This is a genomic window from Streptomyces olivochromogenes (assembly GCF_001514115.1).
In the GTDB taxonomy this organism is placed as follows: domain Bacteria; phylum Actinomycetota; class Actinomycetes; order Streptomycetales; family Streptomycetaceae; genus Streptomyces; species Streptomyces olivochromogenes.
Map to the genome: position 1 here is coordinate 1 of NZ_KQ948485.1, position 57671 is coordinate 57671.

Sequence of the window (57671 nt, forward strand, 5' to 3'; positions counted from 1 at the left end):
TTCTAAGTACAGAGCAGGGTCTGCTTGGAGTCGGCGACGGCGGAGGCGGAGCCGAGTTCGCGTCCGGCGCGGCGCTGGGCGGCGAACAGGAACGGCATGATCGCGAGGGAGAGGGCGGCCAGCACGATTCCCGGCGTGGAGTGCTGCGCCTCTCCGGTTCCCGTCAGGGCGCGGACGGAGTCGACCGCGACATACGCGGCGAGCGCGAAGAAGGAGAACGCGACGATGCGCAGCGCGGTCTTCTCCCGGGCTTCGCGTACGTCGTGCTCGGAGGCGGAGAACTGCCAGGCGACCGCCGCGGCGGAGGAAACCTCGTTGACCGAGTCCAGGCCGAAGCCGACCAGTGCGGTGGACGAGGCGAGAGTGCCCGCCCGCGATGTTCGTGCGCGTGGAGGGGGAGGCGACCTTGAGGTAGCCCTCGCCGTCCAGGTCCAGCTGGCCGGTGACCAGGTCGGTGCGCGGGTAGTGGCCGATGGCGACGAAGAGCCCGGTGGACGGGAGTTGTGAGGTCTCCCCGGTGATGGTGTCGCGCAGAGTGAGCCCGGCGAGTTTGCCGTCCTCCGCGTGGATCTAGGCGACCTCGCTGTTCCAGGCGAAGGAGATCTTCGGGTCGGCGAAGGCGCGGTCCTGCATGGTCTTGGAGGCCCGCAGGGTGTCGCGGCGGTGGACGATGGTCACGGACTTGGCGAAGCGGGAGAGGAAGGTGGCTTCCTCCATCGCCGTGTCGCCGCCGCCGACCACTGCTAGGTCATAGCGACCGTCCACGGACGTCGTTCGGTCCTGCAATCAGACGCGCACTTTGGCTGAGCCGCCGTCACCACAGCACCCACACCGAGATCATCGACTGCGCACCACGTGCTTGCGCACCACGTGCTTGCGCACCACGTGCTTGCGCACTTGACGACGTCCGTCTGTGCTAGTGCGCAACCACGCCGAGATGGAACCTGCGCACAGCCCGATACGGCGGCCGCCCTGGCCGTGCGCAGAGGGCCGTTGTCTTCGGCGAGGCCGCCCTGCCTCCTGTTCGGACGTGCCGGGGTGGCCGCTGCGAGCGCTACTACCAGCCGGCCCCGACCAAACCACCGACCACAGGACCCCGACCATGATGACGAAGCAGACACAAAAGTCCTGGTCGGGCCCGTGGTCACCCGACCACGGGCCCGACCAAGCCCGAGGCACCGGGTGACTCGTAGTGCCGTGCGTCTCGCGGACACCCCGTGCGCAGAACGGCGGCGAGCTCAGTTGCGCGCACTACTACGAGGCCATCGATAGTCATGGCGGGATGCGCAGTGCAGCCCAAGGCGGATGTTGCGGACGCTGCCTGGCGAACGAATCGTGCGCTGCGCAACTGCGCAGTCGTCTCCGGCGTCCAGTACGCAGGCCCTTCCGTCATCGAGTGCGCAGCGTTCGTCTGCTGGTGCGCAGCACGGCGTGCCCCAACCAGCTGGTGTGGGGGCCTCATTGGTCTGCCTGCGCCAGGGGGCCGCAAGGAGGGAGGGAAGAGCGCGCAGGATGCGCACTTGGGTGGCTTGCTACCGCCGTGTGGGGCAACCATGTGGTGACGGGGGCGTCTGGTCGGCCCCGACCACAGGGCCGACCACGGCAGTCTGCGGTCGAGATGCTGGGATCTTGATCGGTCGTCGAGCTCTCGGCCGCACCCGTCCGGGCCATGTCAGTGCGCGAGTAGCCTCGATGAGCCTTGCGCCGGGCTCAACACCCGCCGCCACCGGCCGACTCGTCGGTGCGTGCGCCCCGAGTCCTGCCGGGCGGAACGATGCCGTGGATTCACGTAGATCGCCAACGCCTCTTCCGGGACCCGCGGGGATCCTTTTCGCAGCGCCGCGGCCATCCTGCGGGTGTGTCGCTGCGCAATCCTGGTTTGGTCTCGCGGATCTGTTCAACGCCACCAAGGCGGCCGGCTGTCGGGAGCGTCGGCGACGGCTGAAGCAGGTTTCGCTGGTGCGCCCGATCCGCTCGGGTTCGTTGCCACGAAGCACGGTCAACGCTCCTTCGTGTCCCGCCGACCGGGGCGGGCTGGGACACGGCGATGAGTTGGTCATCTCCTGTGAGCGGAAGGTGGTGAGGCACCAACTGTTGGAACCATCTACTGCGGCCACTGTTGCACCTGACTGTTGCATCAAGGGTTCCCTACCTCCTGTCAGCGCCTGTGCGTAGGCCCAGGTCAGCCCCCAATTTCCGCATGGTCGGGGGCCTGACATCCCCTCTGCTGCCGCTGCTCCCATGCCCGGTGGAGAAGAAAGAAGGGTGGTGGGCGGGCTGGGTCGACGCGACGGCCTCGGGGATCGAGGCCGGCTCAGCATGGTTGCGCGTCGGCAGGCCTCCGCGCCGGCCGCTGACGCGGCGTGAGAAGGGTGAGCGGCGAGGTGCTGGAGAGTGGACGCGATGCGCGTGCCGGCAGACAGCTACGCGGGTGTTTGAAAGGCGCCCTTTCTGGTACGGCCGGTCAGCAGGACTGTGTCGGTTCGGAGATGCGCGAGAGCGTCTGCAAGCGAGGGCAGTGGCCTGGCCGCAGTCTCCGGAAGCTAGCCGCCCTGGGTGCCCCGGTGATCGGCGAGGCGGACAGGCGGGCAGGTGGCACCCGCAGCTCCGGGAATGTTTCGGCCACCGCGCATTGGGCGGACGCAGGGCCAGGCTCGAAGGGCATGCTCATCCGTGCTGGCGCGGGCCGTCCAGGTTCCTTTGGGACGCGTCGGCAAGGCTCTTGGGACAGGCGTGACCTCAGTCTGGTCCTCGTGCGGCCACTTGCGTGGCCAGCCGTTGCCGGAGTCGTCCAGGGCGGCCTCAATGTCGGGGCCGGACGGGACGCCAGTAACCCTGTGGCGATGCCCCCGGGCGCGCGCCATCTCGAGGACACTGGGCTGCCCCAATCGTCGGCAGGGCGGGACGGTGGCGCGATGCTGTACTCCGCACCCCGTCGACGTGACAGCCTCCCAAGCAACGCCGTCAAGGGGACATCCCCGCGGGTGCGGGGAGCAGGAAATTGGCACATGCCACTGCACCGGCAGGTGGGAACATCCCCGCGGGTGCGGGGAGCAGCGGGGAGGTGATGGGCAGTTGGCGGCATGCCATGGCCACGGGGATGTTCCTGAAGTCGACCCCGGATGCCACCGATCTGTCGGCGCCCGAATCGGGGGGACTATCCGACTTCCGGCGCCTGCACGGTGAGTCGGAGCTGACGGAGCTGACACCGATCCCGTGCGACGTGTTCGTGCGCTACGGGCAGCGGTTCCAGAAGCGGTACGTCGGTGACGTGGAACCCGCCAGGGTCGCGAGCGTCGACCGCGGCCCGAGCGCTCCCGGGTTCGTCGTGGGACTCGACGACGGCCGGCAGCTGACGGCGGCGGCCGTCGTGGTGGCGACCGGATTGAACGGACTGGCGTACATACCGAAGGAGTTGCTGCGCCTCGCGCCGGAAGGAGCGGGAGCCGGGGCCCTGGTGTCGCACACCAGCCACCACAGCGACCTGTCGCGGTACGCCGGACAGCGGATCGCGGTCATCGGGGGAGGCCAGTCCGCGCTGGAGAGCGCCGCGCTGCTGCACGAGGCCGAAGCCCACGTCCAGGTGCTGGTGCGGGAGCGGAGCGTTCGGTGGGGCTCGGTTCCGCAGCCGAACCGGCCTTGGCCGCAGCGGCTCGCGCAGCCTGCTTCCCCCTGGGGACGGGCTGGACACTCGCCGCGGTCTGCCGGGCACCAGGCGGGGTGCGGCGGCTCCCGGCTGTTGCTGTTCCACCGGGCGCTGGGGCCCTCGGGCGGCTGGTGGCTGCGCGACCGGGTCGAGGGTGTCGTGCCGGTGCGTACCTCGTGCCGTGTCACTCGCGCCGAGGCATCCGGCTCCACTGCCCGGCTGGAGCTCACCGGCCCGGGCGGTTCGGAGAGGTTGGCCGTCGACCATATGCTGGCCGCCACTGGCTACCGCCTCGACATCGACGCGCTCGCGTTTCTCGCTCCGGCGCTACGGCGCGGTGTCGTCCGCGTGCCCGGCTCCAAGGCCCCTCGGCTGACCAGCACGTTCGAAACATCCGTGCCTGGCCTGTACGTCACTGGTTCACTGGCCGCGCCGATGTTCGGCCCGATGATGCGCTTCGTCGCCGGAACGGAGTACGCCGCCGCTTGCGTCGCCCGTGATGCCGCCCGATGGGTCGTCGCTCCATGAGCGTGGACCGGTCTCCACAGAAATGAGGGGAGGCGGAACAGTGGGAGGATTGCCGGCGTGACGGCAAGAACCAGTGACATCGAGAAGGCGGCCGGTGTGCTGCGCGGCGGCGGCCTCGTGGCCCTCCCGACCGAGACCGTCTACGGTCTGGGCGCCAATGCCGAGGATCCCGCCGCTGTCGCGCGCATCTTCCAGGTCAAGGGACGTCCGCCCTCGCACCCGCTGATCGTCCACATCGGCGGCGCGGAGCAGCTGGACGACTGGGGTCGAGGACGTGCCCGCGACGGCGCGCCTGTTGGCCGAACGTTTCTGGCCGGGTCCGCTCACGCTGGTGCTGCGGCGCGGTCGCCGGGTGCCCCTTGAAGCGACGGGTGGTTTGGAGACGGTGGCTGTGCGCGTGCCCGACCACCCCGTGGCGCTCGCGCTGCTGTCGGCCTTCGGCGGCGGTGTCACGGCCTCGTCCGCCAACCGCTTCGGTTCGGTCAGCCCCACCACGGCGGACCACGTCCGTGCGGAGCTCTGTGACGCCGTCGACTTCGTCCTGGACGGCGGCCCCTGCGAAGTCGGCGTCGAGTCCACCATCGTCGACGCCACGGCCGAGATCCCGAGTATCCTGCGGCCCGGCGGGGTGACGCGCGAGGACCTCCAAGCGGTGCTGGGGTTCCCCCTCGCGGTCCCCCCCCCCGAGCAGCCGTGTCCGGGTGCCGGGCCAGCATCCGTCCCACTACGCGCCGCGTGCACGGGTCGTCCTCGTCGAGCCTGAGAAGGTCGTCGCCGAGGCGGAGCTCGTGCAGGAGCTGGGGCACCAGGTGGGCGTCTTCCTTCCCCCCTCCTTTGCCGGCGCTCCGGTGAGGGTGCAGGCCGTGGTGGCGGTGCCCGGTTCGCTGGCCGCCTACGCGCGCGGGCTGTACGGGTGCCTGCGCGAGCTCGACCAGCAAGGGTGCGACCTCATCATCGCGTACCTGCCGGCGGAGGAGGGGCTGGGACTGGCGATCGCCAACCGGCTCCGCCGCGGGGCCCCGGCCCTCCTCGGTCCCCGGCCTCCAGCAGCACTGAACACCGGGCGGCCGGCAGCGGGTTTCACCGTGTGGGGGCAGCAGCCCTGCTCAGGCCGTGGGAGGCGACCAGTTGTGCACTGCCGTCGGCCAGGCGGTAGGACAGACCCACCACGGCAAGTCGGCCGGCGGACACTCGCTCGGCCAGCACGCGGGAGCGTTCCAGCAGCAGATCGACGGTGTGCCTTATGTGCTCGGCCAGGATCTCCTCGGGCTGCTCGCGCCCGGCGGCGCGGGCCGCCAGCACACTCGGGGTCACACGCTCGACCACGTCACGGACGAAGCCGGAGGGCACCCGGCCGCCGTCGGCGGCAGCGCGGGCAGCTGCGATGGCCCCGCACGAGTCATGGCCCAGCACCACGACCAGCGGGCAGTCCAGCACACTCACGCCGTACTCGATACTTCCCAACGCCTCCGCGCCGACGACATGCCCGGCGTTACGCACCACGAACAGATCCCCGAGCCCCTGGTCAAAGATGATCTCGGCGGCCAGCCGGGAATCGGAGCAGCCGAACAGCACCGCGAAGGGATTCTGGGCCGGGGCGGTCTCGGCGCGGCGTGCGGCGTCCTGGTTGGGGTGCTCGGGCGAGCCGGTGACGAACCGGTGGTTGCCCGCCAGCAGCATCTCGAAGGCATCATCGGGAGTCGGCGTCAGGGTCTCAGTCATGGCGGGAGGCTAGGGCCGGCCCCGCTAGATCGCGCGGCCGGGTCCACGGATGGTGGCCTGGGCACCCTCCCGGCCAGCACTCCCAGACGCCGGGCGGTGTCGTTCTCGGTGGGCCTCCTCGGTGCGCTGCGCAGCCGCTCGGCCCTCCACGGCCCGCCCGCACCGCCTGGCCCTGCGTTAAGCCTCTTCCCGCGACGCTGTCACTCGCCAACCGCGAGGATCCGCAGGGCAGGGGGCGTGTACGCCACAGGAGTGGATCTGCCGGGGCGGCCGGCGGTCCTTCCGGCGGCGCCGAGATCACCGGGCCAGGACACCACGCAGTGAGAGGGGCCCCGGCCAGGGCGCATGCCGGGTGGAGGGATGCACGTCGCGACCCCCGCTGCCCAGGGTGCTCGGCGGGCGCATGGGCAGGGCGGTTCGTAGATTGAAGAGGGAGCAACTCGCAGGGACACACGTGTGACGGCACCAGAGATCGACTACACGGCGGTGTTCGCCGTCCTTCCGAGCCCGTGCCTGATGCTGGGCACGGACCTGGTGATCGCCGCTGCCAACCCGGCCTTGTGCGAGGTGACCGGACGCAGCCGCAGCGAGCTGGTCGGGCAGTATCTCTTCGATGTCTTCCCGGACAACCCCGCCGACCCGGAGGCCGACGGGATGGAGATGCTGAAAGCCTCACTACACCGTGTCCTGTCCTCCGGCCAGACCGATCACATGGCGCTGCAGAGGTACGACATCCCGGTCGCTGGCAACCCCGAGGTGTTCAAGGAGCGGTGGTGGACCGCGATCAACGTGCCCGTCCTCGGCCCGGACGGCAAGGTCGCCTGGATCCTCCACCGGTCCGAGGACATGACCGACGTCGTCCGCGCCCGCCGCACGGCGCAGCTGCCGTCGGTCAGCCCCGGCCGGGAAGCGGCCATGGAAGCCGAGCTGTACGCCCGGGCACGGCAGCTGCAGCGGCTGAACGAGGAACTGCGGCAGGCGCACGCCCGTGAACGGCGCATCGCCGTCGCCCTGCAGGAAACCATGCTCCACACTCCTGACCTGGCCCGGCACCCTGACGTCGCCGTGCGCTACCTGCCTGCGACCGGATCACTGAACGTATGCGGCGACTGGTACGACGCGGTCGACCTGCCCGCAGGCCGCTTCGCCGTCGCGGTCGGCGACGTGGTCGGCCACGGGCTGATGGCAGCCACCGTCATGGGCAGGCTCCGCAGCGCGCTGAGCGCCGCCACCCGCACCGTCCACGGCCCCGCCCAAGCACTGGAGGTCCTGGGGCTGTACGCCCGCTCGGTCGAGGGAGCACTGGCCGCCACCGCCGTCCAGGTCCTCGTCGACTGCCACAGCCATCTACTCATCTACAGCAGCGCTGGCCACCCCCCGCCCGTCCTGCTGCACCCTAACGGCACGTGCGAGCTGCTCGACCAGGCCACCGACCCACCGTTGGGTGGCCGCCCCGAACACGTCCCCCGCCCCCAGGCCACTACCACCTACACCCCGGGCGACACCCTCATCCTCTACACCGACGGCCTGATCGAACGCCGCGGTGAGGACATCTACACCGGCCTGACCCGCCTGACCGACACGCTCGCCACCTGCACCGGGTTCGGCGCGGAACACCTCGCCGACGCCCTCCTGGCCGGCCTGGACCTCACCAGCGGCGCAAGCGACGACATCGCCATGGTCGTCGTCCGCCTGGACGCAATGACCCGACCGCCCTGACCGGGACGGTGCCGGAGATCGTGACGGCCGTCTGCCGGAGCTTCGCCGCCACCGCAGCTGCGGCAGATGCTGTGGCAGTGGCCAGGGTCGGCCGCGGGCCGTCCGACCTGATGGGTGGGGCGCTGTTCGTACGGGCAGACGGTTTTTACGCGGGCGGCTTCGGCGATACGGCCCTGGAGGCGACGGCGCGTGCCGAGGCCACTGTGGTCCTGGAGACAGGGCGCACGGGCACGATCGAGATCGGTGCCCGAGGCAGCCGGTGCGGTGAGCACCGCGAAGGCGTCCTCGTCTGAGTAACCGAAGTGCTGGATCGTGCAGGCGGCGGACGCCAGTGCTTCACGGCACAGGTCGTAGACGGCCGCCTCCACGCATCCTCCCGACACGCTCCCGATGACGGCGCCGTCGACGTCGACGGCCAGCGCCGCGCCCGGTTGCCTGGGATCGCTGCCGTGGACCGCGACCACGGTCGCGACAGCGAAGGCCCGCCCCTGCTCACACCAGCGCGACAACTGGTCAGCGATGTCCAGGGCGTGAAGTGCGCGGGGGTGTGGTCGACGGGCAGGTCGGGACGCCAGGCCGTGAGGATCTGTGCACTGCACACGAACAGGCCGTCGGGAAGTTGATCGAGGGGATGCCAGGCCCAGTCGCCGACGCTCTCGTTTGGCTGCGTGGCCGGCTGTCCCCGCCAGGCGTGAACGTGCGCGCTCACGGTGACCCGCAGGACACCCTCGACGTGGTCGACGAGCGTTCCCAGGAGTTTGACGTCGGCAGGGCAGGCGATCAGACCGGTCTCCTCGCGGAGTTCGCGGACTACCGCGGCTTCGAAGGACTCCCCGGCCTCGACGGTTCCGCCGGGCAGTCCGAGGGTGCCGTGACGATGGCGGCCCAGAAGCAGCCCCTGCTCGCTGAGGAGGATCGCGCCGACACCCACGGCCGCGTGCGCCAGCGCGGGCTTGGCGCTGCGGGAGCGGCTGGAAACCCGCGCCGGCCGGTCGTGCAGGCGGCGGGCCCGGATGAGCTGCTGGATGACCGGGGCACTCTCCTCGGGGTGGTGCAGCAGATCGATGGCCTCGACGCGAAAGCCGTACTCGGTGAGCAGGTCCTCCCACAGCTGCGGTGCAAGGACCCACATCTGGGTCGGCAGGGGCGGGTCGTCACGCAGCAAGATCATCTGCTCGCGGGGTGCCACCTCCGTGGACGGGCCGCGGCCGTGCAGGTCGGTGTGCAGGAGCGAGAGGATCAGCGGCGCGCCAGGGCGTAGGCCGTCGCGCAGTGCGGGCAGCACGCGGTGCGGGTCGATGAATGGCAGCGTGCCGATGGCGTACGCGGCATCGAACGGCTCAGCCTCGGCGAGGTACTCGGCCACATCCCCCTGCGCGAATTCCACATCCGGAACATCCGCGTGTGTGGAGGCGGCGCGTTCGTGCTGGGTCGGCGACAGCTCGATCCCGGTGACGCGAGCGCCGTGGGCCTCGGCGAGATGCACGGCGTGGTGGCCGGCCCCCGAGCCGATGTCCAGGACACGCCGGCCGGTGATGTCGCCGAGGACTTCCGCACCCGGTCCGACCCCCTCCCAGGGCGTCCAGGCCAGGCGGTCGGGGATGGGCGGCATGTAGGCGCGGGCCAGTTGGCGCTGGCCGTAGACGTTCCAGGCTTGGGTGTTGATGTCCTCGACGGGCACGGTGTCTCCTCGGTGGGCTGCGCAACGCGGTCAGGTGTGCGTGATGAGGTAGCCCGGGCCTTCGCCGCGCCGGGCCCGCTCGGTGGCATCGAGACGGGCGAAGGCCCGAGGCGCCATCAACTCCTGCCAGCCGACGAGGTCGTGGACGGCCCACATGTCGTGCTCCGCGGGATCGAGGTGGATCCGGCGGAGCTGGTCCCCGCTGAGCCGGCCTCCGTCGAAGATGAGACCCACTTTGTTCAAGGGCATCCGGGGCCCGGCGTGCAGGAAATGCGTCAGGAGCAGCCTCGGCATCTCCAAGCCGAGTTCGAGACCGGTCTCTTCGACCGCTTCGCGCTGGGCGGTCTGGAGCGGGTCTTCTCCTTGCGCGTCGAGGTTGCCGCCCGGGAACTGCCAGAGCCGGGATCCGTAGACCGAGCGCAGCTGTACCGGCCGATCGTGCTCGTCACGGACGTACAGGCAGCCGTACACCGTGTGATGGGGAACGGTCTGCGCGTACTGCGAGGGTGTCATCGGCATGGGGCGGCCGGGCCGTGCGGGTCGGTGGTCGAACTCGAACTCGAACTCGAAGGCGAGGGCGCCGAGCGCCTCCTTGGCCGGCGGGTAGATGCTGCGGAGGTTGACGAGCAGCTCGTCGCGCGGTCCGTCCGGGTCGATGCGGGCGGGGTCCTCCGTGCTGAGCAGGTCATCGAACGAGGCGTACGGGGTGATCCGCTTCACGATGATGTCGAGTTCCCGGTCGCTGTCCCGGTCGTGGAAGACGATGGCGTCCCCGACTTGGACGGCCGCCTTCTCGGGGGTGGCGACGCGGACCTCGATCGTCTTGTGTCCCGACTCCACCTGCCGGTAGTAGCGCCTCAAGAGGTGGAAGTGATGCTCGCGCCGGGAGGCACTTTCCCCGTTGCGGGCACTCGACGGCGTGCGCTGCGCTGCGACGTGCGGTGCGGCCTCGTCCTGGCGCGCCCTCCGCAGGACGAGGAAGACCAACCCGTCGGCATCGTGCCGCTCCGCAGCCGCCCACTGGCTCTGCAGGCGTGCGAGTTCGTCCTCGTCGAGGGCGATACCGCGCCGTTCGGTTGGAGTGTCGGCGGCGAGCGGGGTGATGATCACGAGGGCGCCACCCGGCCGCAGCCGCTGGCCCAGCGCGTCCAGGGTGCGGTCGCGGGCGCTGAGGAACGGAGCGACGAATCGCAGGGTGATCAGGTCGTAGCCGCCGGCGTGCAGGGCAGCCCCGTCGTCCTCCTCGACGTCGAGGCGAAGCCAGCGAGCGGCGTCACCGTGGCGGGTGCTGGCTTCGGCGAGGGCGGTCTCGGACCAGTCGATGGCGTCCACGGTGTAGCCGGATGAGGACAGGTGTGCGGCGAGTTCGCCGGTCCCGCATCCCACTTCAAGAGCCCGCCCCCCGGCAGCAGGCGGCACATGCGTGGCGAGCAGCGAGCGTTCGGTGTCGGTGAGTGGCCGGTAGCGGCGCCCTTCGGTGTAGCCGCGGTCCCACTCGTCCTGCGTGGTGAACATGTGCGGAAGCACACCCTTCTTGGTAGCGGCACTGGCGACGGCAGGGCAGTGGACCCCGCTGGTAGCCGCCTGGGCCGGTCGGTTGCGTGCGGCCCCGTCAGGACCACCCCATGGGGGTGTAGAGCGCGCCGCGGGAGATGGCGTCCAACGCGACACGCGTGTACTCCACGATGGGCTCGGGCAAGACGTCTAGCGGCCACCAGCGCCATTCGGTGCAGCACTCCGGTTCGCGTACGAGGGGCTCGCCCTCCCAGCGGGAGGGAGCGAAGAACAACCCCACACGCGGGATCGTGCTCCCGGGGTCGAGCAGGTCGAGGACGTGGACGAGCGACAAGTCGTGCTCAGCGATGCGGAGTCCGGTCTCTTCCTCCGCTTCCCGGACCATGCAGGTGACGGCGGATTCCATGTCTTCGCGGTGGCCGGCGGGCAGGTGCCAGGTCGACGGGGCGAAGGCGCTGCTCGGGTGGCGTTTGCCCAAGAGGACGGCCCCGTCCCGGATGAGGACGAGGTGGGTGCCGATGATGTTGCGGGTGCGTTGATCGCGGGTCTCGCGGACCTCCACCACGGGAAGAGTTCTGTCGCGGCTGCCAGGGGGATGGTGCGCGTTGTGGTGGGCGTGGAGGACCGCGGCGGTGCCGGGGTCCATGGTCATCTCCGCTGTTTCCTCGATGTGGGTCCAGCGCAGTTGGATGCCCTCGCACAGTTCGATCTCGTGCGCAGGGGTGTTCAGCGTGCCGTGGTAGACACGCACGCGGTCCTTGAATGACCCGTTTGCACTCAGCGTGTCCAGCGTGACGAAGCCCGTCAGGTCCGGGATGGCGAGCCCGATCTCCTCGTCGAGTTCGCGCACGATGGCCTCGTCGCAGGTCTCGCCCCTCTCGGTGTTGCCGCCGAGCAGGGCCCACTGCCCCGGACGCCAGATCGGTTTGTTCGCCGAGCGCAGGTGGAGCAGGTAGCGGCCCTTGTCGTCGGTGAGTAGGGCCGCCGTGCCGGGAATGATCGGCCAGTCGATCGTGACGTAGGTGTGCTTCTTGACGTAGACGTGCGGATCGTCGGTCGCGGGCGTGGGACCGTCGTCGGCCAAGGGGTGGATGGTGATCCGCGGACAGAGTGCGGCGCGGTGGTTGTGCTGCCAGTGCTGGACCTGTTCGGTCATCTCCTGGGCGGCCAGGTGGGCGTGGGGACCGTAGCCGTGGACGACCAGCTCGTACACGCCGTTGCCGTCGTCTCCGTCGGAGATGCGTTCGGTGGCCAGTCGCGCGAGGGAGGGGCCGCGTACGATCGCGGCGCCGGGCCAGTGCTTGGGTGGCGGGTTCTGGACCCTGTTGTCGCCGTCGGGGTCGACCGAGAGGCGGCAGAAGCCGGGCAGGGCGCCGGCCAGGTAGAGGGTGAGGGCGTCGAAGGGCTGCTGGCCGCCGACGGTGACGTGGGTGTGCGCCACGAACGGCTCGCGGGTGAGGGCCGGTGCGAGCTGGTCGGCGGGCAGTGGGGTGCCGTCCTCCCAGGACAGGTGGACGCCGGCGCCCGGGACGGTGCGCCGGTTCGTGTCCCATGCGCCGGCTCCCTGTATGGCGACGAATCCGCAGACGATGAGCGGCTCGTCGCTGTGGAGAGCCCCGTCGTGCTTGGTGAAGCCGATGGCCCAGGTGTACTGGTGCAGACGTAGCGGGGCGACGAGGCGTCCGCCGTTGGCGAGGGCGTCAATCCAGGGCAGGTCCCAGGTGTCGACGGTGACCAGGATGGCGTCGAAGCCGCCGTCCGGCACGATGTCGACGGGCAGGTGCTCGGCGTCGGCGGTGACCACGCGGACGCGGTCGTATCCGGTCTGGGCCAGGTAGCGGGTGGCGCGGTCGGTGACGCCCGGGTCGATGTCGAGGGTGGTGACGCCGCCGGTGGGGCCGACGAGTTCGGCGATCAGGGCAGCGTTGTAGCCGCCGGAGCCGATCTCCAGGACGCGGTGGCCGGGCTGGATGCGGGCGGCTTCCAGCATGTCGGCCTGCAGCCAGGGTGCCGAGATGGAGCTGGTGATGCGGCCGTCGTCGCTGTGGCAGGTGGCGACGATGTCGTTCGCGTATGCCTTCTGGGGAGGTACTTCGGGGGCGAACGCGTGCCGGGGCACGGTGCGCAGGGCCTTGTCGACCGCGGGGGTGCGGATGTGGCCGGCGGCGGCGAGCTGGTCGGCCAGCTGGTGGCGCAGTGCGCCCGCCTCGTCGAGGCCGGTGGTGGGAGGTGTCGTCACGGCGGGCCTTTCGGTCGAGCGGGTCATGCGGGATCCGCGACGGTGGGTGCGGCGGGCTTCGGAATGCTGGCGTTGGGGGCGTACTGGGCGGCCTGCGCGTCGAACATTGCGGCGTACCGCCCCTGTGCGGCGATGAGTTCTTCGTGGGTGCCGTGTTCGGCGAGGCGCCCGTGAGTGAGGACGTAGATGCGGTCGGCGTGGCGGACGCCGGACATGCGGTGAGTGACCAGGACGACGGCCCTGTTCGGAGCGGCGAGACGGCGGATACGGTCGAAGGCTTCGATCTCGGCTTCGGGGTCCAGAGCAGAGGTGGGCTCGTCGACGATGAGGACGCTGTCCGCCTGCGATGTTGAGCTACGCCAGTGCGTGCGGGCGAGACCCACTTTCTGCCATTCCCCGCCGGACAGTTCGATGGCGCCGCGGAACATGCGGGCCAGCAGACTCCGCAGACCGTCGGGGAGTTTGGCGATGACCGGGCCTGCTCCGGCATAGTCGACGGAGGGCTGCAGATCCTGCGGCGTGGCGGCGTGGGCGGGGCGGCCGAGGCGGATGTTCAGCGCGGCGGTCACGGGCCAGCGCTGGAAATCCTGGGTGAGCAGGGAGACGCGCTCGAAGACCTGGGAGCGGTCGAGGTCGCTGATGTCCGCCTCGCCCCAGCGCAGGGTGCCAGCCTGGGGCAGCAGCATGCCCGACAGGATCTTCATCAGCGTGCTCTTGCCGGAGCCGTTCTCACCCACCACGGCGGTGACCGACCCCATCGGCAGAGTCAGCGACACCTGCTCCAGGGCAGCCGTGTCACGGTCGGGGTAGTGGTAGGTGACGCCGTCGAGGACGACTTCCTTGACCTGCTCGGGCACCGGGTCGCCGCCCGCGGGGATGGTGCGCTGCGCGGCCTGGGTCAGGAACCGGCCGTGGTCGCGGACATAGAGGGACTCCTCGTGTAACTGGTTGATGTTCATCACCAGTCCGCCCAGGCTCGCCGATCCGGTCCGCACCGCGATCACGGCGGTGCCGGCGATGGCGAGGCTCATGTGACCGGCCAGGACCAGCCAGAACATGGCCCCGTACGTCGCGGCCAACGCCAGGCCGGACAGCGCGGAGGCGACCCATTCGGTCAGGGCTTTGCTGGAGGCGAGGCGTGCCTGTTCGGCCTCGGCACTCTCGGCCATGCGCTGGTAGCGGCTGAGGAGGAAGGCGCCGACGGCGTGGAGGCGGACCTCCTGGGCGGCGGTGCGCTCGGTGAGCAGGTTGCCGATGAGCCGACTGGCCCGCACGTGCTCGATCCAGCTCATCACCGACACGTACCGCTCCTGGGCCACGCGCATGGCGCCCCAGCCGCGTGGGGCGGCGATGAGGATCAGCATGGGCAGCAGGACGGGGTGGAGGACGGCGAGGACGCCGGCGGTGGTGATCAGGGAGATGAGGCCGTTCAGGGCGGCTACGCAGGCGCTGATCATGCGGCGGGCGGAGCCGGGGCCGTGCTGGGCGATGTCGACGAGCCGTCGGAAGTCGGGGTCGTCGATGGCTTCCAGCTCGACGCTGGCGGCGGCGGCCAGGTACTGGGTGGTGGCGATCCGTTCGACCTTCGGTTCCAGGCGTCCCGCGCGGGAGGTGGACCAGGCAGAGAGGGCGGAGTTGACGACACCGATGGCGGCGGCGGCCAGCAGGCCGGGTAACAGCGCGTGCAGTCTCTCGGCGGCGCTGCCGCTTCCGGCGAGCAGGGCGTGCATGACGGCGTTGATGGCGAGCAGGCCGATGGCCGCGGCGATGCCTTGGCCGATCTCGCTGACCGCCACGGCCAGCAGTGCGCGCCGGTCGGCCTGCCACGCCATGCGCAGGGTGGCGCCGACGAGCGCGGGCATGGAGCGCAGCGCGGACGTCATGGTCAGGTCCAGGCCCGCGTGCTCGTGCTGAGACCAGCCCATGTCGTAGCGCAGCGGTCCGCCGAACAGCTCCTGTTCGGCGTCGGAGACCTGGGGTTCGGCCATCTTCACCGGTCCGAAGAACCTCTTCACCGGGCGCCTCCCGAGGTGGGCCAGTTCAGGGCCCGGTACGACGGGCCGTGGGTGACCATGTGGAAGATGGCGACGCTGTAGGGGTGGCAGTCCGGCGGGGGTTTCTCCATCGGCACCCAGAACAGCCCTTCGTGCTTGTCTGGCTCGGCGTTGTGCGGCTCCCCGGTCCAGGACTGGGCGACGAACACGGCGGTGATCCGGTCCATGCCTTCGCCGGGTTCGTGGTGGTGGACGAGGCCGCAGAAGTCCTGCTGGTCGGCGCTGATGCGGATCCCCGTCTCTTCCATCGCTTCGCGCCGCGCGGCGCGGTCGAGCGGTTCGCCGGCCATCAGATGGCCGCCCACGACGGTGAGCTGTCCGGGTGCGAGGACCGCCTCGGCTTTGCGGCGCACACACAGGGCGGCGCCGTTCGCCCGGAGCAGGACCTGAGCCACGTCGGCGATCAGCAGATGAGGAGCGTCGCTCAACGTCGTCCCTCCTGCATCAGGCGCTCCACAGTGCGCCGGCCGCGAGCGGTCACGAGCGGGTTGCCGTGATGTGGGCTGTAGGCGAGGGGGAACGGAAGGCGGGTGGAGTCCGTCATGCCAGGTACCTCGTATCCGGTCGTGACGCGTCGGTGAGGAGGGCGGCGCGGCCGGCAAGAGGGTGGGCGGTGGTGTCCGAGGAGATGGCGGTGTTTTCGAACGCAGGATGAACGAGCGCAGAGCGGCGTACGGGATGCATGAAGACTCCTCGGGGTGGGATGCGGACAGGTGATCGGGTAACGGGGGGTCTCCTGTCGCCGTCACGGGTGCGCGCGGGCGAAATCTAGAACCGGATTTCGAATACCGGACCCTCTCCTTGTGTGGCCGAGTGCGGCGTGCTGTGATGCTGTGTTCGATCAATCATGTGGGTTGCGGTACCTCCTCTGGGGGATTGTCGGGCGCCGCCTTGTCGTCCTGCAGCAGATGCCCCAGTTCGGTCTCGGCGAGGGCGACGGCATGGGACAGCGACTGCCGGTGGCCAGCGGGCAGGACGCCGGCCCCGAGCCCCGCTGCCGTGATCACCGCGTTGAGGGCGGCGTCCCGGTCGGCGCTCGGGGCGGTGCTCGTGGCGGGATGGTGCAGGACCTCGCGCGCGGCGTAGGCGTCGAGTCGGGCCACGTCGGCGACGGCGTCCTCCCGCCGCCAGCTGCGGACGTCGACCGGCTCTTCGCCGGATGGCGCGACGACCTGCATGCGGCTCGGACGTACGCGCCGTCCGTCCGCAACTACACTGCTTGCCGACTGGCCAGCCTCATAGGCCCGCGGGTCTCTGAACTGTGCCTTCTAGAAGTCGATGACATCCACTGGGACCTGGGGACCTTCGGCAAGGTACTGCTGCGCGGCAAAGGTAGCCGCGGCCAGAAGAAGGAGCGCCTGGTGCCGCTCATCAACGGCTCGCGGGAGCTTCTCGAATGGTGGCTCCAAGGCCCGCGGTGGGAGTTCGACGACCACCTTGACGAACCTGGTGCGCCGCTGTTCCCCTCCGAGCGCCGCGACCCCGGCGGGCGGTGCAAGCGCGTGAGCACGAGCGCGATCCGGGGCGCGATGGCGGAGGCGGTGCAACGCCACCTCCCCCGCTGGGTCGGCCGCGCCACCCCGCACGCGTTGCGGCACTTCGCCGCGTCGGATCTGTACGCGCAGGGCATGAACGTCGTCGCTGTCCAGGAGCTGCTCGGGCACCGCTGGATCAACACCACGATGATCTACGTCCACGTCAATAAGACCCACATCGAGGACGCCTGGATCTCTGCTGGCCAGCGGGTCGCGTCCAGGTTCACCGGATAGCCAAGGACGGGAATCGTCATGAAGTGGAGCCTCCGGCTGGCCGCCGCGCAGCGCGACATCTGGAAGTCCTCGCAGTTGCAGTCGATGCTCGCCGACGCAGGCCTGATGATCAGCGCTGGGAAGATGTCTAACCTCTGGTCTGGTCAGCCGGTCACGATCCGTCTGGACGACCTCGACGTCATCTGTGAGGTCCTGGGCTGCGAGCCCAATGACCTACTGGTCCCGGAGCCGGAGAAGGCGCGCGCCCAGAGGCCGACAAGCGCTCCCGCACCTGTGGCAGTTGCAGGTGAGCGTCCCAGGATGGAGCGCCGATCCGGCCGTACGGAACCGCCGCTGTGAACCTACGGCCGCGGCCGTGTCAGCAGTGCGGCCAGAAGGTCGCGGAGTACGGTCGGACCCGCTGTTTCAAGTGCCTGTATCCCCACCTTCCGGCCCCGGTCTGCAAGGTCTGCGGCAGCGACGCCCACTACGTCGGCGGCTATTGCCGCCGTTGCCACCCCCGGGTGTCATCCGCGGACAGCTGTCGCGACTGCTTCGCCTGGGGCACATGGCGCCAACGTGGCCGCTGCAGAGCCTGCACCTCATTCCGCAACCGCCGCCAGACAGGCACGTGCGCGACGTGCCGTCGCACGGTGCCACTCAAGCGGGGAGTGTGCCGACTGTGCCACTGTCAGGCCGCCGCGGTCCCGCGCACTTGGCAGCGGCCCGACCCGACCACCGCGGCCATCACCGGGCAGCAACTGTTCCTCTCTGACCTGGTGCGGCACGTCCACCTCGCGAGTCGACGCTCCCGGGCAGACATCACTCCCGCCGAGACTCGTCGCCCGCCCAGGGCCCCCTCGTTCACGGCTCCACAGCAGAGGCAAGATCCGCTCTTCGTGTCCGCTCGGGACATGTCCCGCGTCACCGTTCCTGATGTGGAGCCGCTCGATTCGGTCTTCACCAGCTACGTCGCCGCACAGGCTGACATCCACGCCGACACCCGAGGTTGGTCACAGGGCGTACGGCAGCGCGTGCAGCAGAGCTTGTACCTGCTCACGGCCGTCCACGGTCCGCACGAGACGATCAAGGCGAGCACCGTCGCCACACTGCCACGCCAGCGAGCCCGCCGTGCCATTACCCGCGTCACCGAGGTCCTCGCCGACCTCGACCTCCTCGACGACGACCGCCCCGACGCCCTCGACACGTGGATCCAGCGCCGGCTGGGCAGCGTGCACCCGGAGATCCGCGACGAAGCCCTCGCATGGATCAACATCGTGCGTCACGGAGGACCGCGCCGTCGTCCCCGCTCGACCGCCACTGTCCGCAACCAGGTCGCCCACGCGGTCCCCTTCCTCCTAGCCTGCTCCGAGCGCTACCGCACCCTTCGCCAGGTCACCCGCGGCGATGTCACCGAGTGGCTCGCCCAGTGCTCGACACCGCACACCGAAGCCGTTGCGCTGCGCGACATGTTCAAGACCCTGAAGAGCCAACGGCTCTTGTTCGCCAACCCGGCCCGCGGCGTAAGTCTGGGCGCCAAGCCCAGTTCGGTGCCCAGGCCGCTGAGCCCCGAGGCGATCCAGACCATAGCGGCGGCCGCCGATAGCGACCCTGCCCTGAAGTTTCTGATCGCCCTCATCGGCATCCACGCGCTCTACCCGCACCAGGCCCGAGCACTGCCGTTGACGGCTATCGACTACACCCGCGGCCGGCTCTCACTCGACGACGTCGACCACCCCCTCGACGACTTCACCCGACAGGCCGCCGCGAACTACACGCGCGTGCGGCACGAGCGCTGGCCGCGCACCCGCAACCCTCACTTGTTCATCAGCTCGCAGACCGCTCACACCCGCACCCCGGTCACCATCGGCTGGATGCAGCCCCTGCTGCGTGGCCTCCCGGTCACCGCCCAGCGACTCCGGGAGGACCGGATCCTCGAAGAGGCCGCCGTCACCGGGGCCGACCCACAGCATCTGTGCGCGGTCTTCAACATCACTCCAGAGACCGGACTGCGTTACATCCGCTTCTTCCAACGAGGCATGAATTATCCGTCAACTCACAATCAGCAGAGGTAAGTTGATCGGCAGTTCACCCCACACTGTAGGAGCGGATCACGAAACACCGCCAACAGATGCCAACATTCCCGAGTCGGACATACCGGGATCAACAGCAGTAGTCTCTGTCGGCGCTGCCGCCACGCGGATGGGTACTGTCAGACCCCGGGCTTAGCATCCGCTCGTGAACCTCGACTCCCGCCCACCCGACGGCGTAGCCCTGCCGCCCGGCCGCATGATCACCTCGGAAGAAGGTGACGGCGATCTGCAACCACTGTGGCTCAGCGACGGACCGGCCCCCGTCGACCTGTGGTCGGCGTTGCGCGCCGAACACGCCACTTCCGCGCTCTGGCCCCTCCTGCTCGACTCCATAGAGCCGCACGACCCCGAGTTCCGGCCCTGGGCCTGCGGCGAACTGTCCCCGGAACGCATGTCATCTCCGGCGGACCACAACCCCGAGCAACTTCTCGCGCGCTGGTGGCACGACTACACCGTCACGGACGAGGACGACGACATGCTCACCGTGGAGGAGCGCCTGGCCGTCACCGCCCCGTTCGGCCAGACCTGGCCCGGGACCGCACCCGGTCGTACGTTCTCCGCCGAGCCCGATGCAATGGCCGAGCAGTTCGCGCGTGTCTTCATGGCCCAGCACCCGCACGCCCGCCTTGGCCTCGTCGCAGCACCCCGCGGGGCTGACGCCCTGACGACCGTCGGCTGGGACGGTCCCGTCAACTACGACAACGACACAGCCGCGTTCTCCGCCGTCATACGCACCTGGGAAGACCGCTTCGGCGCACGCGTCGTGGCCCTCGGCCTCAGCACCCTCCACCTCAGCATCGCCGCACCTCCGAGCGGACTGGAGCAGGCCCTGGCCGTTGCGGCCGAGCACTTCGCCTTCTGCCCCGACAACATCTGGCAAGGCGCCCACTCCACCCTGACCGCGTATGCCGAGCACCTCATCGATCTCAACTGCTGGGAGTTCTGGTGGGACTGACCATGGACAGCGACCGCTTCTGGAACCTGATCGACGATGCCCGCTGCCAGGCCGCCGACCCGACGGACGCCGACGACGTAGCCGCCCGCGCCGTTGCCCGCCTCGCTGGACTGGAACCGGCGGAGATCCTCCGAGCGGAGCAAATCCTGTGGGACTTGATGGCCGTGTCCTACCTGGCCCCCCTCTGGGCTGCCGCGTATCAGATCAACGGTGGCTGCTCCGACGACGGCTTCGACTACTTCCGCGGCTGGCTCATCGCCCAGGGCCGCACCACCTTTGAACAGGTCATCAACGACCCGGACAGCCTGGCTGACCTCCCCGCCATCCAACTGGCCGCCGCCGAGGGCAGAGACCTCGATGGCGAGGCAATCCTCACCATCGTCTGGAACGCCTACCAGAGCGCCACCGGCAACGAACCACCCCGCGACACCTTCACGATCCGCTACCCCGACCTCGACCCCGAGTGGAACTTCGACTTCGACGACCACGAACGCATCGCCGCCCGACTGCCCCGCATCGCCGCCGTGTACCCAGCTTGACCCATCGGGCAAGGATCACCGCCGCACCGGGCAACGATCACCATCTACAGAGAAGCAGGGCAGGTCAGGACCTCTCGGAAACACCCCTACGTGTCTCTCGTCGGTGACGCCTGCGATGTTCACGACGAATGCTGTTGTACCGAGGGCAGACGCTCGGGAACCCGCGCACCGAGGCCGACACACGGCCGCAGCTGGGAACCCAGGGATGGCATCGGGCCTGCGACGGCCACGACATACGCCCCGCTGGCTGGATGAAGGGACGACGACGAGGGCTGGCCTTCACGCAAGTCCCGCCCGAGTTCGGGTCACCGAGCGCTCAGAAATCTCGAACTCAGGCGCTTTAGTCGGCGACTACGTCGGAGACAGTACCCGAGCCGAAATCGCCTACGCCCGGTCGCTGGGCAAGCCTGTGCGGTTCACGCACCCCGAAGTCGACCCTGACGCCTGACCGCCCGCTGCCACCTCGACAACCAGGGCCGGCAGCCCGCCGCCTGACCGTCTCGCGGTGGCTTCGGCCGCCGCCCACCCCACACCCTCCGCAGGCATCCCTTGGAATTGATCATCTAGTCGTGCGGGGTGAGCGCGCTGGGGGCCGCCGGAGACGGGGCCCCGCCGGCGAGGTCAGTCGCCGGGGTGAGTAGGGGGAGGCGCTGCGCGCAGTGCTGCCAATGAGCTGGACTGGGTCAGTCTGCCAGTCGGGCGAGGGCCAGGGCGTGAGTGTGGTCGAGGGAGTCAGCAGCGGAGCAAGGGATGTCCGGCTGCACACCGATGCCCTCCCAATTCATGCTGGAGACGGGGTTGATGGCGCGGCCGACGGGGACGGTGGCTTCCAGGTGTGGGTGCAGGGTCCAGCCCTGGCACGGGTGCGCGCCGCCGCGGGTGGGCTCTCCGACGACAACGGCGCGGCCGAGCTGCTGGAGGTCGTACGCCAGCTCCTCAGCGGCAGAGAAGGTGCTGTCGCTGGACAGCACATACAACGGCTTGCTGCCGCCGAAGCGTGCGCCGGGAACGTGCGGCTGGCTCCAGGACTGCTCGCTGCGCTCGCCGCCGCGCCAGTACATGGTGTTGAGGTGGGTGCGCTCGTCGAGCAGGTAACTGCAGACGAAGGCGACCGTGTCCGGGTCGCCGCCCCGGTTGGCGCGAAGGTCCACGATCAGCGCCTGGGCGCGGGAGGCCAGGGTGAGCGCGGCGCTCAGCGGTTCGGCGGCCCACTCCAGCGGAAACAGCATCGGTGCCAGCTCCACCACGGCGACCCCTCCGTCGAGCAACTGAACCCGGGGCGCACCGCCCAGAGAGGAGTCGAAGTCCCGGCGCATGGAGTCCCGGGTGGCCGCCCCCTGCTTCGGGGAGACCGGGTCGGCGTGGTGCTTCAGTCTCAGGTGCCGGTCGCCGTTGACGGACTGCAGGTCCGCGGTGACCAGACGGGCGAGCTCCTCGGCGTCGTCGACGTCGTAGGCGCCCTCGGTGAGGCGTCGTTGCAGCAGGCCGGCCAGCTGCTCAGCTATCTCGGGGAAAACGTAGTGCTCGGTCAGCAGCCGGGCCGTCTCGTCGATGACAGGGGCCGGCGCAAGCTTCGTCGGAGTCGTCATGGCGGGGAGTAGAGCACTGCCCTTGCAAAAGCGTCAAAGGGTTTAGACACTTTTGCTATGCGTGATCAGCCTCCCTATCCGCCGCCTCCTGAGGACGTCCTGGAGATCGGTGCGCCTGAGCAGTTCGCGGCGCTCTCTCACTCATTGCGTCAGCGGTTGCTCCTCGCCCTGGGCCACCGGCCGGCCACCACCAGCCAGCTCGCGGCACAGCTCGACGCGAAGAAGGGCAACGTGGCCCACCACCTCAAGGTGCTCCGCGAGGCCGGGCTGGTTCACATCGCCGAGACGCGCCAGGTCCGCGGCGGCACCGAGCAGTACTACCAGCGCACGGCCCGCCAGATGGTCGTCGCCGAACCCCAAGCGACAGGCACCGCCGCGACGCTCGCCGCGGTCGCCCAGGAGCTGGACCGCTCTCCCGTCGAGACCCACCTGACACTTCGCCACCTGCGGCTGAGCCCTGCGAAGGCAAGAGAACTCGGCGAGGCCCTTGCCCAACTGGTCCATGAGGCCGAGGAGGATGCAGAGGGCCAGCCCGTGCACGGTGTGTTGGTGGCGCTCTATCAGCAGGCCCTGCCGACCAGCACCACTAGTTCCGCCTAGCGGCACCAACCTCACGAGACAGCACACCTGGCTCACTCGAGACGAGCCGCACCCATTGACATCCAACCCAGTCGCCCCAGACCCGCGCGCTGCACGCGACTATCTTCGATGTCGAAGGACAATTCGCCCACGGCAGACAAGAAAGAACTCCAAAAGACTGGAAACCTCCGTCGGGAGCATGTCAACGTACAACGTCCCGGAAAACACCAGGTCAGATGGGTGCAGTACTCCGGTGGGGTGTGGCCAGGGTTGCGATTGATTCGGAACCCCACACCGCACCGGGCTGCCTCGCTGGCATGGTCCCTACTTGGGAGGCCCGTCTGTCGGATTCCGCTATTCGATTCGCCCGCTTCACTTCCCCTGTCCTCTTGGCATTCGGCGCATTGAACGCCTGGTTCGGCCAGGCGGCGGGGGGAGTACGGCCGTGTCCACCAGGCTGTGTGTTTGCGTCTGCGCGGTCGGCCTGTTCGGCGAGGACCTGCTGCAACGCGGCTACCGCCCCGATAGGGCCGTCCTCGTGCATGGTGAGGCGTACCCCGGTGCTGCAACTCGGCACCGGGACCGTGCCATTGGAGTTCCTGAGCGTGTCGTGGTGCGGAATCTCGGGGGCGTGACTGGCAGATCGGGACAAACCTCTTGCCTAGCGCGAGCGCAACATAGGCCACCATCGCCGGTTAGCCAAACCGGTGATCGTGGTGACCATTACTTCCATGCCTACAAGATCGCTGCCTCTTCCATCTGCCGCACCCGCTCCTGCGGGCGCCGCACGCGCCGCATTCCTCAACGTCAAGGATGCCGCCGAGTACCTCGGCCTCTCCCCGCACACGCTCTACGTCTGGCGCCACCGGCGGCAGGGACCGCCGAGCTTCCGCATGGGTCCACGAGGCCGCGTCATGTACAGGCTGGAAGTCCTCGACGCCTGGGTTTGGGAGCAGGAGCAGGCCGATTCGCGGTCGAATGCGGCCCTCAACCCGCTGAGCTCAGCTCCGCAGCATCGCGATAGCGGCCCCAGCGCCTGACGCGCCGTATGTCGTTGAACGCCGCTTTCACCTCCCCTCGAATAAGGAGACTCACCTGGCCGGCTACATAGAAGACCGTTGGATCAAGAAGAAGAAGGACCCGGTAACCGGGAAACGAGAGCGAACCGCCCGCTACGGCAAGGGGAAGCGATACAAGGCCGCCGGCATACCTGGGGTCCGGGACCGATCCTTCGACACCCTGGAGGACGCCAAGGCGTGGCTTCGTCGGGCAGCCACGGACGAGGAGCGGGGCGAGTTCGTAGACCCGCGCGACGGATCCATCACGCTGGCCGACTACATCGCGATGCACTGGGCGCCGGGCAGAGGCGGTGTTCCGAAGACCCAGGACAACCAGGAGCGGAGGGCACGCCTTCACATCATTCCGCACCTGGGGCAACTCCCCCTCAGGAACATCACGGCGGCGGACCTGCGAGCGTACATAGCCAAGTTGGAGTCAACCGTCTCCTCGGTCGACTACCAGCGCGGCATCCTGTCCGAACTCTCCTCAATTCTGGAGGCGGCCGTTGATGACAAGCGGCTCGCCGGGAACCCCATGCACGCGAAGTCCGTGCGGTGGCCCAAGGCGCCACAGGAGCGACGCGACGCTTGGCCGTTGGCGACGGCGATGCGAGTCCGCGACGTCATCAACCCGCGCAATCGGATAACCGTCGTCCTCGGTCTGGGATGCGGGCTTCGTCAGGGCGAGGTGTTCGGATTGAGCCCGGAGGACGTCGACTACGCGAGAGGAGTGATTCATGTCCGCCGCCAAGTCCAGGCGCTCAAGGGGAGGCTGTACTTCGCCCTGCCGAAGGGGAAGAAGACCCGTGTCGTCGACATGCCCTCCTCGGTGGCCGAGGAGCTGAAGCGCCATGTCGAGGCGTTTCCGCCGGTGAAGGTAGAGCTCCCGTGGGGAAGGCCGGAGGCGGAGGGGCAGCGAAAGAAGTTCGCTCTGCTGGTCACTACGCGATTCGGCAACGCCATTGCGGTGAACGCGTGGAACACCTACACCTGGAAGCCCGCGTTGGCCAAGGCAGGAATCATCCCGCCGCGCGCCGAGGGGGCGAAGAACTGGCAGTGGGAGGCGGCGCCGAAGGACGGCTTCCACGTGCTGCGGCATACCTACGCCTCCATCATGCTGGAGGCGGGAGAGTCCGTAGTGACCGTGGCGCGGTGGCTCGGGCACTCCTCGCCAGCGATCACCCTCGGTTACTATGCTCACTTCATGTCGGAGGCCGGAAGCAAGGGCCGGACGGCCATTGACGGACTGCTGGGGAGGCCGGGGGATCTGCATGCCAGTGGAAACTCCCCAGCATTCTCCCCAGGGCTGATGATGGATACTTCTCGCTGTTGCGCACGCCTGAGGTTGGGTGTGGATTGTAAGGCTAAAGAGAAGAATGGCCTGAGAAAATGCTGAGAGAGGTCACTGCAACCCGCTACATCACACCCCTGCGGGCCGGTGGTTCCGTGCCCGGAGTCGTCGAGGCCGATGACCTGGGGACGTACGTCGTGAAGTTCACGGGCTCCGCGCAGGGCCGCAAGGCGCTGGTCGCCGAGGTGATCGTCGGTGAGCTGGCGCGCGCCCTCGGGCTGCGCTTCCCCGAGCTGGTCCTCGTCCACTTCGACCCGGCCGTCGCCGAGCACGAGCCGCACCAGGAGGTCCAGGACCTGCTGCGCGTCAGTGCGGGGATCAACCTCGGCATGGACTATCTGCCGGGCGCGAAGGACTTCACCCCGGAGACGGCCAGGACGTTCCCCGTCGACCCGCTGGAGGCGGGCAAGGTGATCTGGCTGGATGCCCTCACGGTCAACGTGGACCGCACGGTGCACAGCTCGAACCTGATGGTCTGGCCGACGTTCGGCATCGCGCCCCCGCGGCTGTGGCTGATCGACCACGGCGCCGCCCTCGTCTTCCACCACCGCTGGGACGCCTCGGCACCGGAGAAGGCGTACGACTTCCGCAACCACGCCCTCGGCGGCTACGCCCCGGACACCCGCGCCGCCGACGCGGAACTGGCGCCCAAGGTGACGGAGGAGCTGCTGCGCGAGGTCACCGCCGCGGTGCCGGACGCCTGGCTGGCGGAAGAACCCGGTTTCGCGACCCCGGACGAGGCGCGCGAGGCCTACGTCCGCTATCTCCTCGCCCGTGTGAAGGCCTCCGCGGACTGGCTCCCCAGGGACTTCCCGAGCCGTGAACAGCTCGCGGCCGAGGACGCGGACCGCGCGACGAAAACCCAGCAGGGCCGCCCGAACTGGCTCAAGCGGGTCCCCGACCTGCACGGCAAACCGGCGGCGGAACAGGATTGGTCGGTGCACCTCGGATGACAGACGTCCAGCGCGTCCAGATCGAATACTGCACCCAGTGCCGGTGGCTGCCCCGCGCGGCCTGGCTGGCCCAGGAGCTGCTCACCACCTTCGAGACGGAACTCACCGAGCTGTCCCTGAAGCCCGGCACCGGCGGCGTGTTCGTCGTCCGCGTGAACGACGAGGTGGTCTGGGACCGGCGCGAGCAGGGCTTCCCGGAACCGACGGCCGTGAAGAAGCTTGTACGCGACCGAGTGGCCCCGGGAAGGTCCCTGGGCCACTCGGACAAGTGAGCCGCCTCGGAGGTCAGCCCCTGAGCTGCTCGTACGCCGGCAGCGTCAGGAAGTCGGCGTAGTTCTCGTCGAGAGCGACCTCCAGGAGCAGGTCGTGGGCCTGCTGCCAGTGGCCGGCCGCGAAGGCCTCCTCACCGATCTCGGCGCGGATGTTCGCCAGCTCCTCGGCCGCGACCTCGCGGGCCAGCTCCGGGGTGGCCTTCACGGTGTTCCCCGCGTGCTCGAACTCGACACCCGCGTTGATCCACTGCCAGATCTGCGAGCGGGAGATCTCGGCGGTGGCCGCGTCCTCCATGAGGTTGAAGATGGCGACCGCGCCGAGCCCGCGCAGCCAGGCCTCGATGTAACGGATACCGACCTGGACCGCGTTGACCAGACCGTCGTACGTCGGCCTGGCGTCGAGGGAGTCGACGGCGATCAGGTCCCCGGCGGCGACCGACACGTCCTCGCGCAGCCGGTCCTTCTGGTTCGGCTTCTCGCCGAGGACGGCGTCGAAGGAGGCCATCGCGATCGGGACCAGGTCCGGGTGGGCCACCCACGAGCCGTCGAAACCGTCGCCCGCCTCGCGGTCCTTGTCGGCCTTGACCTTCTCGAAGGCGACCTTGTTGACCTCTTCGTCGCGCCGGGAGGGGATGAACGCCGCCATGCCGCCGATCGCGTGCGCGCCGCGCTTGTGGCAGGTGCGGACGAGGAGTTCGGTGTAGGCACGCATGAACGGGGCCGTCATCGTCACCGCGTTGCGGTCAGGCAGCACGAACTTCTGGCCGCCGTCACGGAAGTTCTTGACGATGGAGAAGAGGTAGTCCCAGCGACCCGCGTTCAACCCGGAGGCGTGGTCGCGGAGTTCGTAGAGGATCTCCTCCATCTCGTACGCCGCCGTGATCGTCTCGATCAGGACGGTCGCGCGGACGGTGCCCTGCGGGATGCCGACGTAGTCCTGCGCGAAGACGAAGACGTCGTTCCAGAGGCGGGCCTCCAGATGCGACTCCGTCTTCGGGAGGTAGAAGTACGGGCCCTTGCCGAGGTCGAGCAGGCGCTGCGCGTTGTGGAAGAAGTACAGGCCGAAGTCGACGAGCGCGCCGGGGACGGGGGTGCCGTCCGCGTCGACGAGGTGACGCTCGTTCAGATGCCAGCCGCGTGGCCGCATGACGACCGTCGCGAGCTCGTCGTTCGCCTTCAGGGCGTACGACTTCCCGGACTTCGGGTCCGTGAAGTCGATGCTGCGGGTGTACGCGTCGATCAGGTTGAGCTGACCGGTGACCACGTTCTCCCAGGTGGGCGCCGAGGCGTCCTCGAAGTCCGCGAGCCACACCTTCGCGCCCGAGTTGAGGGCGTTGATGGTCATCTTGCGGTCGGTGGGGCCGGTGATCTCGACACGGCGGTCGTTCAGGGCGGCCGGAGCGGGGGCCACCTTCCAGGAGTCGTCCGCGCGGATGGCTGCGGTCTGGGGGAGGAAGTCGAGCGTGGAGGTGCGGGCGATCTCGGCGCGGCGCTCCGCGCGGCGGGCAAGGAGCTCGTCACGCCGGGGCGTGAACAACCGGTGCAGCTCGGCCACGAAGGCGAGGGCCGCGTCGGTGAGGACCTCTTCCTGCCGGGGCAGGGGCTCGGCGTCGACGATGGCCAGCGGAGACGGCGCTGGTGCGGACATGAGCTGTCACTTCCTTCAGCGAGCGTGGCACCGGGTGCCAGGCGACCCGGGTGGGGCGATCAGCGCCTGGAGAGCAGCCCGGCGCTTCTGAACAGTGGATAGTAGTTTCCTCATGGTGGAAGTTCAATGGTTTGTTGATGTCGAGATTCTCCAGGTCGAGGCACCGTGGCGCTCAGTGCCACGCCGTTCACTCAAGGTGTCCCAGATCGTCCTCCGTGTCGATGTCGTACGGCTCAGCCACGTCACCGCACTCGACGAGCGTGATCGCCGCCTCGTGCTCCTTCAGATAGGCGCGTGCCCCCCGGTCACCGGTGGCACTCGCCGCGACACCGGCCCAGTGGGCGGCGCCGAAGAGGACGGGATGGCCGCGCACGCCGTCGTACGCCGCGGAAACCAGCGAGGTGTCGTCCTGGTAGCCGGCGAGCACCCGCGCGACCGCCCGCGGCCCGATGCCGGGCTGGTCGACCAGCGAGACCAGTGCCGCCCGCGCGCCCGTGCCGGCGAGCGAGCCGAGCCCGGCCCGTAGTGACGAACCCATGCCGTGCTCCCACTCCGGGTTGTCCACGAGCACACACCCGTCGAGCCGCGCCCGCTCCCGTACGGCGTCGGCCCGCGCCCCCAGCACCACGTGGACGCGCGTGCACCCGGCCGCGCGCAGCACCCCCACCGCGTACTCCACGAGGGGGCGCCCCCGGTGTTCGAGCAGCGCCTTGGGCCGCCCGCCGAGCCGTCGCCCCCCGCCCGCCGCGAGAAGCAGCCCGGCCACCTGGTCTTCTTCGTGCGTCATACGTCGTCTTCCCTCTGCGTCATACCTCCTGCATACCGGACCCGGCGCCGAGGGCACGGTCTCGCGGGGCTGAATTTCGGTCCCCGCGGTGGCGCCACCGCATCGGGTGGCGTTTACTGGCCCGCGTCCCCCGGCGCCCGACCATCGCCATGGGGTGTGGGACAGACCGGCGAAGGGCGTGCGCACAAGGACGTGCGAGGGGGCGAGCTGTGTTGCGGAGCTTGGGACAGAGGCCAGTGACCGGCAGCGACGAGGATCCGAGGGTGGCGGAACTGCGGACCGCCGTCTCCCGGCTGCGCCGTGAACTCGCCACGCATCCGGCCGAGTTCCCCGACCGGGGCATCGCCGAGGACGAGCTCGCCGCGCTCGCGGCGATGGCCCTCAGCGGCATGCCCGAGATACCCCGGCTGCGCCGCTCCCTGCTGCTGATCGCGGGCGCGATCGGCTCGGTCAGCGCGCTGTCGACCGGCCTCGCGGGCGTACGCAGCGCGGTGGAGCTGTTCGGGGAGCCGCCCCGGCGCCCTTGAGGGGGCCCGAGCCTTCTCCGGGGTGTGTCTCCGGAGTGCTGCTCACACCACCCACTGCGGGCGGGACGCCTCCGCTCCGGCCGCGTTGAGCCCGCTGTCCAGGGCGGTCGTGAGCCGGAGTACGGCCTCCTCGAGCACCTCGGACGGCAGGGTGTAGGGGAAGCGCAGCCGGTGTTCATGGGTGCCCGGGTCGGCGCCGAAGCGGGCACCGCCCTCGATGCGCAGGCCCTGGGCCAGGGCCGCGCGGGCCAGCGACGAGGCGATCGGGCGGCCCAGGTCGATCCACAGCGTCAGCCCGCCGGGCGGCAACTGCCAGCGCCAGTCGGGGAGATGACGGGCCAGTGAGTCAGCGAGCGCGTCCCGCTGGGCGCGCAGCCGCGGCAGCCGCTCGCGCAGCACCTCGTCCGTGCGCGCCAGCAGTCCGAGCCCGACCAACTGGTCGAGGACCGAACCACTCTTGTCCGCGGGCACCCGCGCGGTCGCCAGCTCCGTGATCAGCCGGGATCCCGCCCGCACCCAGCCGAGGCGCAGCCCGCCCCAGTGCGTCTTGCTCAACGACCCCACGGTCACGACCTGTTCACCCATCCCGCGCGGTGCGAGCGAGGCGAACGGCGGGGCTCCGGGAACATCCAGCGCGAGGTCCGTCATCGTCTCGTCGATCACCAGCCAGGTGCCGGTCGCGCGCGCCGACTCGAGCACGGACAGGCGCTGTTCGGGCGGCATCAGATGGCCCGTCGGATTGTGGAAGTCGGGGATCAGATACGCGAGCCGTGGCGCCGCCTGTCGCAGTGCGCTGTCGATCAGCTCCGGGTCCCAGCCCTCCGCCGTGACGGGAACGGGAGCGGTGCGCAGTCCGACGCGGCGCATCGCGTCGAGCGCGTTCGGATACAAGGGGTTCTCGACCAGGATCCGGTCACCGGGCCGACCGAGCAGCCCGAGCGTCAGCGAAAGGGCCTGCTGCGCCCCGTTCGTGATGAGGATCTGGTCCGGCAGCGTCGGCAGCCCGCGCCGGGTGAACCGTTCGGCGACGGCGGCCCTCAACTCCGGGATCCCATAGGGGTGAAAGCCGGGTGTCGAGGCCCGCTGGGCCAGCAGGACGCCCGCCTCCGCGAAGGCCGCGGCGAGCTCCGCCTCGGGCGCGCCGGGCGCCGCGATGGCCAGGTCGATCACCCCGTCCTCGGCCGAGAAGGAGGCCACATTGGCAGGGCGGTGGCCGTCGGGCAGCTCCGTCCACGTCCCCGCGCCCCGCCGGCTCCGCGCGAACCCGTCCTCCCGCAGCAGGTCGTACGCCGCCGTCACCGTGGCCCGGCTGACCGTGAGCGCGGAGGCCAGCTCGCGCTCGGCGGGCAGCCGGACATGCAGCGCGATCCGACCGTCGAGGAGCAGCCTGCGTACACCTTCGGCGAGCGCGCGATACCCGGGGCGGCCGTCGGGGTGGGGCACGGCGGACAGCAGCGCGGCGAGCTGCCGGCTTCCCAGCGTCCTGTCCATTCCGTGGACCACCGGTCCGTTCACCATGCCAACTCCCTTGCATTGGCCCTGTGGGGCAGGCCAATCAGCGTACAGACTTCGGGGACCAGGGGAAATCGTCCCACCGCATTGGCCTGGGAAGGGGAGTGGAGCGATGTCGATCGACACCGGAGACGTCTGCGGGAAGGGGAGCCTCCCCGGCGACGGAAGCGACCACCGCCTCACCGATCGTGGGGAGCGGGAGATGCAGCGGCGCCAGGAGGAGCGGATGCCGGGGGTGCCCGTGCGGGAGTGGGTGCGCAGGCTGACCGCGGGGCGCCTCGCCACCCGTGTCGGTGGGGGCTCGTAGGGCCGCGGTCCGGCGCCGGGTGTCGGCGCACGCCGCTGCCCGGTCCTGACGGTGGCCGCCCCGGCTCTAGGACCTGTCCGGCGGATCATGCCGCGGACGCGGGGCTTGGCGGCATCGAGACGCGGGGCTTGGCAGCATCGATGAGACCCCGCCCGTTTCCTGCGACCTGATCCGCCGGACAGGCCCTGGCGCGCCGCGAACGGCGTCAGGTCGTCAGGCCGTCGGGCCTGAGCTCGCCAGCGCCTCCGACAGTTCCGCCGCGACCTGCTGGAGCACGGGCACGATCTTCTCCGTGGCCACGTCCGTGACCCGGCCCGCGGGACCGGAGATCGAGATGGCGGCGGCTGTGGGGGAGTCGGGGACCGAGACGGCGAGGCAGCGCACGCCGATCTCCTGCTCGTTGTCGTCCACCGCGTAACCGAGCCGGCGCACCTCCTCCAGCGCGGTGAGGAAGCCGTCCGGGGTGGTGATCGTCTTGTCCGTCGCGGCGGGCATGCCGGTACGGGCGAGCAGCGCGCGCACCTCGTCCGCCGGGGTGTTCGCGAGCAGGGCCTTGCCCACGCCCGTGGAGTGCGGCAGCACCCGGCGGCCCACCTCGGTGAACATGCGCATCGAGTGCTTGGAGGGCACCTGGGCCACGTACACGATCTCGTCCCCGTCGAGCAGCGCCATGTTCGCGGTCTCGCCGGTCTCCTCGACCAGACGGGCGAGATAGGGGCGCGCCCAGGTGCCGAGCAGCCGGGAGGCGGACTCGCCCAGGCGGATCAGGCGGGGGCCGAGCGCGTACCTGCGGTTCGCCTGCTGGCGCACGTAACCGCAGGCCACGAGCGTGCGCATGAGGCGGTGGATGGTGGGCAGCGGCAGCCCGCTGCTCACCGAGAGCTCGCTCAGGCCGACCTCCCCGCCGGCGTCGGCCATGCGCTCGAGCAGGTCGAAGGCGCGCTCGAGGGACTGGACACCACCGCTCGGGGCGGCTGACTTGGCGTCGTCGGAGGTGCTGGCGCTGGACGCAGGCACGGCGCGGTCCTTTCAGGGCTGACAGGCAGTGATGCAGCCTACCCGGGACTTGGTTGACTCCTTGGGGCTACGTAGCTAAGTTCTGCTCTGTGGAATTCTAATTCCATTCCGTGGAAATATCCAGAGGGGTGCGTTCGGGGGCAGGGTGGAGGGGTGAGCCCTTGACGACGCGAGGGCTTGAGTGAAGACTCCTTCAACAGAACGTTGAATTCCGTTACGTGGAAGTTAACTGCGGCAGCGGGAGTCGACAGCGGCAGAGAGAGGGGTCCGGGTGTCCGACGTCGGATGGGTCGAACTGATGCTGCGCTCGACGCGCGTCATCACTCCCGAAGGGACGCGCGCCGCCACGGTCGCGGTCGCCGCGGGCAGGATCACGGCCGTGCTCGCGTACGACGCCGAGGTGCCGCCCGGCGCCCGCCTGGAGGACTTCGGCGGCGACGTCCTCCTGCCGGGCCTGGTCGACACCCATGTGCACGTCAACGACCCCGGCCGTACCGAGTGGGAGGGCTTCTGGACCGCGACGCGCGCCGCCGCGGCCGGCGGCATCACCACCCTGGTCGACATGCCGCTCAACTCCCTCCCGCCGACGACCACGGCCGACCACCTCCGTACGAAGCAGGACGTCGCCCGTTCCAAGGCGCACATCGACGTCGGCTTCTGGGGCGGTGCCCTCCCCGACAACGTCAAGCACCTGCGCCCGCTGCACGACGCGGGAGTCTTCGGCTTCAAGGCCTTCCTGTCGCCGTCCGGCGTGGACGAGTTCCCCGAGCTGGACCAGGAGCAACTGGCCCGGTCCCTGGCCGAGATCGCCGCGTTCGACGGCCTGCTCATCGTGCACGCCGAGGATCCGCACCACCTCGCCGCCGCCCCTCAGAAGGGCGGCCGGAAATACGCCGACTTCCTGGCCTCGCGCCCGCGCGACGCAGAGGACACCGCCATCGGCAACCTCATCGCGCAGGCCGAACGCCTTCACGCGCGTGTGCACGTGCTGCACCTGTCGTCCTCCGACGCGCTGCCCCTGATCGCCGACGCCAAACGTGCGGGCGTGCGGATCACGGTGGAGACCTGCCCCCACTACCTGACCCTGACGGCGGAGGAAGTCCCGGACGGGGCGAGCGAGTTCAAGTGCTGCCCGCCCATCCGCGAGGCCGCCAACCAGGACCTGCTGTGGCAGGCGCTGGCCGACGGCACGATCGACTGCGTCGTCACCGACCACTCGCCGTCCACGGCCGACCTGAAGACGGACGACTTCGCGACCGCCTGGGGCGGTATCTCCGGGCTCCAGCTGAGCCTGTCGGCGGTCTGGACGGAGGCCCGCAAGCGCGGCCACAGCCTGGAGGACGTGGTCCGCTGGATGTCCACGCGCACCGCCCGACTCGTCGGCCTGGACTCCCGCAAGGGCGCCATCGCGGTGGGCCTTGACGCCGACTTCGCCGTCCTCGCCCCCGACGAGACCTTCACCGTGGATCCCGCCGCGCTGCAGCACCGCAACCGGGTCACGGCCTACGCCGGCCGAACGCTCAGCGGGGTCGTGAAGTCCACCTGGCTGCGGGGCGAGCGCATCGTGGCCGACGGCGAGTTCGGCGCCCCCCGCGGCGAACTCCTGACGCGCACCCCGTAGTCCTCGAACGAACCCGCACCCGCCCCCGTAGCGGCCGACCTCGAAAGGCAGACCTGATCAACGTGACGGCGATTCCTCACTTCACCGGCGACGCGAACCCCTACGGAGGCGGCGACCCGTACGCGGACCACCGCACCGCCGACTTTCCCTTCACCCAGTACGCCAACCTCGCGGACCGGCAGCTCGGCGCCGGGGTCATCGCCGCCAACGACGAGTTCTTCGCCCAGCGCGAGAACCTCCTGCTGCCCGGGCGGGCCGAGTTCGACCCCGAGCACTTCGGGCACAAGGGCAAGGTCATGGACGGCTGGGAGACCCGGCGGCGCCGCGGCGCCTCGGCCGAGCACCCGTGGCCGACGGCCGAGGACCACGACTGGGCGCTCGTCCGGCTCGGCGCACCCGGTGTCGTACGCGGAGTGGTGGTCGACACGGCCCACTTCCGCGGCAACTACCCCCAGGCGGTGTCGGTCGAGGGTGCCTCGGTGCCCGGCTCCCCGTCACCGGAGGAGCTCCTCGCGGACGACGTGAAGTGGACGACGCTCGTACCGCGCACGGCGGTCGGCGGTCACGCCGCCAACGGCTTCGCCGTCTCCGTCGAGCAGCGCTTCACCCACCTCCGCGTCAACCAGCACCCCGACGGCGGCATCGCCCGGCTGCGCGTGCACGGCGAGGTCGTGGCCGACCCGGAGTGGCTCTCCGCGCTCGGCACCTTCGACGTTCTCGCCCTGGAGAACGGCGGCCGGGTCGAGGACGCCTCCAACCTCTTCTACTCACCCGCCACGAACACCATCCAGCCGGGGCGCTCCCGCAAGATGGACGACGGCTGGGAGACCCGCCGCCGCCGCGACCAGGGCAACGACTGGATCCGATACCAGGTGGTCGCCCAGTCCGAGATCCGCGCCCTGGAGATCGACACGGCGTACCTGAAGGGCAACAGCGCCGGCTGGGCGTCGGTGTCGGTGAAGGACGGCGACGACGGCGACTGGACGGAGATCCTCCCCCGTACCCGCCTCCAGCCCGACACCAACCACCGCTTCGTCCTCGCCGCGCCCGTGATCGGGACCCACGCGCGCGTGGACATCTTCCCCGACGGAGGCATCTCCCGCCTGCGTCTGTTCGGCTCCCTCACGGAGGAGGGCGCCACGGCCCTGACGGCCAGGTACCAGGAGCTCGGCGGCTGAGGCCGCGCTGGGCCGGGGCTCCGGCGGGCTGCGATCAGGACCGGTCGTCGGCGGCGTCGCGGGTACGGCTGTCGCGCAACTGCCGCCAGTGCGTGCGGTACAGCACGTAGTACAGGGCGACGACCACGGCACCCACCTGGAGGCCCACGCCGAACTCCAGGAAGGAGTCCTCGCTCATCAGCCGGTTGGTGAGGTAGGCGAAGTTCATGCCGAAGAAGCCGGTCAGGAACGACAGCGGCAAGAAGATCATCGAGACGATCGTGAGTCTGTTGATCACGACGTTCTGCTGATCGGCGACGAGTGACGCGTAGCTGGTCGCGGCCCGCCGGGCCGCGTCCCGCAGCGCCTCGATCTCCACGAGGACCAGCTGCACGGTGTGCTCGTGCAGCCGGTTCATCGCCTGCCGCTCCTCCGAGAGGTGGTGATCCGCCATCCTGCGGCGCACCAGGATCTCCTGGGCGACCGCGGCGTACGGCAGGAACGCGCGATGCAGATGGGCCGCGCGCCGTCGCAGTTGGGCCAGCCGTTGGACATGCTCCGGCTGCCGCCGCTCGAACATCGCCTCCTCCAGGTCCTCGACCTCCAGATGGGCCTGCGTGACGGCCCGGCGAAAGGTCTGCAGGACCCCTTGCAGAAACAGGAACAGCGTCGTCACCACGTCGGGGGGCAGGTCCTGAGGCAACTGGTCGATGAAGGCCTCGATCAGTTCGACGGGCCCGTGATGCACCGTGATGAAGCGGCGCTGGTCGGCAAGGACATGGATATGCGTGACCTCGTTGCCGCGGACCACCGGAACGACGCCGATGGCAGTCCCGTCGTGGTACTCGGCCCGGACGTGCTCGTCCGCTCTGCCGAGCCACTCGCCGGCCGCGTCGTCCAGTCCGAGCCGACGGGAGAGCGGCTCCTCGTCGGGCGGGGGGTCGACTCCCAGGTCGATGTCCACGATCACGAAGCCGGAGGTCGCCGTGAGGCGCTCCCGGGCCTGTGCCAGACCGGTGCGCGCGACGACGCCCTCCGGCATCGACACCACCGAAACGATCATCGCCCCTCACCGTGGATGGCGTCGTGTGCGCACTGCACCGTCCCTCGGCACACTACCGCCGAAGGCCCCGCGAGCAGCTGACCGCGCACGGCGTCGTGTCGGGCTTCGTTAACTCCCGGAAAATTCATCGGACTTGACGGGCGAAATCCTCTGTCTTGACATTGACATGCCAGGGTCTACGCGCGTCATCCTAGAGCCATGAGATTCCCCCCACGAATCACTCGTATCGGCGCCCTGGTCGCCTTCACGTCCGCGCTGCTCATCGGCGGCACCACCGTGGTCCCCGCCAACGCGGCGGCCACCGCCGTGGGCAGCATCTGCTACAGCAAGCTGCCGTCGCAGGCGTACGACACGTTGGACCTGATCGCGTCCGGCGGTCCCTTCCCGTACTCGCAGGACGGGGTCGTCTTCCAGAACCGAGAGGGTGTCCTGCCCTCCCAGTCCACCGGGTACTACCACGAGTACACCGTCATCACGCCGGGCTCCTCGACGCGTGGCGCCAAGCGCATCGTGACCGGCAAGAAGACGCAGGAGGACTACTACACCTCGGACCACTACGTCACGTTCAAGCTGATCAACTTCGGCTGCTGAGTCGAGGGCTTCGCGTGCGACTGGTTTGACCGCTTCATCTGCTTCATCTGCGTCAACCGGTTTGACCGTTCTGCCGCTTTGCGGAAGATCCTCGCCCCGCGGTTCCCCCCACGTTCATGGGCCGCGGGGCGAGGTGCGTCCGAACGAAAGTATGCGGCGCCGCTACTTTGGTCGACGATCACCGCCGCGGGGGAGCTGTCCGCGGGGCGGGCCTCGTAGATTTGTCGACCGTGAGTGGTGACAATCCGGTGCCGATGGCACCCGTTCTGCCCGGGCGGCGCTGGCTGCTGCCGTCGGCCGTGGTCGCGGAGCTCGACCCCGAGCGGACGGGGCGGGGCGGACGGCCCCGGCGTACCGCGCGTGACTGGATAGTCGACTTCGGCTGCTTCGTGCTGGCCGTCGTCATCGGGGCGATGGCCGCGCACACGCTGACCCGCGACCCGGACACCCCGCACGCCCTCGCCGTCGTCGACCAGTGGATCGGTGGACTCGCCTGCCTCGCCGTGTGGTCGCGCCGCCGGTGGCCGCTGGGGCTGGCCGTGGCGATGATCCCCGTCGGACTGCTCTCGACCACCGCCGGCGGCGCAGGCCTGGTCGCCCTCTTCACCCTCGCCGTGCACCGGCCCCTCAAGTACGTGGGCGGGGTCGCCGGTCTCCAGTTCGCCCTGCTTCCGCTCTACTTCTGGCTGCGCCCCGATCCCGATCTGTCCTACGCCGCCGCCATCGCCGTCACCGCGCTGCTGACCCTGGCGGTCGTCGGCTGGGGCATGTTCGTACGGTCCAAGCGGCAGCTCATGCTGAGTCTGCGGGACCGGGCACGGCGGGCCGAGACGGAGGCCGCGCTGCGGGCCGAGCAGGCGCAGCGGCTGGCGCGCGAGGCGATCGCGCGCGAGATGCACGATGTGCTCGCGCACCGGCTGACGCTGTTGAGCGTGCACGCCGGGGCGCTGGAGTTCCGGCCGGACGCGCCTCGCGAGGAGGTCGCGCGGGCCGCCGGGGTGATCCGGGAGAGCGCGCACGAGGCCCTGCAGGATCTGCGGGAGATCATCGGGGTGCTGCGGGCGGGCGACTCCGACGACGCGGGGCGGCCGCAGCCGACGCTCGGCGCGTTGGACGCGCTGGTCTCCGAGTCGCGTGAGGCGGGGATGAAGGTGGCCCTGGATCTGCGGGTCGCCGATGCCGCGGCTGTGCCCGCGTCCGTCGGGCGGACCGTGTATCGCATCGCCCAGGAAGGGCTGACGAACGCTCGTAAGCACGCTCCGGGGGCCGAGGTCACGGTGGGTGTCTCGGGGGCCCCGGGTGACGGTGTGAGTGTGTCCGTGCGCAACCCCGCCCCTCCGGGGGAGGTGCCGCATGTGCCGGGTTCCGGGCAGGGGCTGATCGGGCTGACCGAGCGGGCCACTCTGGCCGGGGGACGACTGGAGCACGGGTCCGACGGGGATGGGGGCTTCTTGGTGCGGGCGTGGCTGCCGTGGGGTGGGTGAGTGTGGGGGTGCGCCCGCGGTTGCGTGGGTGATCGTGAGGTGCGCCCGCGGTCGCGGGGTGGGTCGGGGCCGTGGCGGTGCGTCGAGCCCGTCGCCGCCGGATCAGACGTGGGCCGGGAAGCGAGCCGCTGCTCGTCCGAACGTGAGCGACGGGCTTGCGACGCACCGCCACGGCCCCTTGCGTCGTATTGCGGCTGCGGGTGTGTCACGGGGTGCGGGGGACTACTCGGTGGCCTGCGGTGCCGTATACCCAGCTTGCTGTTTCGTTGATGAAGTCCGTCGGGAAGCCTGTGCGGAAGGCGGTGGCCTCCTCCAGGTTGGTCAGTATGTGGTCGGGGAGGGTGAGTTCGCTTGCGCCCAGGTTGTCGGTGAGCTGGGTGACGTGGCGGGCGCCGACGATGGGGTGGACGGTGGGGGAGTGGGCCATGGTCCAGGCGATGGCCACCTGGGCGGGGGAGGCGCCGAGTTCGTCGGCCGCCGACTGGACCGCTTCGGCCACGGTCCGTTCGAGTTCACCGATCGCCTCGGGGGAGAGGCGGGTCGCCGTGCCGGGGGCTATGCCGCCCGGACGTGTGTACTTGCCCGACAGGACGCCGTTGTGCAGCGGGCTCCACGCGGCCACTGACATGCCGAGGGTCTCCGCCATGGGGAGGAGCTCGCGCTCCGCGTCGCGGCTGAGCAGGCTGTAGGGCACCTGGAGCGCGGCGAAGGGGGACCAACCCCGCCACTCGGCAAGGGTGTTGGCTCGCGAGACCACCCAGGCCGGCGCGTCCGAGATACCCACGTACAGGACCTTGCCGGACCGTACGGCGTCGTCCAGGGCGCGCATGGTCTCCTCGACCGGTGTGTTCCGGTCCCAGATGTGCACCCAGTAGACGTCGATGTAGTCCGTGTCGAGGCGCCGCAGGCTCGTCTCCAGGGAGAGAGCGAGGTTCTTGCGGTGGTTCCCGGCGGCGTTCGGGTCGGTGCCGTCACGGGAGACGGTGTACTTGGTGGAGAGGACGAAACGGTCACGTCGGCCTCTGAGTAACTCCCCCACGATCTCCTCGCTGGCGCCGCCGCGGTAGTTGACGGCCGTGTCCACCACGTTGCCGCCCGCCTCCGCGTACGTGTCGAGGATCCGCGCGCACTCCTCCTTCGGCGCTCCCACCCCGCCCTGTTCCCCGAACGTCATGGCACCGAGGAACAGCTCCGAGACGCGTAGGCCGGTCCTGCCCAAGAGCCGATAGCGCACTGAACTCCTCACTCCTGGGAGCGACCCCGTCGAGACTGTCCTGGCGGCCGACGGTAGTCGTTCGTCGCGGCCGAGGCGTGGGTAATGCCCTGGCGGGCACCTACGGTAGGCACCATGAATGCGATCCGGCTGCTTCTCGTCGACGACGATCCGCTGGTCAGGGCCGGCCTGTCCTTCATGATGGGCGGCGCCGACGACATCGAGATCGTCGGCGAGGCCGCGGACGGCGGCGAGGTCGAGGCGCTCGTCGACCGCACCCGCCCGGACGTCGTCCTGATGGACATCCGGATGCCGGTGATCGACGGAATCACGGCCACCGAACGGCTGCGGGGGCGCGAGGACGCGCCGCAGATCGTGGTCCTCACCACGTTTCACGCCGACGACCAGGTGTTGCGGGCGCTGCGCGCGGGTGCCGCCGGGTTCGTCCTCAAGGACACGCCGCCTGTGGAGATCCTCGACGCGGTACGCCGGGTCGCGGCCGGTGATCCCGTGCTCTCGCCCGCCGTCACCCGCCAGTTGATGGAGCACGCGGCCGGTGGGACGCCGGGCGGGCGGCGTAGCGGCGCCCGGGACCGGATCGGCACGCTCAACGACCGTGAACGCGAGGTCGCCGTGGGCGTCGGCCGGGGCTCCTCCAATGCCGAGATCGCCGCCGAGCTGTACATGAGCGTCGCCACCGTCAAGACCCATGTCTCGCGGATCCTCGCCAAGCTGAGCCTCAACAACCGTGTGCAGATCGCCCTGTTGACGTACGACGCGGGACTTCTGGAGGGAGACGACGGGCACTGAGCGTGGGGCCCGTGCGTTGGAAGGACAACGGGAGGGGAACCATGATCGACCTGGGGGAGTACGGCGAGGGGTTCACGAGGAACCCGTATCCGGTGTACGCGGAGCTGCGCGAGCGCGGCCCCGTCCACTGGGTGCGGACACCGCAGCCGGGTGCGTACGAGGGCTGGCTCGTCGTCGGGTACGAGGAGGCGCGGGCCGCGCTCGCCGACCCGAGGCTCTCCAAGGACCCGAGGAGAGGGGGGTGGAGCTCGCTCGAAGAGGAGTTGATGGGCCGCTATGTGCTGATCGCCGACCCGCCGGAGCACACCCGGCTGCGCTCCCTCGTCACGGGCGCGTTCACCATGCGGCGGGTGGAGGCGCTGCGCCCGCGCGTCCAGCAGATCACCGACGAACTGCTGGACGAGATGCTGCCGAAGGGGGGCGCCGACCTCGTCGACTCGTTCGCCTATCCGCTGCCGATCACCGTCATCTGCGAGCTGCTCGGCGTCCCGGACATCGACCGGGTGGCGTTCCGCGCGATGTCGAACGAGATCGTGACGCCGACCGACGGCGATTCCGAGCTGGCCGCCGTCCGGCAGCTGGCCGCCTATCTCGATGAGCTGATCGAGGACAAGCGGTGCACGGCACCCGGCGACGACCTCCTGAGCGACCTCATCCGCACCCGGGCCGAGGACGGCGACCGGCTCTCCCGCGACGAGTTGCGCGGGATGGCGTTCATCCTGCTGGTCGCGGGCCACGAGACCACGGTCAACTTGATCACGAACGGTGTGTACGCCCTGCTCACCCACCCCGGCCAACTGGCCGCGCTGCGGGCCGACATGACGCTCCTCGACGGCGCGGTGGAGGAGGTGCTGCGCTTCGAGGGACCGGTCGAGACGGCGACGTACCGCTATGCGGCGGAGCCGTTGGAGATCGGTGGCAGGGCCATCGCGTCGGGTGACCAGGTGATGATCGGGCTCGACGCCGCGAACCATGACGGGGCGCACTGCCCGGATCCGGACCGCTTCGACCTCCACCGCGCCCCGCAGGGCCATCTCTCCTTCGGGCACGGCATCCACTACTGCCTCGGCGCGCCGCTGGCCCGTCTCGAAGCCCGGGTCGCGCTGCGCTCCCTGCTGGAGAGATGCCCGGATCTCGCGCTGGACGGGCCCCCTGGTGACTGGCTCTCCGGCATGCTGATGCGCGGTCTGCGCAGCCTGCCGGTGCGCTGGTGAGTGGTGGTGCGTGGGGGTGAGTGGAGGGGTGAGGGGTGATGGTGGTGCGGCTTCGGGTGGGCGGCGGCACCGACGTGTCCGCTCAGTCCCGTCTGCCGGGGATCTCCGCCAGATACACCGGGCGTCTCTCCAGCCGCGACAGCTCGCAGGCCTCGGCGATGCGCAGTGCGTGCAGGGCCTCCTGCCCGTCGCAGGGGTTGGCGCGTTCGCCGCGCACGACGTCGACGAAGGCGGCGAGCTCGGCCTCGTAGGCAGGGCCGAAGCGCTCCAGGAAACCGGTCCACGGCTTGTCGGCGGCCGGTGGTCCGGCCGGTTCGGTGGAGGCGATCGGCGTACGGTCGTCCAGGCCGACGCCGATCTGGTCCAGCTCGCCGGCCAGCTCCATGCGTACGTCGTAGCCCGCGCCGTTCAGCCGGGTCGCGGTCGCCGTGGCGAGCGTGCCGTCGTCCAGGGTGAGGACGGCGGCGGCCGTGTCGATGTCATGCGCCTCACGGAACATCGAGGGCCCGGCGTCGGAGCCCATCGCGTACACCTCGACGACCTCGCGGCCGGTGATCCAGCGCAGCATGTCGAAGTCATGGACGAGGCAGTCGCGGTACATGCCGCCGGAGATCGGGAGGTACGCGGCCGGGGGCGGCGACTGGTCGGAGGTCATCGCGCGGATCGTGTGCAGCCGTCCGAGCCGCCCCGAGCGCACCGCCTCGCGCGCGGTCGCGTAGCCCGTGTCGAAGCGGCGCTGGAAACCCAGCTGCAGGACCGTGCGGGCCGCGTCGACCTCGGCGAGCGCGGACAGCGTGCCGGGCAGATCGACGGCGATGGGCTTCTCGCAGAACACCGGGAGCCCCATGCGCGCTGCCCTGCCGATCAGTTCGCCGTGCGCCGAGGTGGCCGCCGTGATCACCACGGCGTCCACACCCCAGGTGAAGATCTCGTCCACGCTGGGCGCCGCCGTCGCGCCCAACCGGTCCGCGACCGCATGCGCCCTCACCGAGTCCGCGTCCGTGACGATGAGGGAGCCGACCTCGCGGTGGCGGTTGAGAACGGTCGCGTGAAATGTGCCGATACGACCCGTTCCGATAAGTCCGATGCGCATGGGAACAAAGTGAGGGCCCACCAGGCGCGCTGTCAATGCTTTGTCCGGACAATCGAACTACACAACTTCCCGTCAACATCTCCCGGAGCTACGCTCGGCCCGTGCCGAAACCAGAAGAGGATCCGACCGTGTCGCTCCAGCTCAGCGTCGACCGCAGCAGCCCGGTCCCGCTGTACTTCCAGCTGTCCCAACAGCTGGAGGCGGCGATCGAGCACGGGACCCTGACCCCGGGCAGCCTTCTCGGCAACGAGATCGAGCTCGCGGGGCGCCTCGGGCTGTCCCGTCCCACGGTCCGCCAGGCCATCCAGTCCCTCGTCGACAAGGGTCTGCTGGTGCGCCGCCGCGGTGTCGGCACCCAGGTCGTGCACAGCCAGGTCAAGCGGCCCCTGGAGCTCAGCAGTCTGTACGACGACCTGGAGGCGGCCGGGCAGCGTCCCGCGACCCGGGTGCTCGTCAACACCGTCGTACCGGCGTCCGCCGAGGTCGCGGCCGCTCTGGGCGTGGCCGAGGGCAGTGACGTGCACCGGGTGGAGCGGTTGCGGCTCGCCCACGGGGAGCCGATGGCGTACCTCTGCAACTATCTGCCCCCGGAGCTGCTGGAGCTGGACAGCGAGCAGATGGAGGCCACCGGTCTGTACCGGCTGATGCGGGCCGCGGGCATCACGCTGCACAGCGCCCGCCAGTCCGTCGGCGCCCGTGCGGCCACCGCGGAGGAGGGAGAGCGGCTCGGTGAGCCCGAGGGGGCACCGCTGCTCACCATGCAGCGGACCACCTTCGACGACACCGGACGTGCGGTGGAGTTCGGCAGTCACATGTACCGCGCCTCGCGCTATTCCTTCGAATTCCAGCTCCTCGTGCGGCCGTGAAGCGGTCGTGAAGGGGTGGTGAATCGGCTTCGGCGAGGCCGAATTTGAATCGTAGGAATGTTCTAAAAAGTCCATTGACTGGTGTGCGGGCGCAAAGCTAGAACTCCCCTCAGCCGCAAAGGTGCGGCGGAAAAGAGGGTGTTCCGACCATGCGTACAGCCCGAACGGCAGCGGCGGTGATCGCAGTGATCGCGCTCGCGGCCGGCTGCAGCAACTCCGGTGGCAAGGACTCCGAGAACAAGGCGAGCGCCGGCGGGAGCGGTGGCAAGGCCGCGAGTACGCCCCGTCTGAAGATCGCGATGGTGACGCACTCCGGCGAGGGCGACACCTTCTGGGACATCGTGCAGAGCGGAGCCAAGCAGGCGGCGAGCAAGGACAACGTCGACTTCCTGTACTCGAACGACAAGGAAGCGGGCGGGCAGGCCCAGCTCGTTCAGGCCGCCATCGACAAGAAGGTCGACGGGATCGTCGTCACCCTGGCCAAGCCCGATGCCATGAAGGACGTCCTCGCCAAGGCCGAGCAGGCGGGCATCCCGGTCGTCACGATCAACTCCGGTGCCGAGTTCTCCAAGCAGTTCGGGGCGCTCGCGCACTTCGGCCAGGACGAGTCGGTCGCCGGTGAGGCCGTCGGCGAGGAGCTGAACAACCGGGGCCTGAAGAAGGCCGTCTGCGTCATCCACGAGCAGGGCAACGTCTCGCTGGAGCAGCGCTGCGCGGGCGTGAAGAAGACCTTCAAGGGCACGGTCGAGAACCTCAACGTCGACGGCACCAACGCCCCCGCCACCCAGTCCTCCATCGAGGCGAAGCTCCAGGCCACCAAGGGCATCGACGCCGTCGTCACCCTGGGTGCCCCGATCGCCGCCGTCGCGGTGAAGGCCAAGGCCGACGCGGGCAGCAAGGCGGAGATAGACACCTTCGACCTGAACGCCGAGGTGGTCAAGCGCCTCCAGGCCAAGGAGGTCGGCTTCGCGGTCGACCAGCAGCCCTACCTCCAGGGGTACGAGGCCATCGACATGCTGTGGCTCTACAAGACCAACGGCGACATCCTCGGCGGCGGCAAGACGGTCCTGACCGGCCCGGCCATCATCACCGAGAAGGACGCCTCGACCCTCGGGAAGTACACCGCGCGCGGGACCCGCTGATGGGGTGCACGATCCCAGTGTTCGATACTTGGGCGTTTGGGGCCGGCGAGATGTCGGCCCCCGGGGCCTGCGGAACGGCCCGCCGGGCCGCTTCGCGGGCCCCGGCGCACCAAGGAACACAGCAAGAAGGGCACGGCCTCGTGGCACGGACTCGGACCTGGGTAAGCATCGCGCTCGCAGGGGCGCTGGGGGTGTCCCTCGCGGGATGCAGCAGCACCGGCGGGAAGCGGGCCGAGGATGCCCGTAAGGCGGCGGCGGCCCAGGGCAGGGCCGCGGTGAACACGCCCAAGTGGACCTTCGCGATGATCACCCATTCGGGCGATGGCGACACGTTCTGGGACATCGTGCAGAACGGCGCCAAGCAGGCCGCGGTCAAGGACAACATCAACTTCCTGTACTCGCACAACGCCGAGGCGCAGCAGCAGGCGCAGCTCGTCGACGCCGCCGTGGACAAGCAGGTCGACGGCATCATCGTCACGCTGGCCAAGCCGGACGCGATGAAGGCCGCCGTCGCGCGTGCCGAGAAGGCCGGCATTCCCGTGATCACGGTGAACTCCGGCTCCGAGCAGTCCAAGGCGTTCGGCGCGCTCGCGCACATCGGGCAGGACGAGACGATCGCCGGTGAGGCGGTGGGCGAGGAGCTGAACAAGCGGGGCCGCAAGAAGGCCCTGTGCATCCTGCACGAGCAGGGCAACGTCGGTCACGAGCAGCGCTGCGCGGGCGTCAAGAGCACCTTCCACGGCACCGTGGAGAACCTCTACGTCCAGGGCACCAGCATGCCCGACGTACAGTCCTCCATCGGCGCCAAGCTGCAGGCCGACAAGTCCATCGACACGGTCGTCACGCTCGGCGCCCCGTACGCGGACACCGCGGTGAAGGCGAAGGCCGACGCGGGCAGCAAGGCCGAGATCGACACCTTCGACCTCAACGCGAAGGTGGCCTCGGAGCTCAAGGACGGCACACTCGGCTTCGCGGTCGACCAGCAGCCCTACCTCCAGGGGTACGAGGCCGTGGACCTGCTGTGGCTCTACAAGTACAACGCCGATGTCCTCGGCGGCGGCAAGCCGGTCCTCACCGGCCCGCAGATCATCACCAAGGATCAGGCCGCCGCGCTCGAGGAGTACACCAAGCGGGGGACCCGATGAGCGCCACTGCGCCTGCACCCGCGCCGTCGCCCGACACCAAGGTCGACGAGCGCCTCCTGAAGACCTCGCCCCTGCGCAGACTCATGGGCCGGCCCGAGCTCGGCTCCGTGGTCGGCGCGATCGCGGTCTTCCTCTTCTTCGCGATCTTCGCCGACAGCTTCGTACGGGCCGCGAGCCTCAGCACGGTGCTGTACGCCTCCTCGACGATCGGCATCATGGCCGTACCGGTCGCGCTGCTGATGATCGGCGGCGAGTTCGACCTCTCCGCGGGCGTCATGGTGACCAGCTCCGCGCTGATCTCCTCGATGTTCAGCTACCAGATGACCGCGAACGTCTGGGTCGGCGTCCTCGTCTCGCTGGTCGTCACGCTGGCGATCGGCGTCTTCAACGGCGTCATGCTGACCCGCACGGACCCGCCGAGCTTCATCATCACGCTCGGTACCTTCCTGATGCTGACCGGTATGAACCTCGGCTTCACCAAGCTGATCAGCGGCACGGTGTCCACGAAGTCGATCTCCGACATGCAGGGCTTCTCCTCGGCCAGGGACGTCTTCGCCTCGACGCTCACCATCGGCGGCGTCGACTTCAAGATCACCATCCTGTGGTGGCTGGCCTTGGTCGTCGTCGCCACCTGGATCCTGCTGCGCACCCGCTTCGGCAACTGGATCTACGCCGTCGGCGGTGGCGAGGAAGCGGCCCGCGCGGTCGGCGTCCCGGTCAACAAGACGAAGATCGGCCTCTACATGGGTGTCGCCTTCGGCGCCTGGATCTCCGGACAGCACCTGCTGTTCTCGTTCGACGTCGTGCAGTCCGGCGAGGGCGTCGGCAACGAGCTGATCTACATCATCGCGGCCGTCATCGGCGGCTGTCTGATCACCGGCGGCTACGGCTCCGCGGTCGGCGCGGCGGTCGGCGCGCTGATCTTCGGCATGGTGAGCAAGGGCATCGTGTTCGCCGAGTGGAACCCGGACTGGTTCAAGTTCTTCCTGGGAGTGATGCTGCTCCTGGCGACCCTGCTCAACCACTGGGTCCGCAAGCGCGCGGAGGCGACGGCATGACGACGGACGGCGACGGCATGACGACGGACGCGGGAAAGACGACCGGCACGGCCGCCACGGAACGCGCGGCGCTCGTCGAACTCGACGACGTCAGCAAGTACTACGGCAACATCCGAGCCCTCGAAGGCGTCTCGCTGGTGGTGCACGCGGGGGAGATCTCGTGCGTGCTCGGCGACAACGGCGCGGGCAAGTCCACGCTGATCAAGATCATCGCGGGCCTGCACCAGCACGACGCGGGCACCCTGAGCATCGAGGGCGAGGAGACCCGGCTCACCTCCCCGCGCGAGGCCCTGGACCGGGGTATCGCCACCGTGTACCAGGACCTCGCCGTGGTCCCGCTGATGCCGGTGTGGCGGAACTTCTTCCTCGGCTCCGAGCTGTCGAGGGGCACGGGCCCCTTCAAGCGCATGGACGTCGACCGCATGCGCAGGACCACCCACGCGGAGCTGCTGCGCATGGGCATCGACCTGCGTGACGTCGACCAGCCCATCGGCACGCTCTCCGGCGGTGAGCGCCAGTGCGTGGCGATCGCCCGCGCCGTCCACTTCGGCGCCAAGGTCCTCGTCCTCGACGAGCCCACCGCCGCGCTCGGCGTGAAGCAGTCCGGCGTCGTCCTCAAGTACGTGGCCGCCGCGCGGGACGCCGGCCTCGGCGTGGTTCTCATCACTCACAACCCGCACCACGCGTATCTGGTGGGCGACCGTTTCGTCCTCCTGAAGCGCGGCGCCATGTTCGGCAGCCACACCCGCGACGAGATCACCCTCGACGAGCTGACCCGCCAGATGGCGGGCGGCAGCGAGCTGGACGACCTCCGGCACGAGCTGGAGCGGAGCGCTTCTTAAGGAGCGCCTCCTAGGGGGCGCGGGGAACTGTGCGACCAGCCACATACGGCCCGCAGCTCACAGGCGGCCCAAGGCTCTCCAGGGCGCTCCGGCGGAGCGCCCTGGAGAGCTCAGGGGGGACTCCGCCATGCGCCCCCCTGGCACGGTGAGGCAGAATCGGCCCGATGAGCACCTACCGCGACCTCGCACACCGCGGCTCCGCGCGGGCCACCGTCCTGCGGACCGTAGGGACGCGTGAACGCCGTTCCCACCTGACGGCACCCCGCGTCCCCACCGTCGGTATCGACATCGGCGGCACGAAGGTGATGGCGGGCGTCGTCGACGCCGACGGCAACATCCTGGAGAAGCTCCGCGCCGAGACGCCGGACAAGTCCAAGAGCCCCAAGGTCGTCGAGGACACCATCGTGGAGCTGGTCCTGGACCTCTCGGACCGGCACGACGTGCACGCCGTGGGCATCGGTGCGGCAGGCTGGGTCGACGCCGAGCGCAACCGCATCCTGTTCGCTCCCCACCTGTCCTGGCGCAACGAGCCCCTGCGCGACCGTCTCGCCGGACGGCTCGCCGTTCCCGTCCTGGTGGACAACGACGCCAACACCGCCGCCTGGGCGGAGTGGCGGTTCGGCGCGGGCCGTGGCGAGGACAACCTCGTCATGATCACGCTCGGCACCGGCATCGGCGGCGCGCTGCTGGAGGACGGCCAGGTCAAGCGCGGCAAGTTCGGCGTCGCGGGCGAGTTCGGCCATATGCAGGTGGTCCCCGGCGGCCACCGCTGCGCGTGCGGCAACCGCGGCTGCTGGGAGCAGTACAGCTCGGGCAACGCGCTGGTCCGCGAGGCCCGCGAACTCGCCGCCGCGGACTCCCCGGTCGCGTACGGGATCATCGAGCACGTCAAGGGCAACATCGGCGACATCACCGGCCCGATGATCACCGAGCTCGCCCGCGAGGGCGACGCCATGTGCGTCGAGCTGCTCCAGGACATCGGCCAGTGGCTCGGCGTCGGCATCGCCAACCTGGCGGCGGCCCTTGACCCCTCCTGCTTCGTCATCGGCGGCGGCGTCAGCGCGGCCGACGACCTCCTCATCGGCCCCGCGCGCGACGCCTTCCGCCGCCACCTGACGGGCCGCGGCTACCGCCCCGAGGCCCGCATCGCCCGCGCTCAGCTCGGCCCCGAGGCCGGCATGGTCGGCGCCGCCGACCTCGCCCGCCTCGTCGCCCGCCGCTTCCGCCGCGCCAAGCGCCGCCGTGTGGAGCGCTACGAGCGGTACGAGCGCTACTCCGAGTCCCGCCGTACGACCCAGGGGACGCTGTGACGGCCTCGCTGCCGCGCCAGGCCTCACCTCCGGACGAGCCCCGGCGCCCGCCGGAGGACCCGCGCCACAAGTTCCGCCGCCGTGCCCTGACGCTGCTGATCATCGTGCTGCTCATCGGCGTCCCGGCCGGCTACCTGGTGATCTCCGCCAATCAGAGCCGCGACAGCGGCAAGCAGAAGGAGGAGAAGTACTCGGCGACCGGCCTCACCGTGGGCTGGCCCTCGCGCGTCCAGCGCCGCCTCTACCAGGTGCCCATCCCGCTGAACGCCGTCGCCGTCGCCTCCTACGAGACGAACAACTGGAAGACCAGCCGCTTCTACGTGCAGTTCGCCACCAACGGCCCGGGCCTGGAGCAGTTCCTCGCAGAGATCGGCACCAGCCGGGACAAACTGCGCAAGAACGACATCGCCATCAGTGCCCGCGACCAGAAGGTCGTCGGCTGGAAGTTCACGGGCCCCGGCTCGTGGTGGGGCCTCGCCCACGAACAGAAGGACCCGGCGCCCACCCAGGACATCGTCGTGAACTGGCCCCAGCCCGGGCGCGCCATGGTCTACGTCGTCTCCCGCACGATCCCCTGAGCCGCCCCGGCCCCGCGCCGGGGCCACCGTCGGGACCGATTGTCAGAGCCCGCCCGTAGAGTCGAAGACAACTGATTCGACCGAGGGGCGGGAGGTGACCGGACGTATGGGCGACGAGGCCGTGAAGACCGAAACGGCTGTACCGATGCGGCTTGCCGCCGTCTTCCTGCCCGCTCCCGTGCCCCGCCAGGGGCGCGTCGCCTTCTGGGACCCGGACGGCGGGCCGCTGCCCCCCGGCGCCGGGAGCGTGTCGCCCGCCGAGAACACGCCGTCCGCCGAGCCGACCGAGCTGACGGTGGTACGACCGCACGGCTCGGGAGCCCGCCGCGGCACCGTCCCCGCGCTGACCCTGCCGATCGCCGAGGCCCTCCCGCTGCTCGCCGGGGCCCGCCACGACCGCGCCGCTCATCCGGCCACGACCTGCTGGGGCGCGGCCGCGCTGCACGCGCTGCGGCTCGTCGCGCGGGGCCGGCTGCTGCCCGGGCTCACCCCCGAGGGACACGACGCCTGGCGCGCGGGCCCACTGGACCCGGACGACATCGCCCACCTGCGGGCCGTGGCCGCCGCTCTTCCGTACGAAGGGCATGCCGTCCCGCTCCCCGGCAAGGGCCCCCTCCGGCTGCCCGACCCGGAAGCGCTGATGCGCTCCTTCCTGGACGCGGTCGCCGACACCCTGCCGCGCACCCCCGCCGCTCCCCACACCTCAGGGAAACCCTTCGCGGCCGGAGAACCGCAGCGGCTGCCCGGAGCCCACGACTGGGCCGCCGAGGTCGCCGCGGGCATGGACGCGGGCGTACGGATCTCGCTCCGCCTGGACCTGTCGGCGTACCAGCTCTTCGACGACGGCGAGGGCGCGCTCCGCGCGGGCGCCGCCGTCGTCCAGGTGCACAGCCTCGCCGACCCCACCCTCGTCGTCGACGCCGCGGCCCTGTGGGCGGGCGACGCCGACACGGCCTTCGGCCCCCGCGCGCGCGTGGACGCGGCGCTCGCCGTACGCCGCGCCGCCCGCGTCTGGCCGCCCCTGGACCGCCTGTCCGGACAGGACGTGCCCGACGTCCTCGCACTCTCCGAAGAGGAGCTCTCCGACCTGCTCGGCATCGCCGCGACCCGCCTCGGCGCGGCCGGCGTCGCCGTCCACTGGCCCCGCGACCTGGCCCACGACCTCAGCGCCGCCGCGGTGGTGCGCCCCGCGCCCGGCTCGGCCACGGACGGCACCGGATTCTTCGAGAGCGAGGAACTGCTCCAGTTCCGCTGGCAGCTGGCCCTCGGCGGCGACCCGCTCACCGAGGCCGAGATGGACGCGCTCGCCGAGGCCCACCGCCCGGTCGTCCGGCTGCGCGACCAGTGGGTCCTCGTCGACCCCGCCCTCGTCCGCAAGGCCCGCAAGCGCGAGCTGGGCCTGCTCGACCCGGTCGACGCCCTGTCCGTGGCACTCACCGGCACCGCGGAGGTCGACGGCGAGACGGTCGAGGCGGTCCCGGTCGGAGCCCTCGCCACGCTGCGCGACCGTCTGACGGCCGGCATCACCCCCGTCGAACCGCCCCCGGGTCTTCAGGCCCGGCTGCGGGACTACCAGCTGCGGGGCCTCGCCTGGCTCGACCTCATGACCTCGCTCGGCCTCGGCGGCTGCCTCGCCGACGACATGGGCCTCGGCAAGACCATCACCGTCATCGCCCTGCACCTGCGCCGGGAGCGCGGCGAACCCACCCTGGTCGTCTGCCCGGCATCGCTCATGGGCAACTGGCAGCGGGAGATCACCCGCTTCGCGCCCGGCGTCCCCGTCCGCCGCTTCCACGGCCCCGACCGCACCCTGGAGGACCTCGACGGCGGTTTCGTCCTCACCACCTACGGCACGATGCGCTCGGCCGCGCCCCGGCTCGCCCAGCAGACATGGGGAATGGTCGTCGCGGACGAGGCCCAGCACGTCAAGAACCCCTACTCGGCGACGGCGAAGGCGCTACGGACGATCCCGTCCCCCGCGCGCGTGGCCCTCACCGGCACCCCCGTGGAGAACAACCTCTCCGAGCTGTGGGCCCTGCTGGACTGGACGACTCCCGGCCTGCTCGGACCCCTCAAGTCCTTCCGCGCCCGACACGCGCGCGCCGTGGAGAACGGCGAGGACGAGGAGGCGATCGCCCGCCTGGCCCGGCTGATCCGCCCCTTCCTGCTCCGCCGCAAGAAGTCCGACCCCGGGATCGTCCCCGAGCTCCCGCCCAAGACGGAGACGGACCACCCGGTCCCCCTGACCCGCGAGCAGGCCTCTCTCTACGAGGCCGTGGTCCGCGAGTCGATGCTCGCCATCGAGACGACCGAGGGCATCGCCCGCCGGGGCCTGGTCCTGAAGCTCCTCACCTCCCTCAAGCAGATCTGCAACCACCCGGCGCTGTTCCTGAAGGAGGACGCCAGGGCGGCCGCCCTCGGACCCTCCGCCCGCTCCGGCAAGCTCGCCCTGCTCGACGAGCTGCTGGACACACTGCTCGCCGAGGACGGCTCGGCACTGGTCTTCACCCAGTACGTGGGGATGGCCCGCCTGATCACCGCCCACCTGGCCGAGCGCGCCGTCCCGGTTGAGCTCCTGCACGGCGGCACCCCGGTCGCCGAACGCGAGCACATGGTCGACCGCTTCCAGAGCGGGGCCACCCCGATACTGGTGCTGTCCCTCAAGGCCGCCGGCACCGGCCTGAACCTCACCCGGGCGGGCCACGTCGTCCACTTCGACCGCTGGTGGAACCCGGCCGTCGAGGAACAGGCCACCGACCGCGCCTACCGCATCGGCCAGACCCAGCCCGTCCAGGTCCACCGCCTCATCACCGAGGGCACGGTCGAGGACCGCATCGCCGAGATGCTCGAAGCGAAGCGGGCGCTGGCCGACGCCATCCTGGGCTCCGGAGAGGCCTCCCTGACCGAACTGACCGACCGAGAGCTGTCGGACCTCGTGTCACTGCGGAGGTCGTCGTGAGCGGTGCCGAGGAGGAGGCACGGCCGGTGACCGAGGGCGTGGACGTGCCGGACGCCGAGCCGTCCGCCCCCGCGGCCGGGCCGCGCCCCGCCGACGTGGCGCGTCGCGCGCTGCGGGCCGCGCGGGAGCGCGACACCCAGGGTGCGGCGGCAGGGGAAGAGCCGGGTTCGCGATCCGACGGGGTGACCTCCCCGGCGGCCCGACCGGGCGACGCGGCCAGGGAGGCCCTGCGCCGGGCGGCCACGAGGGGGAGCGGTCCGCATCCGGGCCCGAGTGCGGGTGCGGGCCCGAGTGCGGACACCGTCCCGGATCCGGAGACCGACTCGGGCGCCGAACCCGCTCCGGTACGGCCTTCCGCCCGTGCGGAGACGACGGACGCCCCGTCCGCCGACGTGACCGCGGCCGGCACGCGTCCCGGTGACATCGCCCGCGAGGCACTGCGCGCGGCGCGCACGGAGGCCCGACAGGCGCGGACGGCGGCGGAAACCAAAGGAGCCGGAAGCGCGCACCGGTCGGCAGACCGTGCGGCGGCCGGTGTGCGGGCCCGGCGCGACCGACGGGACCAGGAGCGGGGAGGCCGCGTCCGGGACGTACGAGAGGTGCTCGCGGAGGCCTTCGAGCTGCCCGGCACCGAAGCGCCGCGCGAGACAACCGCCACCGGACGTCCGGCGCACGCCGACACTGACAGCAAGACCCACGTAGAGACCAACACCAACACCAACATCGACACCAACACCGATACCGCAACCACGACCGACGCCGAAACCGACGCCGAGAAGGGGCACCCAAGGTCGGCGAACCCGGCCCACCCGGCGCTCCCGACGCAGCCCCGGCTCAGTGAGCCGAGCATGCTCCCGTCGGCCGTCGCCGTGCCGCGCTCCATGGCATCCCCGCGCCGTGACGGTGAGCTGCGCCGCACGTTCGAAGCGCTCCCCGCCCGCACCTCGCACGCGGACACCTTCGCGGAGACCTGGTGGGGCAACGCCTGGGTGAGCGCCCTCGAAGAGGGGGCCCTGGACGCGGCGCGGCTGGCGCGCGGACGGGCGTACGCCGACCAGGGGCATGTCGACGCCATCACCGTCACACCGGGACTCGTGCTGGCCTATGTCCACGGGAGCCGCCCGCGGCCGTACCGCGTCCAGATCCGGCTGCGGACGCTGGACGACGGCGACTGGGCCCGTTTCCTCGACGCGGCGGCCGAGCGCCCCGGGCACATCGCGGCGCTCCTCGACAAGGAGATGCCCAAGTCGCTCGCGGACTGCGGAGCCGACCTCCTTCCCGGCCCCGGCGACCTGGCACCCCAGTGCAGCTGCCCCGACTACGGCCACCCCTGCAAACACGCCGCCGCCCTCTGCTACCAGACGGCCCGCCTGCTCGACGAGGACCCCTTCGTACTGCTTCTGCTGCGCGGCAGGGGCGAGCGCGAGCTGCTGGACGCGCTGTCCCGCCGCAACGCCACCCGCGCGGCCCGCGCCGCCCAGGAACAGCAGTCGGCGCCGCTGCCCGGGGTACGGGCCCGTGACGCCCTCGCACGCCGGGCGCTGCCGCCCCTCCCGGCGCCGCTGCCCGCCCCCGCGCACCCCGAGCAGCCGCCGACCTACCCGGGCGCGCCGGGCGGCCCCGACCCGTTCGCGCTGGACCAGCTCGCCACGGACGCGGCCGCCCGCGCGCACGCGCTGCTCACCACGGGCCGCGACCCGGTCGCGGAGCTGACGCTCTGGCAGGACGCGGTACGGCTCGCCGCCGCCCGCCCCGGTTCCGGTCTCACCGCCGCGACCCGCGCCCTCTACTCCTCGCTGGCCTCCGCCGCCGGCCGTACCCCCGCCGACCTGGCGCGCGCGGTCGCCGCCTGGCGGCAGGGCGGGCTCGAAGGGCTCACCGTCCTCGAAGAGCCCTGGGACCCGCCCGCGGGCCGTTTCGACCGCGCCCGCCCCCTCCTCCTCGCCGCCGACCTCCCCGCCTTCCGCCCCTGGCGCAACCACCTCACCCACCCCCGCGGCCACGCCCAGCTCCGCCTGGGCCACGACGGCCTCTGGTACGCCTACGAATCGGAACCGGGCCACGAGGACTGGTGGCCCCGGGGCACCCCCGACCTCGACCCGGTCGGCGCCCTGACCGGCCTCGGCGCACCGGGCGAGCTCTGACGATGTCCGCGTACGTGGCCGGGTAGGAGGTGTCCGCGGTGGAGGCCGCGGTCAGGGATACCGAGGCGCCGGACGTGGAGCGGTAGGTCCAGTTCGGCGTCGGCGAGTAGGTGATCGTCTGCGACGAGCCGCCGTCGACGGTGAGGGTCTGGGTCGCCGGGCCGCCGGACTGGTTGCCGTGGAAGACGTTGAGGTTGTACGTGCCCGTAGTGGGGACGCCACGGGGCCTTCCCACCTGGGAGGACGAGTGGATCGCCCATGGACTGCGGGGACGGAGGCCCGTACGTGCGACTGATGTCTGAAGTCCTATGCACAGAGCCCCCGTCAGTGAACTGACGCGGACTCATGGGCGATCGACGTCAGGGCGTCCGCGTACCCGAGGTCGCACCTGGGTCGGGACCGCAAGACGATCCGTGCCCGTCTGAACGGTGAACGGACCTCTCGCCATCGGCGTCAGGCGCAGCGGTGACTATGAGGGGCGCGGCGGCGGAGCCCATGTTGCCGCCGACGGAGAACCAGCCCATTGCGCAGGGTTTCACCCGACGGCCGCCCATGGGACGGACCTGGGGCCCGCCCTGGCACACCCCGGTCGTGATGGTGAGCGGGCGGTGCTCGGGGCGGCGGTCGCCGGGCTCGCGCTGATCGACGGCGTCCACCAACTCGTCAGGGCGCCGATCGTGCTGGTGTGGGACCGGCTGAACACCCATGTCTCGACGTCACCCTGACGAGCCGAAGTCAGGTAGACGGGGACCTCACCAATGGAGCAGCGTCTGCTCAGGCGGACCAGTTGGAGTGGACAGGACCCGAGCCCCCGGGGCCAACTGGGAGAAGAGGTCCGCCGGGGTCGTTTCCCGCGGCTGCCTGGATGCGCCGTCCGACACCATGGAGCGCTCATGAAAGGAATGGCCGCGGCGACAGTGCCGGCGGTTCCCGTCACGCCGCTTGCTGCCGCGAGCGGTTGTCCCGGCCGGACGCTCTACCTCCCCGAGGCCGTCGAGTCGACCACGCCGACCGGCGGCGGAGCATGCGCGTCTGCCTGGCCGTCGCCGCTCGCCTCCGGCACGCCCAAGGCGGCCCCGTTTGGCAGGAGGGACCTGATCAGCACCTCGAAACGCTCCAACGGCATCACCCAAGTGACCCGCACCGGGCACGGCATCCGGCAACAAGGTCGAACCCGGTTGATCGGGGACCGATGACCGGGGACACGGGCGCGCGGATGCGGCGTCCCGGACGAAAGGTGGCGGCCTGTTTGGCCGCTTTGCTGCCGGTCGCGGTCGCGGTCGGGGTGTATGCGTTCGGCCGCACGCACACACCCGACTACACCAGCGGCCTGTTCGGGCAGCACGGCGTCGGCGTCTTCGAACTGAAGGCGCGCCTGGGTAGCGCTCTGATGGCACTCGCGATCGTCCAACTGCTGCTCGGGCTGTGGATGTACCGGCGCCTACCGGGAGCGGGGGCCGCGCCGCACCGGGTGCACCCCACACACCGGCTCATCGGCCTCCTTGCCTTTCTGCTCTCGCTGCCCATCGCTTACCAGTGCATCACCGCCTACGGAGTTGACTTCACGAGCAGCCGAGTGGCGGTGCACTCCATCACGGGCTGCGTCCTGTACGGCGCGTTCGTCGCCAAGGTGCTGGTGGTACGCAGCCGCCGACTGCCCGGTTGGGCGCTTCCGGTCGCCGGTGGCGTCCTGGTCGCCGCCATCGCACTGATGTGGTACACAGCCGCCTTGTGGTTCTTCACCGGCTCCGCCCCCGGCTTCTGACGAGTCGGCAATGGCCGGGCCGCTGCAGCTTCCGCCTCACCGTCCCGGCTGACGGGGACGTGCGCCCGCTGCGCGAGCCCGCTGCTCCGGACGAGGACGACAGCCAGCGGTGGGACAGAGCACGGCGGGCACCACCTGCCTCGGCGTGCCTCCCGGCCTCGCGCGCACCGCAGCGTGATCAAATACGGCATGGCATCGTCCTGGACTGGTGAACGGGTACGCCTACGCGCTGTCGAGCCCGACGACTGGACGGCGTTCATGCGCTTCTCCGACGATGACGGGCTGCGAGGGAGCCGGCTGGATCTACCGCGGTCCGCCGAGAGCTACCGCGCCTGGGCGAAGGAGCAAGCCGTTGCCACGTGCGATGACGACCGCTTCCTGTTGGCAGTCGAAACGACGGCCAGGGGAGAGCTGGTCGGCACGGTCGGCTCACATCGCACCGGCCCTCGTTCAGGCTGGTTCGAGTTTGATGTCATGATCGGCGCCGACCATCGGCGCAAGGGCTACGGCGCAGAAGCCGTAGGGCTGCTGCTGCGCTTCATGTTTGCCGAGCGGCGCTATCACAAATGCCTCGGAGCGATCTTCGCCCACAACGAGGCATCGCTGGCACTGACCCGTGGGCTCGGCTTCACCGAGGAGGGGCGCTTGCGGGAACACGTCTTCTTCGCCGGCCGGCACCACGACCTCGTCATGATGGGCGTGCTCGCCAACGAGTTCGACCAGCGAGACACGAGGGGCGAGCCATGACGGTCATTCAGGCGGGTGTGGAACGGCACTCGAACTTGACCGACGTTCGCTGTTCGCGGAGGGAGGCGGGCTGTCACTGCAAACAGAACTGCCCTTAGCTGCGCAAGGTGGCACGCAGGCGCAAGCCGACCGTTGCGAGACCTTCCAACGTGGTGACCTGGTAGCTGGGTTCCGGTCCGGGCGGTTCGCTCAGGTGGTAGTGGCGGGCGGTCTGCGCAGTCAGGAGCGTCAGCATCGCCATGGCCAGAGCGGCTCCCTCGCAGCCATGCGGCCCGGTACCGAAGGAGAGGAAGACCCCGGGTTTCGCCGGCGAGCCCGAGTCATCGAGCCAGCGCTCGGGCTGGAACTGGTCCGGATCGGAGTGTTCCCGTGCGTCGCGGTGGGCGGTGTAGGGGCAGACGAGAACGGTGGACCCGGCGTCGATGGTGTAGCCGGCGAGCTGAGTCTGTCGCCTGGCGCGCCGGGTCAGTAGCCAGCTCGGGGGGTGCAGTCGCAGTACCTCGCGTACCAGCGCCTGGGTGTATTGCAGGCGGTCGAGGTCGGTGCTGGTCGTCGCGGACGGGTCCGCGGGCAGCAAGGCGGCTTCGGCCGCGACGCGGTCCGCTGCCCGGGGGTGCCGGGCCAGGTGGAGCAGGATCCATCCGGCTGCCCGGGAAGGTGTCTCGAAGGTGGCGACGGTGATTCCGGGGAGAGTGTCGAGGATGGCCTCTTCCGGCAGTAGGCCGTAGTGGGCGGAGGGCCGGAGCATCTGTCCCAGCATGTCGTCACCGAGCCGGCCCGATGAACGGCGCCGGCGGACGATGGGCTGCAAAGCGTTGATGAAGGCGACT

General features: G+C 70.2%; 46 protein-coding genes and 6 pseudogenes (1 of these 52 running past the window's edge). 33 read left to right on the forward strand and 19 right to left on the reverse strand.

The features are described from left to right. Positions 1-5 precede the first annotated feature (5 nt). Together AQJ27_RS47050 and AQJ27_RS47055 are read right to left on the reverse strand one after the other, a co-directional pair. Positions 6-371 (reverse strand): annotated as a pseudogene (locus AQJ27_RS47050) (cation diffusion facilitator family transporter); the annotation flags it as partial. After that, a pseudogene (locus tag AQJ27_RS47055) lies at positions 370-750 on the reverse strand (NAD(P)/FAD-dependent oxidoreductase); the annotation flags it as partial. The pseudogenes AQJ27_RS47050 and AQJ27_RS47055, both read right to left, overlap by 2 nt. Positions 751-3001: 2251 nt before the next feature. Here AQJ27_RS47055 and AQJ27_RS47060 point away from each other — a divergent pair. Together AQJ27_RS47060 and AQJ27_RS47065 are read left to right on the forward strand one after the other, a co-directional pair. Then, a complete protein-coding gene (locus AQJ27_RS47060; RefSeq protein ID WP_235613940.1) occupies positions 3002-4174 on the forward strand; it encodes an FAD-dependent oxidoreductase in 1173 nt (390 codons plus the stop codon). A 57-nt stretch (positions 4175-4231) separates the two neighbouring features. After that, a pseudogene (locus AQJ27_RS47065) lies at positions 4232-5217 on the forward strand (L-threonylcarbamoyladenylate synthase); the annotation flags it as partial. Positions 5218-5254: 37 nt separating this feature from the next. Here the strand turns inward: AQJ27_RS47065 and AQJ27_RS47070 are convergent. Next, entirely contained in the window at positions 5255-5896 is a 642-nt protein-coding gene (locus AQJ27_RS47070; RefSeq protein ID WP_067384119.1) for a carbonic anhydrase, read from the reverse strand. A 516-nt stretch (positions 5897-6412) separates the two neighbouring features. Between AQJ27_RS47070 and AQJ27_RS47075 the strand changes: the two genes are divergently transcribed. Further along, positions 6413-7615 (forward strand): SpoIIE family protein phosphatase, encoded by a 1203-nt coding sequence (locus AQJ27_RS47075; RefSeq protein ID WP_235613943.1) that lies wholly within the window; start codon positions 6413-6415, stop codon positions 7613-7615. A gap of 269 nt (positions 7616-7884) precedes the next feature. Here AQJ27_RS47075 and AQJ27_RS59690 read toward each other — a convergent pair. From AQJ27_RS59690 to AQJ27_RS59705, 7 genes and pseudogenes are all read right to left on the reverse strand, one after another. Continuing rightward, a pseudogene (locus AQJ27_RS59690) lies at positions 7885-8142 on the reverse strand (XdhC family protein); the annotation flags it as partial. 95 nt (positions 8143-8237) lie between these two features. Continuing rightward, positions 8238-9227, reverse strand: a pseudogene (locus AQJ27_RS59695) (bifunctional class I SAM-dependent methyltransferase/NUDIX hydrolase); the annotation flags it as partial. A 99-nt stretch (positions 9228-9326) separates the two neighbouring features. Further along, complete coding sequence (locus AQJ27_RS59700; RefSeq protein WP_079065829.1) at positions 9327-10811, reverse strand: methyltransferase; 1485 nt, start codon at positions 10809-10811, stop codon at positions 9327-9329. A 97-nt stretch (positions 10812-10908) separates the two neighbouring features. After that, the gene (fxlM, locus tag AQJ27_RS47090) at positions 10909-13077 is read right to left on the reverse strand and encodes a methyltransferase, FxLD system (RefSeq protein ID WP_067384125.1); all 2169 of its coding nucleotides are present in this window, start codon (positions 13075-13077) and stop codon (positions 10909-10911) included. Further along, the gene (locus tag AQJ27_RS47095) at positions 13074-15065 is read right to left on the reverse strand and encodes an ABC transporter ATP-binding protein (protein WP_067384128.1); all 1992 of its coding nucleotides are present in this window, start codon (positions 15063-15065) and stop codon (positions 13074-13076) included. Before AQJ27_RS47095 ends, fxlM begins: the two co-directional genes overlap by 4 nt. Further along, positions 15062-15532, reverse strand: a complete 471-nt coding sequence (locus tag AQJ27_RS47100; RefSeq protein ID WP_067384131.1) for an NUDIX domain-containing protein — start codon at positions 15530-15532, stop codon at positions 15062-15064. Before AQJ27_RS47100 ends, AQJ27_RS47095 begins: the two co-directional genes overlap by 4 nt. 417 nt (positions 15533-15949) lie before the next feature. Then, positions 15950-16282: a hypothetical protein gene (locus tag AQJ27_RS59705; RefSeq protein WP_067384134.1), complete on the reverse strand. Its 333-nt coding sequence runs from the start codon at positions 16280-16282 to the stop codon at positions 15950-15952. Between AQJ27_RS59705 and AQJ27_RS53910 the strand changes: the two genes are divergently transcribed. From AQJ27_RS53910 to AQJ27_RS47130, 5 genes are all read left to right on the forward strand, one after another. Next, positions 16163-16873: a tyrosine-type recombinase/integrase gene (locus AQJ27_RS53910; protein ID WP_235613939.1), complete on the forward strand. Its 711-nt coding sequence runs from the start codon at positions 16163-16165 to the stop codon at positions 16871-16873. The two genes, AQJ27_RS59705 and AQJ27_RS53910, sit on opposite strands and share 120 nt — an antisense overlap. 18 nt (positions 16874-16891) lie before the next feature. Further along, a complete protein-coding gene (locus AQJ27_RS47115; protein WP_067384140.1) occupies positions 16892-17212 on the forward strand; it encodes a helix-turn-helix domain-containing protein in 321 nt (106 codons plus the stop codon). Between the two features lie 554 nt (positions 17213-17766). Continuing rightward, on the forward strand, positions 17767-18927 hold the full coding sequence (locus AQJ27_RS47120) for a site-specific integrase (protein ID WP_067384144.1): 1161 nt from the start codon (positions 17767-17769) through the stop codon (positions 18925-18927). A gap of 163 nt (positions 18928-19090) precedes the next feature. After that, complete coding sequence (locus tag AQJ27_RS47125; RefSeq protein WP_067384146.1) at positions 19091-19900, forward strand: DUF4253 domain-containing protein; 810 nt, start codon at positions 19091-19093, stop codon at positions 19898-19900. 2 nt (positions 19901-19902) lie between these two features. Continuing rightward, the gene (locus AQJ27_RS47130) at positions 19903-20439 is read left to right on the forward strand and encodes a DUF4240 domain-containing protein (RefSeq protein WP_067384234.1); all 537 of its coding nucleotides are present in this window, start codon (positions 19903-19905) and stop codon (positions 20437-20439) included. A 683-nt stretch (positions 20440-21122) separates the two neighbouring features. On the opposite strand, the gene AQJ27_RS47135 is transcribed toward AQJ27_RS47130, so the two are convergent. Next, positions 21123-22028: a S41 family peptidase gene (locus tag AQJ27_RS47135; protein WP_067384149.1), complete on the reverse strand. Its 906-nt coding sequence runs from the start codon at positions 22026-22028 to the stop codon at positions 21123-21125. Positions 22029-22085: 57 nt separating this feature from the next. On the opposite strand from AQJ27_RS47135, the gene AQJ27_RS47140 reads away from it, so the two are divergent. The 5 genes from AQJ27_RS47140 to AQJ27_RS47155 all read left to right on the forward strand — a co-directional run bounded on the left by AQJ27_RS47140 (position 22086) and on the right by AQJ27_RS47155 (position 26241). After that, positions 22086-22628, forward strand: coding sequence for an ArsR/SmtB family transcription factor (locus AQJ27_RS47140; RefSeq protein WP_067384152.1), 543 nt, complete (start codon positions 22086-22088; stop codon positions 22626-22628). 710 nt (positions 22629-23338) lie between these two features. Further along, positions 23339-23647, forward strand: coding sequence for a helix-turn-helix transcriptional regulator (locus AQJ27_RS53920; RefSeq protein ID WP_079065843.1), 309 nt, complete (start codon positions 23339-23341; stop codon positions 23645-23647). A 304-nt stretch (positions 23648-23951) separates the two neighbouring features. Next, positions 23952-25061 (forward strand): tyrosine-type recombinase/integrase, encoded by a 1110-nt coding sequence (locus tag AQJ27_RS47145; protein ID WP_235613938.1) that lies wholly within the window; start codon positions 23952-23954, stop codon positions 25059-25061. Beyond that, on the forward strand, positions 25055-25969 hold the full coding sequence (locus AQJ27_RS47150; protein WP_067384155.1) for a HipA family kinase: 915 nt from the start codon (positions 25055-25057) through the stop codon (positions 25967-25969). The genes AQJ27_RS47145 and AQJ27_RS47150 overlap by 7 nt, the downstream gene beginning before the upstream one ends. Continuing rightward, complete coding sequence (locus tag AQJ27_RS47155) at positions 25966-26241, forward strand: Rdx family protein (RefSeq protein WP_054237070.1); 276 nt, start codon at positions 25966-25968, stop codon at positions 26239-26241. Before AQJ27_RS47150 ends, AQJ27_RS47155 begins: the two co-directional genes overlap by 4 nt. Positions 26242-26254: 13 nt before the next feature. Here AQJ27_RS47155 and aceB read toward each other — a convergent pair whose 3' ends face one another. Next, positions 26255-27889 carry a malate synthase A gene (aceB, locus tag AQJ27_RS47160; RefSeq protein WP_067384158.1) on the reverse strand — a complete coding sequence of 545 codons (1635 nt, stop codon included), beginning with the start codon at positions 27887-27889 and terminating at the stop codon, positions 26255-26257. Positions 27890-28076: 187 nt separating this feature from the next. Then, positions 28077-28676, reverse strand: a complete 600-nt coding sequence (locus AQJ27_RS47165) for a nucleotidyltransferase family protein (protein ID WP_067384161.1) — start codon at positions 28674-28676, stop codon at positions 28077-28079. A 209-nt stretch (positions 28677-28885) separates the two neighbouring features. On the opposite strand from AQJ27_RS47165, the gene AQJ27_RS47170 reads away from it, so the two are divergent. Beyond that, positions 28886-29203, forward strand: a complete 318-nt coding sequence (locus AQJ27_RS47170) for a DUF5955 family protein (RefSeq protein ID WP_054237073.1) — start codon at positions 28886-28888, stop codon at positions 29201-29203. A gap of 42 nt (positions 29204-29245) precedes the next feature. Here the strand turns inward: AQJ27_RS47170 and yczR are convergent, their stop codons facing one another. Continuing rightward, complete coding sequence (yczR, locus tag AQJ27_RS47175) at positions 29246-30721, reverse strand: MocR-like transcription factor YczR (protein WP_067384164.1); 1476 nt, start codon at positions 30719-30721, stop codon at positions 29246-29248. Positions 30722-30827: 106 nt separating this feature from the next. Between yczR and AQJ27_RS47180 the strand changes: the two genes are divergently transcribed. Then, a complete protein-coding gene (locus AQJ27_RS47180) occupies positions 30828-31022 on the forward strand; it encodes a hypothetical protein (RefSeq protein ID WP_067384167.1) in 195 nt (64 codons plus the stop codon). A 213-nt stretch (positions 31023-31235) separates the two neighbouring features. Here the strand turns inward: AQJ27_RS47180 and AQJ27_RS47185 are convergent, their stop codons facing one another. Continuing rightward, positions 31236-32039 (reverse strand): IclR family transcriptional regulator, encoded by an 804-nt coding sequence (locus tag AQJ27_RS47185; protein ID WP_067384170.1) that lies wholly within the window; start codon positions 32037-32039, stop codon positions 31236-31238. Between the two features lie 298 nt (positions 32040-32337). Between AQJ27_RS47185 and allB the strand changes: the two genes are divergently transcribed. Both allB and alc read left to right on the forward strand, forming a co-directional pair. Then, positions 32338-33660 carry an allantoinase AllB gene (allB, locus tag AQJ27_RS47190; RefSeq protein WP_096240528.1) on the forward strand — a complete coding sequence of 441 codons (1323 nt, stop codon included), beginning with the start codon at positions 32338-32340 and terminating at the stop codon, positions 33658-33660. 62 nt (positions 33661-33722) lie between these two features. Further along, the gene (alc, locus tag AQJ27_RS47195; RefSeq protein ID WP_067384176.1) at positions 33723-34838 is read left to right on the forward strand and encodes an allantoicase; all 1116 of its coding nucleotides are present in this window, start codon (positions 33723-33725) and stop codon (positions 34836-34838) included. 34 nt (positions 34839-34872) lie between these two features. Here alc and AQJ27_RS47200 read toward each other — a convergent pair whose 3' ends face one another. Beyond that, positions 34873-35880, reverse strand: a complete 1008-nt coding sequence (locus tag AQJ27_RS47200) for a magnesium transporter CorA family protein (protein ID WP_079065831.1) — start codon at positions 35878-35880, stop codon at positions 34873-34875. A gap of 198 nt (positions 35881-36078) precedes the next feature. On the opposite strand from AQJ27_RS47200, the gene AQJ27_RS47205 reads away from it, so the two are divergent. Beyond that, on the forward strand, positions 36079-36471 hold the full coding sequence (locus AQJ27_RS47205) for a guanyl-specific ribonuclease (RefSeq protein WP_067384179.1): 393 nt from the start codon (positions 36079-36081) through the stop codon (positions 36469-36471). A 254-nt stretch (positions 36472-36725) separates the two neighbouring features. Further along, positions 36726-37955, forward strand: coding sequence for a sensor histidine kinase (locus tag AQJ27_RS47210; RefSeq protein ID WP_235613941.1), 1230 nt, complete (start codon positions 36726-36728; stop codon positions 37953-37955). Between the two features lie 205 nt (positions 37956-38160). Here AQJ27_RS47210 and AQJ27_RS47215 read toward each other — a convergent pair whose 3' ends face one another. Next, on the reverse strand, positions 38161-39189 hold the full coding sequence (locus tag AQJ27_RS47215; RefSeq protein WP_067384185.1) for an aldo/keto reductase: 1029 nt from the start codon (positions 39187-39189) through the stop codon (positions 38161-38163). A gap of 114 nt (positions 39190-39303) precedes the next feature. On the opposite strand from AQJ27_RS47215, the gene AQJ27_RS47220 reads away from it, so the two are divergent. Further along, on the forward strand, positions 39304-39978 hold the full coding sequence (locus AQJ27_RS47220) for a response regulator transcription factor (RefSeq protein WP_079065832.1): 675 nt from the start codon (positions 39304-39306) through the stop codon (positions 39976-39978). 41 nt (positions 39979-40019) lie between these two features. Further along, on the forward strand, positions 40020-41192 hold the full coding sequence (locus AQJ27_RS47225; RefSeq protein WP_067384191.1) for a cytochrome P450 family protein: 1173 nt from the start codon (positions 40020-40022) through the stop codon (positions 41190-41192). An 82-nt stretch (positions 41193-41274) separates the two neighbouring features. Here AQJ27_RS47225 and AQJ27_RS47230 read toward each other — a convergent pair whose 3' ends face one another. Further along, complete coding sequence (locus AQJ27_RS47230) at positions 41275-42285, reverse strand: Gfo/Idh/MocA family protein (protein WP_067384194.1); 1011 nt, start codon at positions 42283-42285, stop codon at positions 41275-41277. Between the two features lie 128 nt (positions 42286-42413). Between AQJ27_RS47230 and AQJ27_RS47235 the strand changes: the two genes are divergently transcribed. The 12 genes and pseudogenes from AQJ27_RS47235 (at position 42414) to AQJ27_RS47285 (ending at position 56841) form a co-directional block, all read left to right on the forward strand. Beyond that, positions 42414-43151: a GntR family transcriptional regulator gene (locus AQJ27_RS47235; protein WP_060898451.1), complete on the forward strand. Its 738-nt coding sequence runs from the start codon at positions 42414-42416 to the stop codon at positions 43149-43151. Positions 43152-43300: 149 nt separating this feature from the next. After that, positions 43301-44293, forward strand: coding sequence for a sugar ABC transporter substrate-binding protein (locus tag AQJ27_RS47240; protein ID WP_067384197.1), 993 nt, complete (start codon positions 43301-43303; stop codon positions 44291-44293). A 140-nt stretch (positions 44294-44433) separates the two neighbouring features. Next, complete coding sequence (locus AQJ27_RS47245) at positions 44434-45438, forward strand: sugar ABC transporter substrate-binding protein (RefSeq protein ID WP_067384200.1); 1005 nt, start codon at positions 44434-44436, stop codon at positions 45436-45438. Next, positions 45435-46496 carry an ABC transporter permease gene (locus AQJ27_RS47250; protein ID WP_067384203.1) on the forward strand — a complete coding sequence of 354 codons (1062 nt, stop codon included), beginning with the start codon at positions 45435-45437 and terminating at the stop codon, positions 46494-46496. Before AQJ27_RS47245 ends, AQJ27_RS47250 begins: the two co-directional genes overlap by 4 nt. A 17-nt stretch (positions 46497-46513) precedes the next feature. Further along, a complete protein-coding gene (locus tag AQJ27_RS47255) occupies positions 46514-47338 on the forward strand; it encodes an ATP-binding cassette domain-containing protein (protein WP_067384241.1) in 825 nt (274 codons plus the stop codon). 164 nt (positions 47339-47502) lie between these two features. Then, on the forward strand, positions 47503-48648 hold the full coding sequence (locus tag AQJ27_RS47260) for an ROK family glucokinase (protein ID WP_067384206.1): 1146 nt from the start codon (positions 47503-47505) through the stop codon (positions 48646-48648). Beyond that, positions 48645-49226, forward strand: a complete 582-nt coding sequence (locus AQJ27_RS47265) for a sugar kinase (protein WP_067384208.1) — start codon at positions 48645-48647, stop codon at positions 49224-49226. Before AQJ27_RS47260 ends, AQJ27_RS47265 begins: the two co-directional genes overlap by 4 nt. Before the next feature lie 106 nt (positions 49227-49332). Further along, complete coding sequence (locus tag AQJ27_RS47270) at positions 49333-52185, forward strand: DEAD/DEAH box helicase (protein ID WP_067384211.1); 2853 nt, start codon at positions 49333-49335, stop codon at positions 52183-52185. Continuing rightward, positions 52182-54329, forward strand: a complete 2148-nt coding sequence (locus tag AQJ27_RS47275) for an SWIM zinc finger family protein (protein ID WP_079065833.1) — start codon at positions 52182-52184, stop codon at positions 54327-54329. Before AQJ27_RS47270 ends, AQJ27_RS47275 begins: the two co-directional genes overlap by 4 nt. A gap of 543 nt (positions 54330-54872) precedes the next feature. Beyond that, positions 54873-55042 (forward strand): annotated as a pseudogene (locus tag AQJ27_RS60620) (IS630 family transposase); the annotation flags it as partial. Positions 55043-55521: 479 nt separating this feature from the next. Beyond that, positions 55522-56094, forward strand: coding sequence for a DUF6529 family protein (locus AQJ27_RS47280; protein ID WP_079065835.1), 573 nt, complete (start codon positions 55522-55524; stop codon positions 56092-56094). Between the two features lie 174 nt (positions 56095-56268). Further along, complete coding sequence (locus tag AQJ27_RS47285; protein ID WP_425275286.1) at positions 56269-56841, forward strand: GNAT family N-acetyltransferase; 573 nt, start codon at positions 56269-56271, stop codon at positions 56839-56841. A gap of 94 nt (positions 56842-56935) precedes the next feature. Here AQJ27_RS47285 and AQJ27_RS47290 read toward each other — a convergent pair whose 3' ends face one another. Next, positions 56936-57671: the 3' portion of a cytochrome P450 gene (locus AQJ27_RS47290; protein ID WP_079065836.1), read on the reverse strand. Its footprint extends 557 nt past the window's final position; the window shows 736 of its 1293 coding nt (coding positions 558-1293); its start codon lies beyond the right edge, outside the window; the stop codon is at positions 56936-56938.

What these genes read in the sequence shown, in the direction of transcription:
- AQJ27_RS47070 (WP_067384119.1), bottom strand. Translation starts at nt 5,896, where the DNA reads ATGACTGAGACCCTGACGCCGACTCCCGATGATGCCTTCGAGATGCTG.
- AQJ27_RS47075 (WP_235613943.1), top strand. Translation starts at nt 6,413, where the DNA reads ATGCTGGGCACGGACCTGGTGATCGCCGCTGCCAACCCGGCCTTGTGC.
- AQJ27_RS59700 (WP_079065829.1), bottom strand. Translation starts at nt 10,811, where the DNA reads ATGTTCACCACGCAGGACGAGTGGGACCGCGGCTACACCGAAGGGCGC.
- fxlM (WP_067384125.1), bottom strand. Translation starts at nt 13,077, where the DNA reads ATGACCCGCTCGACCGAAAGGCCCGCCGTGACGACACCTCCCACCACC.
- AQJ27_RS53910 (WP_235613939.1), top strand. Translation starts at nt 16,163, where the DNA reads ATGGTGCAGGACCTCGCGCGCGGCGTAGGCGTCGAGTCGGGCCACGTC.
- AQJ27_RS59705 (WP_067384134.1), bottom strand. Translation starts at nt 16,282, where the DNA reads ATGCAGGTCGTCGCGCCATCCGGCGAAGAGCCGGTCGACGTCCGCAGC.
- AQJ27_RS47115 (WP_067384140.1), top strand. Translation starts at nt 16,892, where the DNA reads ATGAAGTGGAGCCTCCGGCTGGCCGCCGCGCAGCGCGACATCTGGAAG.
- AQJ27_RS47120 (WP_067384144.1), top strand. Translation starts at nt 17,767, where the DNA reads ATGTCCCGCGTCACCGTTCCTGATGTGGAGCCGCTCGATTCGGTCTTC.
- AQJ27_RS47130 (WP_067384234.1), top strand. Translation starts at nt 19,903, where the DNA reads ATGGACAGCGACCGCTTCTGGAACCTGATCGACGATGCCCGCTGCCAG.
- AQJ27_RS47135 (WP_067384149.1), bottom strand. Translation starts at nt 22,028, where the DNA reads ATGACGACTCCGACGAAGCTTGCGCCGGCCCCTGTCATCGACGAGACG.
- AQJ27_RS47140 (WP_067384152.1), top strand. Translation starts at nt 22,086, where the DNA reads ATGCGTGATCAGCCTCCCTATCCGCCGCCTCCTGAGGACGTCCTGGAG.
- AQJ27_RS53920 (WP_079065843.1), top strand. Translation starts at nt 23,339, where the DNA reads ATGCCTACAAGATCGCTGCCTCTTCCATCTGCCGCACCCGCTCCTGCG.
- AQJ27_RS47145 (WP_235613938.1), top strand. Translation starts at nt 23,952, where the DNA reads ATGCACTGGGCGCCGGGCAGAGGCGGTGTTCCGAAGACCCAGGACAAC.
- AQJ27_RS47150 (WP_067384155.1), top strand. Translation starts at nt 25,055, where the DNA reads ATGCTGAGAGAGGTCACTGCAACCCGCTACATCACACCCCTGCGGGCC.
- AQJ27_RS47155 (WP_054237070.1), top strand. Translation starts at nt 25,966, where the DNA reads ATGACAGACGTCCAGCGCGTCCAGATCGAATACTGCACCCAGTGCCGG.
- aceB (WP_067384158.1), bottom strand. Translation starts at nt 27,889, where the DNA reads ATGTCCGCACCAGCGCCGTCTCCGCTGGCCATCGTCGACGCCGAGCCC.
- AQJ27_RS47165 (WP_067384161.1), bottom strand. Translation starts at nt 28,676, where the DNA reads ATGACGCACGAAGAAGACCAGGTGGCCGGGCTGCTTCTCGCGGCGGGC.
- yczR (WP_067384164.1), bottom strand. Translation starts at nt 30,721, where the DNA reads ATGGTGAACGGACCGGTGGTCCACGGAATGGACAGGACGCTGGGAAGC.
- AQJ27_RS47180 (WP_067384167.1), top strand. Translation starts at nt 30,828, where the DNA reads ATGTCGATCGACACCGGAGACGTCTGCGGGAAGGGGAGCCTCCCCGGC.
- allB (WP_096240528.1), top strand. Translation starts at nt 32,338, where the DNA reads ATGCTGCGCTCGACGCGCGTCATCACTCCCGAAGGGACGCGCGCCGCC.
- AQJ27_RS47200 (WP_079065831.1), bottom strand. Translation starts at nt 35,880, where the DNA reads ATGATCGTTTCGGTGGTGTCGATGCCGGAGGGCGTCGTCGCGCGCACC.
- AQJ27_RS47205 (WP_067384179.1), top strand. Translation starts at nt 36,079, where the DNA reads ATGAGATTCCCCCCACGAATCACTCGTATCGGCGCCCTGGTCGCCTTC.
- AQJ27_RS47210 (WP_235613941.1), top strand. Translation starts at nt 36,726, where the DNA reads ATGGCACCCGTTCTGCCCGGGCGGCGCTGGCTGCTGCCGTCGGCCGTG.
- AQJ27_RS47220 (WP_079065832.1), top strand. Translation starts at nt 39,304, where the DNA reads ATGAATGCGATCCGGCTGCTTCTCGTCGACGACGATCCGCTGGTCAGG.
- AQJ27_RS47225 (WP_067384191.1), top strand. Translation starts at nt 40,020, where the DNA reads ATGATCGACCTGGGGGAGTACGGCGAGGGGTTCACGAGGAACCCGTAT.
- AQJ27_RS47230 (WP_067384194.1), bottom strand. Translation starts at nt 42,285, where the DNA reads ATGCGCATCGGACTTATCGGAACGGGTCGTATCGGCACATTTCACGCG.
- AQJ27_RS47240 (WP_067384197.1), top strand. Translation starts at nt 43,301, where the DNA reads ATGCGTACAGCCCGAACGGCAGCGGCGGTGATCGCAGTGATCGCGCTC.
- AQJ27_RS47250 (WP_067384203.1), top strand. Translation starts at nt 45,435, where the DNA reads ATGAGCGCCACTGCGCCTGCACCCGCGCCGTCGCCCGACACCAAGGTC.
- AQJ27_RS47255 (WP_067384241.1), top strand. Translation starts at nt 46,514, where the DNA reads ATGACGACGGACGCGGGAAAGACGACCGGCACGGCCGCCACGGAACGC.
- AQJ27_RS47260 (WP_067384206.1), top strand. Translation starts at nt 47,503, where the DNA reads ATGAGCACCTACCGCGACCTCGCACACCGCGGCTCCGCGCGGGCCACC.
- AQJ27_RS47270 (WP_067384211.1), top strand. Translation starts at nt 49,333, where the DNA reads ATGGGCGACGAGGCCGTGAAGACCGAAACGGCTGTACCGATGCGGCTT.
- AQJ27_RS47280 (WP_079065835.1), top strand. Translation starts at nt 55,522, where the DNA reads ATGACCGGGGACACGGGCGCGCGGATGCGGCGTCCCGGACGAAAGGTG.